General features: G+C 71.8%; 47 protein-coding genes (2 of these 47 only partly in view). 28 read left to right on the top strand and 19 right to left on the bottom strand.

Annotation, left to right across the window (positions count from 1 at the left end):
• Positions 1-30, top strand: the 3' end of a protein-coding gene (locus ACIBST_RS38875) for a MarR family winged helix-turn-helix transcriptional regulator (protein ID WP_397178553.1). It extends 495 nt beyond the left edge of the window; 30 of the gene's 525 nt are visible here — the last part of the coding sequence; the start codon falls outside the window, past its left edge; its stop codon occupies positions 28-30.
• A 482-nt stretch (positions 31-512) separates the two neighbouring features.
• Positions 513-779, top strand: a complete 267-nt coding sequence (locus ACIBST_RS38880) for a hypothetical protein (protein WP_352322992.1) — start codon at positions 513-515, stop codon at positions 777-779.
• Positions 780-1,019: 240 nt separating this feature from the next.
• Here ACIBST_RS38880 and ACIBST_RS38885 read toward each other — a convergent pair whose 3' ends face one another.
• Entirely contained in the window at positions 1,020-1,508 is a 489-nt protein-coding gene (locus ACIBST_RS38885) for a C40 family peptidase (protein WP_397178554.1), read from the bottom strand.
• A gap of 398 nt (positions 1,509-1,906) precedes the next feature.
• Between ACIBST_RS38885 and ACIBST_RS38890 the strand changes: the two genes are divergently transcribed.
• The gene (locus ACIBST_RS38890; RefSeq protein ID WP_352322994.1) at positions 1,907-2,173 is read left to right on the top strand and encodes a hypothetical protein; all 267 of its coding nucleotides are present in this window, start codon (positions 1,907-1,909) and stop codon (positions 2,171-2,173) included.
• A 411-nt stretch (positions 2,174-2,584) separates the two neighbouring features.
• Complete coding sequence (locus ACIBST_RS38895; RefSeq protein ID WP_397178555.1) at positions 2,585-2,932, top strand: STAS domain-containing protein; 348 nt, start codon at positions 2,585-2,587, stop codon at positions 2,930-2,932.
• On the opposite strand, the gene ACIBST_RS38900 is transcribed toward ACIBST_RS38895, so the two are convergent.
• Genes ACIBST_RS38900 through ACIBST_RS38920 form a run of 5 tightly spaced genes read right to left on the bottom strand, consistent with a single transcriptional unit; the run spans position 2,899 to position 9,941 of the window.
• Positions 2,899-5,094 carry a germacradienol/geosmin synthase gene (locus ACIBST_RS38900; protein ID WP_397178556.1) on the bottom strand — a complete coding sequence of 732 codons (2,196 nt, stop codon included), beginning with the start codon at positions 5,092-5,094 and terminating at the stop codon, positions 2,899-2,901. The two genes, ACIBST_RS38895 and ACIBST_RS38900, sit on opposite strands and share 34 nt — an antisense overlap.
• Complete coding sequence (locus ACIBST_RS38905; RefSeq protein WP_397178557.1) at positions 5,094-6,464, bottom strand: family 2B encapsulin nanocompartment shell protein; 1,371 nt, start codon at positions 6,462-6,464, stop codon at positions 5,094-5,096. The genes ACIBST_RS38900 and ACIBST_RS38905 overlap by 1 nt, the downstream gene beginning before the upstream one ends.
• 43 nt (positions 6,465-6,507) lie before the next feature.
• Positions 6,508-7,917, bottom strand: a complete 1,410-nt coding sequence (locus ACIBST_RS38910) for a family 2B encapsulin nanocompartment shell protein (protein ID WP_397178558.1) — start codon at positions 7,915-7,917, stop codon at positions 6,508-6,510.
• 27 nt (positions 7,918-7,944) lie between these two features.
• Complete coding sequence (locus ACIBST_RS38915; protein WP_397178559.1) at positions 7,945-8,886, bottom strand: 4-hydroxy-3-methylbut-2-enyl diphosphate reductase; 942 nt, start codon at positions 8,884-8,886, stop codon at positions 7,945-7,947.
• Between the two features lie 11 nt (positions 8,887-8,897).
• Positions 8,898-9,941 (bottom strand): polyprenyl synthetase family protein, encoded by a 1,044-nt coding sequence (locus ACIBST_RS38920; protein WP_397178560.1) that lies wholly within the window; start codon positions 9,939-9,941, stop codon positions 8,898-8,900.
• 128 nt (positions 9,942-10,069) lie between these two features.
• On the opposite strand from ACIBST_RS38920, the gene ACIBST_RS38925 reads away from it, so the two are divergent.
• Positions 10,070-11,818, top strand: a complete 1,749-nt coding sequence (locus tag ACIBST_RS38925; RefSeq protein WP_397178561.1) for a 1-deoxy-D-xylulose-5-phosphate synthase — start codon at positions 10,070-10,072, stop codon at positions 11,816-11,818.
• On the top strand, positions 11,806-11,994 hold the full coding sequence (locus ACIBST_RS38930; protein ID WP_397178562.1) for a hypothetical protein: 189 nt from the start codon (positions 11,806-11,808) through the stop codon (positions 11,992-11,994). Before ACIBST_RS38925 ends, ACIBST_RS38930 begins: the two co-directional genes overlap by 13 nt.
• A 112-nt stretch (positions 11,995-12,106) precedes the next feature.
• Here ACIBST_RS38930 and ACIBST_RS38935 read toward each other — a convergent pair whose 3' ends face one another.
• Complete coding sequence (locus ACIBST_RS38935; protein ID WP_397178563.1) at positions 12,107-13,489, bottom strand: carbohydrate-binding protein; 1,383 nt, start codon at positions 13,487-13,489, stop codon at positions 12,107-12,109.
• Between the two features lie 165 nt (positions 13,490-13,654).
• Here ACIBST_RS38935 and ACIBST_RS38940 point away from each other — a divergent pair, with 165 nt between their 5' ends.
• The 5 genes from ACIBST_RS38940 to ACIBST_RS38960 all read left to right on the top strand — a co-directional run bounded on the left by ACIBST_RS38940 (position 13,655) and on the right by ACIBST_RS38960 (position 17,871).
• Positions 13,655-14,836 (top strand): zinc-dependent alcohol dehydrogenase, encoded by a 1,182-nt coding sequence (locus ACIBST_RS38940; RefSeq protein WP_397178564.1) that lies wholly within the window; start codon positions 13,655-13,657, stop codon positions 14,834-14,836.
• A 41-nt stretch (positions 14,837-14,877) separates the two neighbouring features.
• A complete protein-coding gene (locus ACIBST_RS38945) occupies positions 14,878-15,927 on the top strand; it encodes an NAD-dependent epimerase/dehydratase family protein (protein WP_397178565.1) in 1,050 nt (349 codons plus the stop codon).
• Between the two features lie 97 nt (positions 15,928-16,024).
• Entirely contained in the window at positions 16,025-16,489 is a 465-nt protein-coding gene (locus ACIBST_RS38950; RefSeq protein ID WP_397178566.1) for an ATP-binding protein, read from the top strand.
• Between the two features lie 69 nt (positions 16,490-16,558).
• On the top strand, positions 16,559-17,458 hold the full coding sequence (gene folP, locus ACIBST_RS38955) for a dihydropteroate synthase (RefSeq protein WP_397178567.1): 900 nt from the start codon (positions 16,559-16,561) through the stop codon (positions 17,456-17,458).
• Between the two features lie 14 nt (positions 17,459-17,472).
• On the top strand, positions 17,473-17,871 hold the full coding sequence (locus ACIBST_RS38960; protein WP_397178568.1) for a DUF1992 domain-containing protein: 399 nt from the start codon (positions 17,473-17,475) through the stop codon (positions 17,869-17,871).
• Positions 17,872-18,019: 148 nt separating this feature from the next.
• On the opposite strand, the gene ACIBST_RS38965 is transcribed toward ACIBST_RS38960, so the two are convergent.
• Positions 18,020-20,332: a glycoside hydrolase family 6 protein gene (locus ACIBST_RS38965; RefSeq protein WP_397178569.1), complete on the bottom strand. Its 2,313-nt coding sequence runs from the start codon at positions 20,330-20,332 to the stop codon at positions 18,020-18,022.
• Positions 20,333-20,641: 309 nt separating this feature from the next.
• Here ACIBST_RS38965 and ACIBST_RS38970 point away from each other — a divergent pair, with 309 nt between their 5' ends.
• From ACIBST_RS38970 to ACIBST_RS38980, 3 genes are all read left to right on the top strand, one after another.
• On the top strand, positions 20,642-23,587 hold the full coding sequence (locus ACIBST_RS38970) for a glycoside hydrolase family 48 protein (protein WP_397178570.1): 2,946 nt from the start codon (positions 20,642-20,644) through the stop codon (positions 23,585-23,587).
• An 11-nt stretch (positions 23,588-23,598) separates the two neighbouring features.
• Positions 23,599-26,358, top strand: a complete 2,760-nt coding sequence (locus tag ACIBST_RS38975) for a glycoside hydrolase family 9 protein (RefSeq protein WP_397178571.1) — start codon at positions 23,599-23,601, stop codon at positions 26,356-26,358.
• A gap of 77 nt (positions 26,359-26,435) precedes the next feature.
• Positions 26,436-28,028 carry a cellulase family glycosylhydrolase gene (locus ACIBST_RS38980; protein WP_397178572.1) on the top strand — a complete coding sequence of 531 codons (1,593 nt, stop codon included), beginning with the start codon at positions 26,436-26,438 and terminating at the stop codon, positions 28,026-28,028.
• A gap of 143 nt (positions 28,029-28,171) precedes the next feature.
• Here the strand turns inward: ACIBST_RS38980 and ACIBST_RS38985 are convergent, their stop codons facing one another.
• Both ACIBST_RS38985 and ACIBST_RS38990 read right to left on the bottom strand, forming a co-directional pair.
• Positions 28,172-28,693 (bottom strand): hypothetical protein, encoded by a 522-nt coding sequence (locus tag ACIBST_RS38985; RefSeq protein WP_397178573.1) that lies wholly within the window; start codon positions 28,691-28,693, stop codon positions 28,172-28,174.
• Positions 28,690-29,763, bottom strand: a complete 1,074-nt coding sequence (locus tag ACIBST_RS38990; protein ID WP_397178574.1) for a lytic polysaccharide monooxygenase — start codon at positions 29,761-29,763, stop codon at positions 28,690-28,692. Before ACIBST_RS38990 ends, ACIBST_RS38985 begins: the two co-directional genes overlap by 4 nt.
• A 306-nt stretch (positions 29,764-30,069) precedes the next feature.
• Here ACIBST_RS38990 and ACIBST_RS38995 point away from each other — a divergent pair, with 306 nt between their 5' ends.
• Entirely contained in the window at positions 30,070-31,431 is a 1,362-nt protein-coding gene (locus ACIBST_RS38995) for a cellulose binding domain-containing protein (protein WP_397178649.1), read from the top strand.
• A 38-nt stretch (positions 31,432-31,469) separates the two neighbouring features.
• Here the strand turns inward: ACIBST_RS38995 and ACIBST_RS39000 are convergent, their stop codons facing one another.
• The 3 genes from ACIBST_RS39000 to ACIBST_RS39010 form a co-directional block, all read right to left on the bottom strand.
• Positions 31,470-32,747, bottom strand: a complete 1,278-nt coding sequence (locus ACIBST_RS39000; RefSeq protein WP_397178575.1) for a serine/threonine-protein kinase — start codon at positions 32,745-32,747, stop codon at positions 31,470-31,472.
• Positions 32,734-33,705: a LacI family DNA-binding transcriptional regulator gene (locus tag ACIBST_RS39005; protein ID WP_352325287.1), complete on the bottom strand. Its 972-nt coding sequence runs from the start codon at positions 33,703-33,705 to the stop codon at positions 32,734-32,736. The genes ACIBST_RS39000 and ACIBST_RS39005 overlap by 14 nt, the downstream gene beginning before the upstream one ends.
• 227 nt (positions 33,706-33,932) lie before the next feature.
• Positions 33,933-36,125, bottom strand: coding sequence for a transglycosylase domain-containing protein (locus ACIBST_RS39010; RefSeq protein ID WP_397178576.1), 2,193 nt, complete (start codon positions 36,123-36,125; stop codon positions 33,933-33,935).
• 205 nt (positions 36,126-36,330) lie between these two features.
• On the opposite strand from ACIBST_RS39010, the gene ACIBST_RS39015 reads away from it, so the two are divergent.
• The 4 genes from ACIBST_RS39015 (at position 36,331) to ACIBST_RS39030 (ending at position 40,390) form a co-directional block, all read left to right on the top strand.
• Positions 36,331-37,626, top strand: coding sequence for a cytochrome P450 (locus ACIBST_RS39015; RefSeq protein WP_397178577.1), 1,296 nt, complete (start codon positions 36,331-36,333; stop codon positions 37,624-37,626).
• Positions 37,627-37,732: 106 nt separating this feature from the next.
• Positions 37,733-38,902: a hypothetical protein gene (locus ACIBST_RS39020; RefSeq protein WP_397178578.1), complete on the top strand. Its 1,170-nt coding sequence runs from the start codon at positions 37,733-37,735 to the stop codon at positions 38,900-38,902.
• Positions 38,899-39,897: a hypothetical protein gene (locus ACIBST_RS39025; protein WP_397178579.1), complete on the top strand. Its 999-nt coding sequence runs from the start codon at positions 38,899-38,901 to the stop codon at positions 39,895-39,897. Before ACIBST_RS39020 ends, ACIBST_RS39025 begins: the two co-directional genes overlap by 4 nt.
• 91 nt (positions 39,898-39,988) lie before the next feature.
• Positions 39,989-40,390 carry an STAS domain-containing protein gene (locus ACIBST_RS39030; protein WP_397178580.1) on the top strand — a complete coding sequence of 134 codons (402 nt, stop codon included), beginning with the start codon at positions 39,989-39,991 and terminating at the stop codon, positions 40,388-40,390.
• Here ACIBST_RS39030 and ACIBST_RS39035 read toward each other — a convergent pair.
• Positions 40,378-41,784 (bottom strand): dihydrolipoyl dehydrogenase family protein, encoded by a 1,407-nt coding sequence (locus tag ACIBST_RS39035; RefSeq protein ID WP_397178581.1) that lies wholly within the window; start codon positions 41,782-41,784, stop codon positions 40,378-40,380. The genes ACIBST_RS39030 and ACIBST_RS39035 overlap by 13 nt on opposite strands.
• A gap of 162 nt (positions 41,785-41,946) precedes the next feature.
• Between ACIBST_RS39035 and ACIBST_RS39040 the strand changes: the two genes are divergently transcribed.
• The 4 genes from ACIBST_RS39040 (at position 41,947) to ACIBST_RS39055 (ending at position 46,265) form a co-directional block, all read left to right on the top strand.
• Positions 41,947-43,329, top strand: coding sequence for a hypothetical protein (locus ACIBST_RS39040; protein ID WP_397178582.1), 1,383 nt, complete (start codon positions 41,947-41,949; stop codon positions 43,327-43,329).
• Positions 43,326-44,420 (top strand): exo-alpha-sialidase, encoded by a 1,095-nt coding sequence (locus ACIBST_RS39045; protein ID WP_397178583.1) that lies wholly within the window; start codon positions 43,326-43,328, stop codon positions 44,418-44,420. The genes ACIBST_RS39040 and ACIBST_RS39045 overlap by 4 nt, the downstream gene beginning before the upstream one ends.
• A 142-nt stretch (positions 44,421-44,562) precedes the next feature.
• Positions 44,563-45,321 carry an IclR family transcriptional regulator gene (locus ACIBST_RS39050; protein ID WP_397178584.1) on the top strand — a complete coding sequence of 253 codons (759 nt, stop codon included), beginning with the start codon at positions 44,563-44,565 and terminating at the stop codon, positions 45,319-45,321.
• 113 nt (positions 45,322-45,434) lie between these two features.
• Entirely contained in the window at positions 45,435-46,265 is an 831-nt protein-coding gene (locus tag ACIBST_RS39055; RefSeq protein WP_397178585.1) for an SMP-30/gluconolactonase/LRE family protein, read from the top strand.
• Here ACIBST_RS39055 and ACIBST_RS39060 read toward each other — a convergent pair.
• Genes ACIBST_RS39060 through ACIBST_RS39070 form a run of 3 tightly spaced genes read right to left on the bottom strand, consistent with a single transcriptional unit; the run spans position 46,255 to position 49,270 of the window.
• Positions 46,255-47,070 (bottom strand): carbohydrate ABC transporter permease, encoded by an 816-nt coding sequence (locus ACIBST_RS39060; RefSeq protein ID WP_397178586.1) that lies wholly within the window; start codon positions 47,068-47,070, stop codon positions 46,255-46,257. The genes ACIBST_RS39055 and ACIBST_RS39060 overlap by 11 nt on opposite strands.
• Positions 47,067-47,987 carry a carbohydrate ABC transporter permease gene (locus ACIBST_RS39065; protein WP_397178587.1) on the bottom strand — a complete coding sequence of 307 codons (921 nt, stop codon included), beginning with the start codon at positions 47,985-47,987 and terminating at the stop codon, positions 47,067-47,069. The genes ACIBST_RS39060 and ACIBST_RS39065 overlap by 4 nt, the downstream gene beginning before the upstream one ends.
• The gene (locus ACIBST_RS39070; RefSeq protein ID WP_397178588.1) at positions 47,984-49,270 is read right to left on the bottom strand and encodes an ABC transporter substrate-binding protein; all 1,287 of its coding nucleotides are present in this window, start codon (positions 49,268-49,270) and stop codon (positions 47,984-47,986) included. Before ACIBST_RS39070 ends, ACIBST_RS39065 begins: the two co-directional genes overlap by 4 nt.
• Positions 49,271-49,429: 159 nt before the next feature.
• On the opposite strand from ACIBST_RS39070, the gene ACIBST_RS39075 reads away from it, so the two are divergent.
• Positions 49,430-50,410 (top strand): endo alpha-1,4 polygalactosaminidase, encoded by a 981-nt coding sequence (locus ACIBST_RS39075; protein ID WP_397178589.1) that lies wholly within the window; start codon positions 49,430-49,432, stop codon positions 50,408-50,410.
• 234 nt (positions 50,411-50,644) lie between these two features.
• Positions 50,645-51,409 (top strand): SDR family NAD(P)-dependent oxidoreductase, encoded by a 765-nt coding sequence (locus tag ACIBST_RS39080; protein WP_397178590.1) that lies wholly within the window; start codon positions 50,645-50,647, stop codon positions 51,407-51,409.
• On the opposite strand, the gene ACIBST_RS39085 is transcribed toward ACIBST_RS39080, so the two are convergent.
• Positions 51,395-52,474, bottom strand: a complete 1,080-nt coding sequence (locus ACIBST_RS39085; RefSeq protein WP_397178591.1) for an STAS domain-containing protein — start codon at positions 52,472-52,474, stop codon at positions 51,395-51,397. The genes ACIBST_RS39080 and ACIBST_RS39085 overlap by 15 nt on opposite strands.
• 104 nt (positions 52,475-52,578) lie before the next feature.
• Entirely contained in the window at positions 52,579-54,180 is a 1,602-nt protein-coding gene (locus ACIBST_RS39090; protein WP_397178592.1) for an IucA/IucC family protein, read from the bottom strand.
• An 80-nt stretch (positions 54,181-54,260) separates the two neighbouring features.
• On the opposite strand from ACIBST_RS39090, the gene ACIBST_RS39095 reads away from it, so the two are divergent.
• The 3 genes in view from ACIBST_RS39095 to ACIBST_RS39105 are tightly spaced (at most 55 nt apart) and all read left to right on the top strand, a layout consistent with a single transcriptional unit that may run on beyond the window.
• Positions 54,261-55,862, top strand: a complete 1,602-nt coding sequence (locus ACIBST_RS39095; protein ID WP_397178593.1) for an IucA/IucC family protein — start codon at positions 54,261-54,263, stop codon at positions 55,860-55,862.
• A 55-nt stretch (positions 55,863-55,917) separates the two neighbouring features.
• Positions 55,918-56,766, top strand: coding sequence for an alpha/beta fold hydrolase (locus ACIBST_RS39100; RefSeq protein ID WP_397178594.1), 849 nt, complete (start codon positions 55,918-55,920; stop codon positions 56,764-56,766).
• A gap of 53 nt (positions 56,767-56,819) precedes the next feature.
• Positions 56,820-57,465, top strand: partial view of an L-dopachrome tautomerase-related protein gene (locus ACIBST_RS39105; protein ID WP_397178595.1) — the 5' portion only. Its footprint extends 464 nt past the window's final position; the window shows 646 of its 1,110 coding nt (coding positions 1-646); its start codon is at positions 56,820-56,822; its stop codon lies off the right edge, out of view.

A 57,465-nucleotide genomic window follows, 5' to 3' on the forward strand; every position in this document is an offset into this window, starting at 1 on the left:
AGCGCCCTCGATCACCTGATCACCCCCTGACCCGGCCCCCACCCCGCTCCCTCCCGCTCCTTGGGGAGGGAGCGGTTTTGGTGCGGGCCGTTCTCGCCGTCCGGCCGGGGAGGGGACGCCGGGCTCGGCCGCCGTCCGGTAATAGCGGAACCGTCCGGCGGGGCAATCACCTGGATAACCAATGGCGCCCCGGGTGCGCCGTTCGTCGTAGGTCGTTCCTCAAGTTTCGGGTGATCGTTGCCTGAACGGCCGGGCACGAACGCCCCAACATCACCGCCGGAAGGCCAAAAGAATCCCGTTCGCCGGGCAGCCGCACCGGGATATATGCAGTGCCCCGTCGATGAGCGCGGAAACCGAGTGCCAAGAAATCGAGGCGTCCCCTTGACCTTCGTTAGGGCTTTCCGAGTTGCGATTTTCGCTGCCTGCCGCGATGGTTATTTGCGGCACCTCACAGCCCTGCACAAACGACCATGGCGCACAAATTCAGCGCCGATCCATGGAGGAAAGCAAACATGATCCGTCGCATTCTGGCCGGTGCAGCTATCGCGGTCACCGCTCTCGGCTTCTCCGCCTCCGCCGCGTCCGCCGACGTCGGCCCCAACCCGTACAACAACGGGCAGAGCATCCTGAGCCAGCTGAGCATCCTCGACGACCTGACGGCGCTGAACGATGTCGCCAACGACTCCATCAAGTACATCGACATCCTCACCCTGCTGCACCTGAACGACATCGAGGCCAACGTCCTCAACAACCAGGACAAGTACGGCGACAACAACTGAGCCTCCTCGCGTGGCGTAGGCAGGAAGACGATCGGCGACCCGCGGGAGAATGCGCGGAGCCGCCCGGCCAAGGTCGCCTTCCTGGTGCCTTGAGGTGGACCGAAAGTACGGGCCGTGGCATTTCGCGAGGCCACGGCACGGGCTTGGTGCGCACCGAGCTCTGAACGCCTCGCGGCCCAGGACGATCACTGCAGGACGACCTGGGCCGCGGGGCTCACGCGTAGGCGCACCAGGCTCGGCCTAGGCGTCGGAGCGGCCCGGGCTCGGGCGTACGACGCCCAGGAAGCGCGGCCGTTCCAGCGCGTCGAGCCGGACGAACTCGCCGCTGAAGGGCGCGTGCACGATCTGCGTGCCGTCCACCGCGAGCGCCACGTGCTCGGGGCCGGGGGTGTCGACGTCGCTGTCGTAGAACACCAGGTCCCCGGGCTGGATCTCCTCCCGCGGTATCCGGATCCCGGACCGCCACTGCTCGTACGTCGTCGTCCCGATGGCCACGCCGGCCCGCGCCCACGCGTACTCGGTGAGGCCCGAGCAGTCGAATCCCCAGGTCCTGGCCCCTTTGCCGATTCCGAATCCGGGGCCGCCCGGACCGCCGCCGCCCCACGAGTACGGGACGCCGATCATCTCGATCGCCGCCCGCAGCGCGATCGAGCCGGCCGCCGACCGGACGGCCGGAGCCTGCGCGCGGCACCCGTGCGGATGGCAGCCCACAGCGCCCTGCGCGGGCATCGAATGGGAAACGCACACAATGGTGTGCGCCAATGCAATTGCCAACAAGCGCAGTAGTCCGTTCATGGCATATTCGGCACCCCCGCGTGGCCGGCCGTGCCACCGTCACGGCACGGCGTTTCAAGCGACTTCTCCCGATTACCTGCTCCGGGAGTATGGGGATAAAACAACCCGCCGTGCCCGACGAGTCACATTATTTCGGGGCATTTCGGGATGTCTTTCGCCCGGCCGACGGCCAAGGAATAAGTGCGGGTACTTGACTTTGGCTTAGCATATTTTCCTTGCGGCCCACCGCGACCCCACGAGATCGTTATTCGCGAAAATCCTGCCACTCGGGAGGCGGGTAATAAATGATGACGCGCACCGCTGCGCCGATTCCGATGAAAGGGAAGTAAAAAATGATGCGTCGCATTCTCACCGGTGCAGCCATCGCCGGCGCGCTGTTCGGGTTCACCGCCACGAGCGCCTCGGCCGACGTCGGCCCCAACGCCTACAACGGCGGCAAGGCCATCCTGAGCCAGCTGTCCATCCTGGACGACCTGACGCTGGCCAACGACGTCCTCAACGACTCCGTCAAGTACATCGACGTCCTCACCGCCCTGCACCTCCAGGACATCGAGCTCAACGTCCTGGACGCCCAGAGCAACTACGGCGACAACAACTGAGACCGCTTGACCGGCGGCGGCCCGTCCGCGCGCCCGTCAGGCTGACCTGAAGGCGTTCCGGCAGCCACGACCCTCGTGGCGGCACCTTGCCGAACGCCTCTGGATCGGCCGCGGCGGGACACGTGCGGGCCCCGCCACGAGGACGGTCCGAAGCCGGCCCAGCCCTGCGTGCTGGGCCGGCTTCGTGCGTCTGCGGGGACCGGTGCAGCCCTTCATTATTGGGCTGCAATTCGGTCATATTCTCCTGAACATCACATAGTGAAACATACTTCGTGTAATCTGGTTTCGGGTTAATCGTCAGCGCGGCGAAGGAACCGCGACCTCCTCAGGGCGGCCACCACGGCCGGGGGGAACCTGACGGTCATCCCACCGGCAACCCCCTGTCCATAGCTGTTGGGGGGTGCGCACGTCGTGAACGATCTCGGAGAGCGGCTGCTCTATCAGGACGGGCAGCTCAGCATCAGGCTGCGGGTCGTCCCCGGAGCCCCGGCCGTCGCCCTGTCCGGAGAGGTCGACGTCACCAACAGTTCCGCGCTCGCCAGCACGCTGTCCGACTCGCGCGGGGGCAGCACGTACATCGTGGTCGACACCGGCGAGCTGGCCTTCGTCGACCTGTCCGGGCTGCGGGTGCTGGCGCTGCCCGCGCTGCCCCCGGACGAACGGTGGATCCGGCTGCACAACGTCACGCCGCACCTGCGACGGCTGCTGCGCATGATGGGCTGGTTCTACGCTCCGCGCCCGTACGACGTGCCGCTGTAGACCAGGGTCGCCGCCGACGTGCCCAGCCCGTGCGGGCCCGACAGCCGGAAGACCGGCGGCCGGTGGTGCCGGCGCAGGGACGGCTCGTCGTAGCGCAGGCAGCCGCGATGCCAGTTGAGGATGCCGGTCAGCCAGTGGCGGCAGTCGGCCAGGAACGCGTCGAGCGCCTGCCTGGCCGCGCAGTCGAGCCCGAGGTCGTCGCACAGGATCGGCAGCTCGTGCGCGGCGATGTGCTGGAACTGCTTCATCCGCGAGGTCAGCAGGTCGTTGACGATGCCGAGCGCGGCCGGGTAGTCGCAGTCGAAGAAGTTCTGGACCACCAGGACGCAGTTGTGCAGCTCGCCCTCGAACTCGATCTCCTTCTGGTACGAGAAGATGTCGTTCAGCAACATCCCGCAGTCCATGACCGCGTTTTCCAGCGCCCGCATCGGGCCGCTCTCGTACAGCGCATCGGGCAGCGCGTACGCGTGCCGCAGCCGGCACAGGCTCATCGTCAGCTCCGAGCCGAAGGTGAGCCGGCGCATCTCCAGGTAGTCCACCGGGTCGGGGATGTGCCGGGCCGTCTCGTTGCCCAGCTCCCAGAGCCAGCCCTCGCACATCGTCACGACCGACCGCCGCAGTTGCGCGCGGGCGCCGGCCGGCATCGGCCCCGCCGTACGCGCCCACAGATCGGCCAGGCCGCGTTCGAGCGCGCTCACCGGCGGCGGCGCCGGCGTGCCGTCCAGCGGCATGAACGCCGCGAGCCTGGACACCGTGACCTTGGCCGCCGCCAGGTTGCCCGACCGGCCGAAGACCACGGGGAAGTAGTCGTCGCCGTAGGTGCCCCAGCACAGCCAGTACGAGGCCAGGTCCAGCTCCTCGGGGGTGGCGTCGGGATGCAGGCCCGCCGCGCACAACGGCAGGTCGTAGTCGGCCAGCTTGCCGGCGTCCCAGACCGCCGAGCCCACGACACCCGGCTGGGCCTCCAGCAGGCCCATGGACGCGCACCAGGTCACCGCGTTGCGCCGGGCCCGGTCGAGGTGGGGGGACAGGCGCAGCTCGAAGGGCATGTACAGCTCGGGAATCTGCGAGGGGCCGACGCGCTGCCGCCCGGTGTGGGCGAAGTTGCGCAGCCGCTTGGCCCCCGTGCCGGCGATCAGCGACTTCGCGCCGAGCGGCCGGGCCGTCTTCGCGCCCTTGTTCATGTAGCGGCTCGACCGCAGGTGCCACTCGTGCCCGCCGGACTGCCAGTCCTGCAGCCCCTTGACGTAGGCCAGCACGCCCATCGCCGACAGCGGATCGACGGCGTGCTCGACGAAGAGCGGGCCCAGCTCGGCCAGCGCGGTGTGCTCGAACTGCTGCATGCGCGAGGTGAGCAGGTCGTTGACGGCGTCGGCGGCCTCCTGCGTCGTGCAGCCGAGGAACGTCTCCAGCACCAGCACGCCGTTGCTCAGCTCGCCCTCGTCCCTGACCTCGCGCTCGTAGGAGAACAGGTCGTTGCGCAGGTGCACGGCGTCGGAGAAGCTGTCCTTCAGCACCCGCAGCGGCCTGGTGCCGGCCAGCCGCGCGGGGATCTCGGCCCCCACCGCGTGCTCGACCAGCCCCGCCGACCAGGGCGCGCCGCCCACCTTGCGGCGCATCTCGATGTACTCGACCGGGTTGGCGATCCGGCCCTCGTTGATGTTGGACAGCTCCCAGATCGACTCGTTGAGCAGGTGGCGGGTGCTCTCGGCGAACCGCCGCCGCCAGTCGGCCGACATCCCCGGCACCGTGCGCAGCCACAGGTCGGCCAGGCCCGCCTCGACCGGGTTGGCCGGCTCCGGCATGGACAGGTCATCGCCCATCGGCATGAACCGGGGCAGCCGGTCGAGGTGCCGCTTGCCGCCCTGGATGTCGCCGGAGCGCTTGAAGACCTCAAGGAAGTGGTCGTCGAAGAAGAACACCCAGACGTACCAGTCGGTGATCAGGCACAGCTCGGCGCCGTCGCAGTCGGGGTGGGTGTAGGCGCACATCAGGGAGTAGTCATGGCCGTCGAGGTCGGCCTCCTCCCAGACGCCCGATCCCTCCAGCATGCCCATCTCGCGCGCCCACTGCTTGGCGTGCGTACGGGCCTCCTCCAGGTGCGGGTTGAGCCGCGCCGGGTACGGCATGTAGAAGTCGGGCAGCTCGAACGGTTGAGCCATCAGCTCGCGACCTCCACGTCCTCAAGCACCCCGAGCGCGTCGGGCACCAGCACCGCGCACGAGTAGTAGGCGCTGACCAGGTACGACATGACCGCCTTCCGGTCGATGCCGGTGAGCTTCACGCTGAGCCCCGGCTCCCGCTCGTCGGGGACGCCGGTCTGGAACAGGCCCACGACGCCCTGGTCCTTCTCGCCGGTGCGCATGCACAGGATCGAGGTGGTGCCGGCCCGGCTGATCGGGATCTTGTCGCACGGCAGGATGGGCACCCCCCGCCACGACTGCACGGGCACGCCCTCGATCTCGGCGGTGTCGGGATAGACGCCCCTCGCGCTGCACTGCCGGCCGAAGGCCGCGATGGCCCGCGGGTGGGCCAGGAAGAACCGCGACTTCTTGCGCCGGCTGACCAGGTCGTCCAGGTCGTCGGGGGTGGGCGGCCCGGTCAGCGTGCGGATGCGCTGGCTCGGGTCGACGTTGTGCAGCAGGCCGAAGTCGCGGTTGTTGACCAGCTCGTGCTCCTGCGACTCGCGCACCGCCTGGACGGTGAGCCTGAGCTGCTGCTCGGTCTGGTCCATCGGGTCGCCGAACAGGTCCGCGACCCGGGTGTGCACGCGCAGCACGGTCTGCGACACGCTCAGCTCGTACTCGCGCGGGCCCGGGTCGTAGTCCACGAACGTGCCCGGCAGCGCGTGCTCGCCGTGGTGGCCGGCTGACAGCTCGATGGCCGCCTCGCCGTGCTTGGTCTGGGGGGCCGCCCGCCGGGCGCGGTGGCGTTCGAGCCGGTCGCGCAGGGCGGGCGTGCTCTCGGCCAGCGCGCGCAGCTCCTCCCACGGCAGCACCAGCACCGTGCACCTGGTGGCGGCCTCCAGCGTGTCGTGCCGTACGGCCCGCTCGCCCGGCGGCTCGGTCCCGGCGTGGTCGCCCTCGCCGAGGGTGCCGAGCACCAGGCGGTTGCCGTAGTCGCCCGGCTGGAACCGGGTGACCCGGCCATCGGCGACCAGGATGATCTCGTCAGCCGGCCGTCCGGCCCGCGCGATCGTGTCGCCGCGGGCGTACTCCCGCTGCTCGAACAGGCCCGCGAGGGTGTCGAGCAGGCGGTCGTCGTCGAGCCCGTGCAGCGGCGGCAGCTCGGTCAGGCTCGGCGGCGCCACCCGCACCCGGGCGCCGGTGCGCGAGAAGCTCACCCGGCCACCGCCGACCATGTAGGTGAGCCGCCGGTTCACCCGATAGGTGCCGGCGGTGTCCACCCACGGAAGCATCCGCAGCAACCAGCGGGAGGAGATCTCCTGCATCTGCGGAGGCGTCTTGGTCGTCGTGGCGAGTTTTCGCGCCGCGGCGGTATCCAGGCTCAGCCGCTGATCCGACTCCGTCAACACAAACACCACCAATTCTTGGACCGGACGGACGAAGGGGCTGCTAGCCGTTCCTGCCGAGCTCGACGTCCTCCAGGACGCCGAGCGCGTCGGGCACCAGGACGGCGGCCGAGTAGTAGGCGCTGACCAGGTAGGAGATGATCGCCTTCTCGTTGATGTTCATGAAGCGCACCGACAGGCTCGGCTGGTACTCGTCGGGGATGCCCGTCTGGTGCAGGCCGACGACGCCCTGGTTCTCCTGGCCCGTCCGCATGAGCAGGAACGACGTGGTGCGCTTGCCGGAGACCGGGATCTTGCTGCACGGGAAGATCGGCACGCCCCGCCAGGCCGGGATGCGGTGGCCGTTGACCTCGCTGGCCTGCGGGTAGAGGCCGCGCTTGCTGCACTCCCTGCCGAACGCGGCGATGGCCTGCGGGTGCGCGAGGAAGAAGGCCGGCTCCTTCCAGACCACGGCCAGCAGGTCGTCGAGGTCGTCGGGCGTGGGCGGCCCGGAACGGGTGCGGATGCGCTGGCTGAAGTCGGCGTTGTGCAGCAGGCCGAACTCCCGGTTGTTGATCAGCTCGTGCTCCTGGCGCTCGCGCAGCGCCTCGATCGTGAGGCGGAGCTGCTGGTCGAGCTGGCTCATCGGCTGGTTGTACAGGTCGGAGACCCGGCTGTGCACCCGCAGGACCGTCTGGGCGACGCTCAGCTCGTACTCGCGGGGGGACTGCTCGTAGTCCACGAACGTGCCGGGCAGCGCGACCTCGCCGGAGTGGCCGGAGGACATGTCGATCGCGGCCTCGCCGTAGGCGTTCGTGGCGTGGTCGCCGGAGGCGCGCCAGTTCTGGATGTGCTCGCGCAGCGACGGGGACTGCTCGGCGAGCTGCTCGAAGGTCTGCCTGGACAGGGTGAGCACGGTGGTGTGCGTCTTGGCCGTGGCGGTGAAGTCGTACGTGCCGCCGCCGGTCAGCGCCTGCTCGCCGAGGTGGTCGCCGTCGGCCAGGACGCCGAGGTTCTGCTCGTCGCCGTAGGCGCCCTGCCCGACCTTGCCGACCCGGCCGTGGGCGATCAGCACGAGCTGGTCGGCCGGGTCGTCCTCCCTGACGATGGCCTCGCCCGGCTCGACCTCGCGCTGCTGGAAGCGGTCGGCCAGCGCTTCGAGCACCTCCATGTCGTCGAAACCGCGCAGCATGGGCAGCTCGGTCAGCTCGGCCGGGATGACCCGCACGTCCGAGCCGGTCGTGGAGAACGTGATGCGCCCGTCGCCGAGCGTGTACGTCAGGCGCCTGTTGACCCGGAACACGCCACCGGAGCACTGCACCCACGGCAGCAGCCGCAGCAGCCACCTGGAGGTGATCTCCTGCATCTGCGGGGGCGTCTTGGTGGTGGTCGCGAGCTGTTTGGCGGCCTCGGTACTGAGGCTGAGCTGTCCGTTGCCGTTCACAGGCACGCTGGAGTCGGTCGTTTCTGTCATGGTGCACCGCCAATCTCGGTGTGGGGTCTAGCCGGGGTTGCGGGAGGAACGGAGTTCCAGGGGGAGGGAGAAGGTGAGCGTCTCCTCGGTCACGGTCACCGGCTCCACGTCGGCGTAGCCGTGGCCGGCGAGCCAGCCGAGCAGGTCGTCGACCAGCACGTCGGGCACGGACGCGCCGGAGCTGACCCCGACCGTGCCGACGCCGTCGAGCCATCGCGGGTCGGCGTCGGCGGCGCGGTCGACCAGGTGGGCCGCGGGGGCGCCGGCGTGCAGCGCGACCTCGACCAGCCGCCGGGAGTTGGAGGAGTTGGCCGAGCCGACGACGATGACCAGGTCGCAGCGGGGGGCGATGCGGGTGATCGCCTCCTGGCGGTTCTGGCTGGCGTAGCAGATGTCGTCGCTCGGCGGGTCGGCGAGCTGGGGGAAACGGTCGCGCAGCTCGGCGACGGCGCCCATGGTCTCGTCGACCGACAGGGTGGTCTGCGACAGCCAGGTCATGCGCGCCGCGCCGCTCGCGGTGACCTCGTGGGGCCGGGCCGGATCGACGACGTGGATGCGGCCGGGCGCCTCGCCGAGGGTGCCCTCGACCTCCTCGTGCTCGGCGTGGCCGATGAGCACGATCTCGTGACCGGCCTCGGCCAGCCGCACCGCCTCCTTGTGCACCTTGGTGACCAGGGGGCAGGTGGCGTCGATCGTGCGCAGGCCGCGGCCCCCGGCCTCCTGCCGGACCGCGGGGGAGACGCCGTGGGCCGAGAAGATCACCAGCGCGCCGTCCGGCACCTCGTCGAGCTCGTCGACGAAGACCGCCCCGCGCTCGGTGAGGTCGGCCACCACGAACGTGTTGTGCACGATCTGCTTGCGCACGTAAACCGGTGGCCCGAAGCGCCGCAGCGCCTCCTCCACGGAGAAGATGGCCCGTTCGACGCCCGCGCAGTAACCGCGCGGGGCCGCGAGCAGTACGCGTCCCATCGGAGAGCCCCCTACTTGGTACGGTGCGCGAGCTGGTCGGCCAGGACGGACAGCGCGCTGCCGGCCTCGGGCCCGATCGGCGCCCGGACCAGGGCGGCCGTGGCCTCGCCCACGCGTTCGTCGATCATCGACTCGACCTGGTCGAGCGCGCCGGTGTCGATGAGGATGGTGCGCAGCCCGGCGGCCCGCTCCTCGGTGAGATCCGGGTTGCCGTGCCAGGCGCGCAGGTAGCCGAGCTGCGCGGGCGAGGCGTGCGTCACGGCGTGCGCGATCAGCACCGTGTGCTTGCCTTCGCGCAGGTCGTCGAGCGCGGACTTGCCGGTCTCGGCCGCCGAGCCGAACGTGCCCAGCACGTCGTCGCGGAGCTGGAACGCCTCGCCGAGCGGCACGCCGAACCGGGAGAAGGCGTCGAGCAGCTCGGGTGAGGCGCCGGCCAGGGCGCCGCCGATCTGCAACGGCCGCTCGACGGTGTACTTGGCCGTCTTGTAGCGGATCACCGTGAGCGCCTCCGGCACGCTCGCGCCGGCGCGGAGCTGGGCGAGGATGTCGAGGTACTGGCCGCTGATGACCTCGGTGCGCATGGCGTCGAAGAGGTGGTGGGCGGCGCGCAGGCGGACGGGCTCCACGCCGCACGACGACAGCAGGGTGTCGGACCAGGCCAGGCTCAGCGTGCCGAGCAGGATGCCGCCCGCGTGACCGAACGCCTCCGCCGACGGGCCCTTGTGGAGGTCGGCGAGGTTGCGGTGGATGGTCGCCCGGCCCCGGCGCAGCTCGCTGCCGTCCATGATGTCGTCGTGGATGAGCAGCCCGGCGTGGCACAGCTCCAGGGCCGCCGCGGCGCTGACGATCTCCTCGCAGTCGGCGCCGCCCGCGCCCCGCCAGCCCCAGTAGCACAGCAGGGGACGGATGCGCTTGCCGCCGCCGAGGATGAACTCGGTCAGCAGCCGATAGGCCGTCTGCACGTCGGGATCGGAGACGGGCGCCCGCCACGTCTCCAGGAAGTCGGCGAGGCGTCGCTCGATCCGCGATCCGAGGTAGTGCTGAGTGAAGCTCACCGGCATCCGCTCGGCTCCTTCTGGTCGGGACGCACTACCAATAGTTACTACTTGAATACAGAGCGTGTAAAGTGTCTTGGGCCTTTCAACTAATCTTTTGGCTCACCGCAACACCGTCAGGGGATGTCATGACGACCCTGTTGCCGTACGTTTCCAGTCCCCAAGACCTGCGCGCCCTGCCCGCTGAGCTGCTGCCGGGCCTGGCCCGCGAGATCCGCGACTTCCTGGTCGAGAAGGTGAGCGCCCGCGGCGGGCACCTCGGCTCCAACCTCGGCGTCGTCGAGCTCACGATCGCCCTCCACCGCGTCTTCGACTCGCCCGGCGACGCCATCGTCTTCGACACCGGGCACCAGGCGTACGTCCACAAGATCCTGACCGGGCGGCGCGCCTCCTTCGACGCCCTGCGCTGCCGCGGCGGCCTCAGCGGGTACCCGAGCCGGGAGGAGTCCGTGCACGACCACGTCGACAACTCCCACGCCTCCACCGCGCTCGCCTACGCCGACGGCCTGGCCAAGGCGCGCCTGCTGACCGGCGACGCCGATCGGGCGGTGGTCGCCGTGGTCGGCGACGGCGCGCTCACCGGCGGGATGGCCTGGGAGGCGCTCAACAACCTGGGCGCCGCCCGCCACCGGCCGGTCGTCGTCGTGCTCAACGACAACGGCCGCTCCTACGCCCCCACCCACGGCGGCGTCGCCGACCACCTCGCCCGCCTGCGCACGGCCGTCGACGTGACCGTCTTCGAGCAGCTCGGCCTGCGCTACCTGGGCCCGGTCGACGGCCACGACATCGCCGCGCTCGAAGCCGCCCTGCGCGCCGCCCGCGAGCTGCGCGCCCCCGTCGTGGTCCACTGCGTCACCCGCAAGGGCCGCGGCTACGACCCGGCCGAGCGCGACCACGACGAGCACCTGCACGCGATCCCGGCCACCGACCCGGCCACCGGCCGCCCGCTCACGGCCGGCGCCGCCACCTGGACCGACGCGTTCGCCCGCCACCTGTGCGTGCTCGGCGAGCGCCGCGACGACCTGGTGGCCGTCACCGCCGCGATGCCGGGGCCGACCGGGCTGGCCCGCTTCGGGCGGCGCTTCCCCGGCCGCATGTTCGACGTCGGCATCGCCGAGCAGCAGGCGCTGGCCTCGGCGGCGGGCATGGCCATGGCGGGCCTGCACCCCGTGGTCGCCGTCTACGCGACGTTCCTCGGGCGCGCCCTCGACCAGGTGCTGATGGACGTCGCCCTGCACCGGCTGCCGGTGACGCTCGTGCTCGACCGGGCCGGGCTCACCGGCCCCGACGGGGCCAGCCACCACGGCATGTGGGACCTGGCGGCGCTGGCCATGGTGCCCGGCATGCGGGTGGCCGCGCCGCGCGACGCCCGCCGGCTGTGCGAGCTGCTGGAGGAGGCGGTCGAGCACCCCGGGCCCACCGCGCTGCGCTTCCCCAAGGCGGCCGCCGGTCCCGAGCTTCCGCGGGTGGGGCGGGCCGGCGACGTCGACGTGCTGTTCGCGGGCGGTCCCGACGTGCTGCTGGTGGCGGTCGGGCCGATGGCCGGGCCGTGCCTGGGCGCGGCGGCCATGTTGTCGGCCGCCGGGATCGGCGTGACCGTGGTCGACCCCCGCTGGGTGATCCCGGTCCCGGACGGTCTGCGCGGGCCGGCCGGCGCCGCCCGGCTGGTGGTGACCGTCGAGGACGGCCTGGCCGCCTGCGGGGCCGGCGCCCTGCTCCGGCACGAGTGCGGGCCCCGGCAGCACATCGTCAACCTCGGCCTGCCGCGCGAGTTCGTCGCGCACGGGAGCCGGGCCGGGCTGCTGGCCGAGGCCGGGCTCACCGGTCAGGGCATCGCGCACACCGTTCGACGGGAGCTGGACAGGTGGCCGCTGTAGATCTCGGAGTGCCGGTGCGGCATCGGGCGCGCAGGGCGTCCAGCCAGGTGATGGTGGGGTCCGTGCCGGTGGGGGCGACGCGCATCGTCGTCAGGGGCGAGGCGGTCCGCGCCGTCCCCGAGTCGGCCATCGTGGAGACGCAGGAGGCCCTGCGGCCGGCCGCGGAGGCGTCCTGAGGGTCGCTGGAAGCGCATGGGCCGGGCGATGTCCCTGACGGAGGAGTGGGACATCGCCCGGCCGCGCGGTCCAGGTCGTGAGGGGGTATCTCCGCCCTGGACGTCTAGGGGGTCAGACGCGCTGCCAGAGGGCCGGCACGTTCGGGGGCTCCCAGCCGGGCTGGGCGGTGTGCCCCTGGAGGCAGCGGTAGGTCGAGCCGCCGTACGTCACCGTCGCGCCGGCCGCGTACGTCGTGCCCGCGGCCCACGTGCCGCCCGGGTTGTCGGTCGGGGTGACGGTCGGCGTGCTGGTCGGGCCGGGGCCGCCGCCCTGGGTGGCGAGGGTCAGGCCGTAGGCGGACAGGATCTCGTTGACCGGCTGGAAGTACGTCGTGCCGCCGGAGCTGCAGTTGCCCGAGCCGCCCGACGTCACGCCCTGGGCCTGGTCGCCGGAGATGAACGAGCCGCCGGAGTCGCCGGGCTCGGCGCAGACGTTGGTCCGTGTCACGCCGGAGACGGTGCCCTCCTGGTAGGTGACGCTGGTGTTGAGCTGCTGGACCGAGCCGCAGTGGTAGCCGGTGGTCGATCCGGCGCGGCAGACGGCCGAGCCCACCTGGGCCACGGTCGAGCCGCGTACGGGCAGGATGCCGGCGCTGTAGCCGTACACCACGCCGGTCGGGGTCCACTGGGAGTTGACCTCGACCCAGGAGTAGTCGTTGCCCGGGAAGGACGAGCCGCGGAAGGCGCCCATGGCGACCCGGTTGGAGCCGGACGTGCTGGACCCGGCGGTGCCGCAGTGGCCGGCGCTGACGAAGCCGCCCTGCGAGCCGGCCTTGGTCACCGAGAAGCCGACGGAGCAGCGGGTGCCGGAGCCGATGTAGTAGGCGTCGCCGCCGCGGACGTCGTAGAACAGCGTCGGCTTCTCGGCCGAGCGCACGACCTGGACGGCGGAGGCGTCCGCGCCGCTGGCCTTCACCCAGGCGGCGGCCTTGGCGGGGTTGGAGCTGAGGACGACGACGGTGTTGTTGACGACGTCCACGTACCAGACGGGGGCGCTCTTCGGGGCCTTGGCCGACGCGGCGTCGAGCCGGGCCTTGACCCCGTCGAGGCTGCTCAGCGAGCGGGTCACCACGCGGGCCTGCACACCGGCCGCGGCGATGGCGGCCACCTGCGCCGGGTCGGTGGTGGCGGTGATCGGGGTGGAGGTGGGGCCGGTCACCCAGGAACCGGCGTAGGAGGCGCCTAACCGGGCGCGCAGGGTGGGTTCGAGGGCGGCCGCGGCGGCCTCGTTGACCAGGCGGGCCTCGGCCTGCCCGCCGGTGATGCCGAGGTCCCGGCTCATGGCGTCGACCAGGCCCTGCGGGGGGTCGGCGACGGCTTCGGCCTGGGTGCGGGCGATGGAGTAGGGGGTCTCGTCCTGGGCCGTGGCGCCCTTGGCCGAGAAGGCCAGGGCCGGGACGCTGATCATGGTGACGGCGATCGCGATGCCCGCCGTCACGGTTTTCCTGGGGAGCATGTGCACGTCTCCTCGCGTACAGGGGGGTGTCTGCACGGTACGAGCCCGAATACGAGGAGTGGTCGTCTCAAAACACCCCTATCACGGTGTTATGGGGTAAACCGTTTGGACCTCTATGTGGGGGTATGCGGGATTTGTGCCGTCCGAATCCCACCTGGAGGCGTCATGAAGGCCGTCACCTGGCACGGCAAGCGGGACGTACGGGTCGAGGAGGTCCCCGACCCGGCCATCAAGGAGCCCAACGACGCGGTGATCAGGGTGACCAGCTCCGGCATCTGCGGCTCCGACCTGCACCTGTACGAGGTGCTCGGGCCCTTCATGGCCGAGGGCGACATCCTCGGCCACGAGCCCATGGGCGTCGTCGAGGCCGTCGGAGCCGCCGTCACGGACATCAGGCCAGGCGACCGCGTCGTCATCCCGTTCAACATCTCCTGCGGCCACTGCCACATGTGCGGCCTGGAGCTGTACGCGCAGTGCGAGACCACGCAGGTCAAGGAGCAGGGCATGGGCGCCGCGCTGTTCGGCTACACCAGGCTGTACGGCCAGGTGCCCGGCGGCCAGGCCGAGTTCCTGCGCGTGCCCGAGGCCCAGTTCGGCCCGATCAAAGTGCCCGAGGGCCCGCCGGACGAGCGTTTCCTGTTCCTGTCCGACGTGCTGCCGACCGCCTGGCAGGCCGTGGACTACGCGGAGATCCCGGACGGCGGCAGCGTCACCGTCTTCGGCCTCGGCCCCATCGGCCAGATGTGCGCCCGCATCGCCCGCCACCTCGGCCACCGCGTGATCGGCGTGGACGGCGTCACCGAACGCCTGGAGATGGCCCGCCGCCACGGCATCGAGGTCGTGGACGGCAGCGAGACCTCCGACGTGCCCGGCGCCATCCGCGAGCTCACCTCGGGGCGCGGCACCGACTCGGTGATCGACGCCGTCGGCATGGAGGCGCACGGCTCGCCGGCCGCCAAGATCGCCCAGACGCTCACCGGGCTGCTGCCCGACGCGCTGGCCGCGCCGCTGATGTCCCACGCGGGCGTCGACCGGCTGGCCGCGCTCAACCAGGCCATCGACACCGTCCGCCGGGGCGGCGTCATCTCCGTCATCGGCGTCTACGGCGGCATGACCGACCCGATGCCGATGCTGCGCATGTTCGACAAGGGCGTCACGCTGCGGATGGGCCAGGCCCACGTGCGGCGGTGGATCAACCGGCTCATGCCCCTGGTCACCGACGACTCCGACCCGCTCGGCGTCATGGACCTGACCACCCACCGCATGCGGCTGGAGGAGGCGCCGCAGGCGTACGAGATGTTCCAGAAGAAGGCGAACGGCGCGATAAAGATCCTGCTACAGCCCTGACCAGGGGTTTCACCCTTCAGAGCGCGGGCAGCGGTGCGGTCATGAGAGTCGTGGTGGTCGGGGCTACCGGCAATGTCGGCACGAGCGTCGTACGCGCGCTCGCCGCGGATGACAACGTGACGTCGATCGTGGGCGTGGCCCGCCGGCTGCCGGGATGGCGCATCGACCGCACCGAGTGGCGGCAGGCCGACGTCGCCACCGGCGACCTGTCCCGCATCTTCGAGGGCGCCGACGCCGTCGTGCACCTCGCGTGGCTGTTCCAGCCCACCAGGGACCCGGCCGTGACCTGGCGGGCGAACGTCCTGGGCAGCATGCGGGTCTTCCGCGCGGTGGCCGAGGCCGGGGTGCCCGCGCTGGTGCACGCCTCCTCGGTCGGCGCGTACTCGCCCGGCCCCAAGGACCGGCCGGTGGACGAGAGCTGGCCCACGCACGGCTGGCCGGGGGCCGCGTACGGCCGGGAGAAGGCGTACGTCGAGCGGGTGCTCGACGTCTTCGAGCACGACCACCCGGCGATCCGCGTGGTGCGGATGCGGCCGGGGTTCATCTTCCAGCGGGCGGCGGCCACCGAGCAGCGCCGCCTGTTCGCCGGGCCGTTCCTGCCGCGCCGGCTGATCCGGCCCGGACGCATCCCGTTCGTGCCCGACGTGCCCGGACTGCGGCTCCAGGTGCTGCACGCCGACGACGCGGCCGAGGCGTACCGGCTGGCCGTGACCAGGACGGTGTCGGGGGCCTTCAACCTGGCCGCCGAGCCCGTGCTCGACCCCGCGGACCTGGCCAAGCTCCTCGGCACCCGGACGATACCGGTCACGCCCTGGCTGGCCAGGACGCTGATGTCGGCCGGCTGGCACCTGCGGCTGGTGCCCGCCTCGCCCGGCCTGCTCGAACTGGCCCTGCGCATCCCCGTCATGAAGACCGACAAGGCCAGGGACGTGCTGGGCTGGCGGCCGCGGTACTCCTCCTGGGACGCCATGCGCGAGCTGCTGGACGGCCTGCACGACGGCGCCGGCATGGAGACCCCGCCGCTCGCCCCCGACGGCGGCCCGCTGCGCCGGGTCAAGGAGCTGGCCACGGGGGTCGGGGCCCACCCGTGATCCGGAGGTGTAAGACCGCCCGGCCGGGGAAGGGGACGGTTCTCTACGCAAGGTCCAGAGGCGTGGCCTGCGTGTCGTGACGACACGAAAGAGCGCCATGGCCCTTCTCCTGACCCAGGTCTTCACCCTCCACGACGTCACCAAGCTGCGCCGCGCGGTCGCCGAGCAGGCGGAGAGCAGCGGGCTGCGCGACGGCCGGCTCGACGACTTCGTGCTCGCCGTGCACGAGAGCGTGGTCAACGCCGTGGAGCACGCGGGCGGGCGCGGGCACCTGACGTTGTGGACGGTCGACGGCGTCATCCGCGCGGAGACGACGGACCAGGGGACGGGCATCCCGCAGCCGTACCTCGACGGGGACGTCCGGCCGTCCAGCCTCTCCTACACCGGCCGCGGCATCTACCTGATCCGGCGGCTGTGCGACGTCGTGGACGTCCGCACCGGCCCGGACGGCACCACGGTCCGGCTCACCATGCGCCTGCCGCACGCGTCCGTCTCCCCGGGGTCCATGAAACGGATCCGGGTCACCGGCGGCGGCGGGCCGTCCGGGAGGTTCCAGGTCTGAGCGCGGGCGCGCCCGACCGCCCTGCCACGGCCCCGGGTAGGCTCGGCAGGAGACGGAAGGGGCCACTACGTGAGCGGCGGAAACAATCCCCCCGAGATCATCTCCCCGGTCCGCCGCATCGGGCGGCGGGAGTTCGATTTCGAACGCCAGATCGCCATCATGGCCATCGTCAACAGGACCCCCAACTCCTTCCACGACCAGGGGCGCACCTACGAGCTCGACCGCGCGGTCGCGGCCTGCGCGCGGGCCGTCGAGGAGGGCGCCGACTGGGTGGACATCGGCGGGTTCGCCTTCAGCGCCGCCCAGGCCGCGATCGGCGTCGAGGAGGAGATCGAGCGCGTGGTCCCGGTGATCGCCAAGGTCAGGGCCGCCACCGACGCCGTCATCTCGGTCGACACCCACCGCCCCGAGGTCGCCAGGGCGGCCGTCGAGGCCGGCGCCGACGTCATCAACGACACCAACGGCCTGCGCGAGCCCGGCCTGGCCGAGGTCGCGGCCGAGACCGGCGCCAGCGTGGTCGTCACCCACAGCCTCGGCGGCCCCGGCCGCAGGGTCTTCCGCCCGAGCTACGACGACGTCGTGGCCGAGGTCGCCGGCTTCCTGCGGGAGCGGGTCGCCTTCGCGCTCAAGGCGGGCATCGCCCCCGACCGGATCATCATCGACCCGGGCCACGACCTGAACAAGAACACCTTCCACTCCCTGGAGCTGACCCGGCGGCTGGAGGAGATCACCGCCATCGGTTATCCCACCCTGGTCGCGCTGTCGAACAAGGACTTCATCGGCGAGACCATCGACCGCCCGCAGGGCGAGCGCAAGGAGGGGACGATCGCCGCGAACGTCGTCTCCATCCTCAAGGGCGCCCGGATCCTGCGGGTGCACGACGTGGCCGCGACGGTCGCGTCCGTGCGCATGACCGAGGCCGTGCTCGGCTGGCGCGGGCCGGTCGCGCCGAGCCACAACCTGGCGTGAGAGGAGCCGCGTCCGTGACCGACCGCAAGCCGGCGGGCATGCCGTTCGAGAGCTGGATCGACCGTCAGATCCGCGAGGCGGCCGAGCGTGGGGAGTTCGACGACCTGCCGGGCGCGGGCAAGCCGCTGCCCGGCCTCGACCGGCGGCACGACGAGATGTGGTGGATCAAGCAGAAGCTGGAGAGCGAGGGGCTGTCCATGCCGCTGCCCCCGACGCTGGCGCTGCGCAAGGAGGCCGAGGAGGCGCTGCGGCAGGCCCGCGGGGCCCGGTCCGAGACCGAGGTGCGGCAGATCCTCGAAGAGGTCAACGAGAAGATCCGCGAGGCGATCAGGAAGGGCCTGCCGGGGCCGCCGCTCAACCTGATGCCCTTCGACGTCGATCGCGTCGTGTCGGAGTGGCGCCAGAGCCGGTGACCGGCGTTCGGGCCCCTTCCCGCGCGCCGGGCGAGGGGGAAGGGGCCCGGGTGCCGGCCCGGGCCCCTTCGCCGGACGAGGGGCCCGGGTCAGGCGGGCCCCTCGGTCGGTGGCCGGGGGCCCCGGAGCCCCCGGCCGGCTCGGTGAGCTAGCTGACCGGCGGGTAGGCGTTCCTGACCAGCTCCTGGAACTGGGCGGAGAACCACTGGCCGGACAGCGGGGCGCCGCCGAGGGCGCCCGACATGTTGTTGCCGTTGAGGTTGTTGCCGGTGTAGGTCGGGTCGCACATCCGGTCGAACTTCTTGCCCTCGTCGTTCGGGATGTCGGTGCTGGCGCCGTCGGACTCGCCCGGCGGCTTGATCCAGACGTAGGCGTCGAAGCCGGCCTCGGGGCTGGCCGTCGGCCGGGCGCCGAGGCCCGCGCCGCTCTGGTTGCACCAGTTGCCGGCGTGGATGCGCCGGTCGATGCGTGACTGGTTGACGAAGGTGTTCACGTCCGTCGAGGTGCTCGCGCCGCCCGGACGGGCGGTGCCGCCCCAGCCGTTGCGCGAGGTGTCGACCAGCATGCCGAGCCCGGACTTGAAGCCCTTGTTGACCAGCGCGGTGCGCAGCGCGGCGGCGAAGGTGGACTCGTCCACGTAGTAGTTCCAGTCGACCCACTTGGACTGGCGCACGGTCTGGCCGTTCACCATGGTGTTGATCGTGAAGTACGGCTCCTTGGTGGCGGAGTAGTTGGCGGTGTTGACGATGAAGCCGTCCACGCTGTCCACGCCGGCCGTGGTGCCCGCGGCCATGTTGTAGAAGAGGTTCACGGCGGGGCCGAAGTTCGAGTCCCAGCCGAGCCAGGCGTGGTGGGCGGCGTCCACGTAGGTGTAGACGTTGGTGATGGCGTGCAGCTTGTTGAGCGCGTACCGGACGCCGTCGACGTAGCCGCCGGCCTGGTTCGCCTCGGCGCACTTCGGGAAGTTGTTGATGTTGGTGATCAGGTTGGGCAGCGAGTCGGGCTCGATGATCGTGACGATGCGCAGGTTGGCGTACTTGGGGTCGCGCAGGATGTTCGCGATCACGTCGATGTACTCGGCCTTGTAGCGGTTGAAGCCGTTCTCGGCCATCAGCAGCTCGCCGTTGGAGGCCAGCGCCGAGCAGTCGCGGTTGGGCAGGTCGTAGATGACGAACTGCACGGTCAGCGGGGCCGAGCCGTTGAGCGCGTCCTGGGCCACGGCCTCGTCCAGGTGGGCCTGGAGGCCCATGGCCGAGGAGGAGCCGGCGATGGCCGCGATGCGGTCCAGCCACACGGCGGTGGAGGTGTTGGCGACGGCGGCGCCGCCGGGCTCGGCCGCGGCCTTGGCCTTCCACTGCGGGTTCACGTAGCCGGTCGCGCCGGCGTACGGGTTCTCGACGTGGCCGGTGGGCGGCTGGCCGTCGTCGTCGGCCTCGGTGGCGGTGACCGTCTTGCTGGTCAGGCCGGTGGCGGCGACCGTGAAGGGACGGGTGCCGTTGGTGGTGTCGGCGTCCTGGGCGGCGGCCAGGGTCACCGTCTGGGCGGTGTTCCAGTTGGCCGTGGTGAAGGTGAGGCTGCCGCCGCCGGAGACGGTCAGGTCGGCGTCGCCGCTGCCCGCCGTCGAGGTGACGGTCACGTTCGCGGACGGCTGCGCGGCCAGCTTGACCGTGTACGCCGCCGTCCCGCCCTCGGGCACGGTCACCGACGTGGGCGTCACGAGCAGCGCCTGCTCCACGACCGCGTCGTCGTCCACCTCGGTGGCGTTGACGGTGGCCGAGGTGACGCCGGTGCCGCCGACGGAGAAGGCCGCCGTGCCCGCGGTGGTGTCGGCGTCCTGGGCGGCGGCCAGGGTGACCGTCTGGGCGGTGTTCCAGTTGGCGGGGGTGAAGGTGAGGCTGCCGCCGCCGGAGACGGTCAGGTCGCTGTCACCGCTGGTCCGCTGGGTGGTGACGGTGACGTTCGAGGAGGGGGCGGAGGACAGCTTGGCGGTGAAGGTGGCGGTGCCGCCCTCGTTGACCGCGACCGAGCTGGCGGAGGTGACCACCGCGGGGGTGGTGGGGGTGACGCCGCCGCAGGTGACGCCGTTCACGGTGAACGAGGTGGGCGGGTTGTTGCTGCCCGTCCAGGTGCCGTTGAAGCCCATGGTGGTGGAGGCGCCGGTGGCCAGGCTGCCGTTGTAGGGCATGTTCGTCGCGGTGACGTGCGTGCCCGACTGCGTCCAGTTGGCGCTCCAGCCGGTCGGGGTGTACTGCTGGCCGGTGCCGGGGAAGTCGAAGCCCAGCGTCCACGAGGTGATCGGGTCGCCGGTGTTCTTCAGCGTGATGTTCGCGGTGAAACCGCCCTGACCGGGACTGCTCGTCCACGAGTTGGCGGAGTAGGTCACGTCGCAGTTCACCGCGGCGCTGGCGGCCGTGGTCTGGCCGACGACGAGCCCGAGGGCCGCGACGCTCGCGGCGGTCATGGTCACGGCCCATCGGCGTGGGCCGCTGTGGAGTCTCACTAGCGATCATCTCCAGAACGTCAGTTGGCTGGGAGCGCTCCCATAGTGAGACGCCCTCCCGGCCCTGTAAATGAGGGCGGCTCCGCGGCGGGCGTTCCCGGGCCGCATGCTCGCCGAATGCCCCGTAACGTGGATGAAACTTTCATCATCGGCAGCCTGGTGAGAGGAAACGCGGGGGCCGGCGGACGGGCGATCCGTTGACATACGCCGCGGGTCACCCACAATCCCCCTTGGGAGCGCTCCCACACCCCCTACTCCCATGGAGATCCCTTGAAACACAGACCTCCTTCCCGGCTTTCCCGCCTGTCGAGGCGGCTCGCCGCAGCCACGACGCTCGTGCTCGCGGCGGGCACGACCACGACCCTCGCGGCGCTGCCCGCGCACGCCGCCGTCGCCTGCGACGTGACGTACACCGCCAACCAGTGGACGAGCGGCCCGGATCAGGGCGGGTTCACCGCCAACCTGACGCTGAAGAACACCGGCGACCCGATCACCTCGTGGACGCTCGGCTTCGACTTCCCGACCGCGGGCCAGAAGTACACGCCCACCGGCTGGAGCGCCAACTGGACGCAGTCGGGCACGCACGTCACCGCGACGAACATGCCGTGGAACGGCAGCCTGGCCACCGGCGCCTCGACCACGCTCGGCTTCAACGGCACCTGGACGGGCAGCAACCCGAGCCCGACCTCGTTCACCGTGAACGGCGTGAGCTGCGGCGGCGCCAACACCCCGCCCACGGTCGCGCTGACCTCGCCCACCGCCGGCCAGACGTACACCGCCCCGGCCACCGTGGCCATCGCCGCGAACGCCGCCGACGCCGACGGCACCGTGGCCAAGGTCGACTTCTACCAGGGCTCCACGCTGCTCGGCACCGACACCTCGGCGCCGTACGGCTACACCTGGCAGAACGTGGCCGCGGGCAGCTACTCGATCACCGCGAAGGCCACCGACAACGGCGGCGCGACCACGACCTCGGCCCCCGTCGGGATCACCGTCTCGCAGAACACCGGGCCCGCCCTCGTGGTGAGCCCGACCACGATCTCCGTGCCGGAGAAGGGCACCGCGGGCTTCGGCGTGAAGCTCTCGCAGGCCCCCGCCGCGAACGTGACCGTCACCACGGCCCGCACCAGCGGCGACGCCGACCTGACCGTCGGCTCGGGCGGCTCGCTCACCTTCACCCCGGCCAACTGGAACACCGTCCAGAACGTCACCCTGGCCGCGGCGGACGACGCCGACACCACCAGCGGCACCGCCGAGTTCACGGTGAGCGCGACCGGCTACACCCCGGTCAAGGTCACCGCCAGCGAGGCGGACGACGACCTCGGCGGCGACAACGAGTACGTCAAGCGGTTCGTCGAGATGTACAACGAGCTGCACGACCCGGCCAACGGGTACTTCTCGCCCGACGGCGTGCCGTACCACTCGGTGGAGACGTTCATGGTCGAGGCGCCCGACCACGGGCACGAGACCACGTCCGAGGCCTACAGCTACTACCTGTGGCTGGAGGCGACCTACGGGCAGGTGACCGGCGACTGGGCGAAGTTCAACAACGCGTGGGCCTCGATGGAGAAGTACATCATCCCCTCGACCGCCGACCAGCCGACGAACTCCTTCTACAACCCCTCCAAGCCGGCCACGTACGCCGGTGAGTGGAACGACATCAAGCAGTACCCGACGCAGCTCGACTCCGGGGTGTCCGTGGGCTCCGACCCGCTGGCCAACGAGCTGAAGAGCGCGTACAACACGAGTGACGTCTACGGCATGCACTGGCTGCTCGACGTCGACAACACCTACGGCTTCGGCCACTGCGGCGACGGCACGAGCAAGAACACCTACATCAACACCTACCAGCGCGGCCCGGAGGAGTCGGTCTTCGAGACCATCCCGCAGCCGTCCTGCGACACCTTCAAGTTCGGCGGCCCCAACGGCTACCTCGACCTGTTCACCAAGGACAGCAACTACGCCAAGCAGTGGAAGTACACCAACGCGCCCGACGCCGACGCGCGGGCCGTCCAGGCGGCGTACTGGGCGCAGACGTGGGCCAAGCAGCAGGGCAAGGAGTCGCAGATCTCCGCGTCGGTCGCCAAGGCCGCCAAGATGGGCGACTACCTGCGGTACGCGATGTACGACAAGTACTTCAAGAAGCCCGGCTGCACCAGCACCTCGTGCGCCGCGGGCACCGGCAAGGACGCCTCCAACTACCTGCTGTCCTGGTACTACGCCTGGGGCGGCGCGAGCGACACCAGCGCGGGCTGGGCCTGGCGGATCGGCTCCAGCCACAACCACTCCGGCTACCAGAACCCGCTCGCGGCCTGGGCGCTGGCCAACGTGGCCGAGCTGAAGCCCAAGAGCGGCACCGGCGCGGCCGACTGGAGCACCAGCCTGACCCGGCAGCTGCAGTTCTACACCTGGCTGCAGTCGGCCGAGGGCGCCATCGCGGGCGGCGCGACCAACAGCTGGGAGGGCCACTACGCCACCCCGCCGACCGGCCTGCCGAAGTTCCACGGCATGACCTACGACTGGCAGCCCGTCTACCACGACCCGCCGTCCAACCAGTGGTTCGGGTTCCAGGCGTGGACGATGGAGCGGGTGGCCGAGCTCTACTACGCCTCGGGCAACGCCGACGCCAAGGCGCTGCTGGACAAGTGGGTCACCTGGGCGATGGCCAACACCACGATCAACGCGGACGGCACGTACCAGATGCCGTCGACGCTCAAGTGGACCGGCCAGCCCGCCGGTGACTTCAGCGACCCGAACGGCATGCCGCCGCCCAACCCCGGCCTGCACGTGACGGTCGCCGACTACACCAACGACGTCGGCGTGGCCGGCTCGTACGCCAAGGCCCTGATGTACTACGCGGCCAAGGCGAACAACGCCGCGGCCAGGACCATGGCCAAGGCGCTGCTGGACGGCGTGTGGAAGAACCGCGACGCCAAGGGCGTGTCGGTGTCGGAGACCAAGACCGACTACAAGCGGCTGAACGACCCGGTCTACGTGCCCCCGGGCTGGACCGGCAAGATGCCGAACGGCGACACGATCAACTCCAGCTCGACGTTCATGTCCATCAGGTCGTTCTACAAGAACGACCCCGACTGGCCCGAGGTGAACGCCTACCTCCAGGGCACCGGCCCGGCGCCGACGTTCAACTACCACCGCTTCTGGGCGCAGGTGGACGTGGCCGTGGCCCTGGCCGAGTACGGGCGGCTCTTCCCGTGAGAAAGGCGGCGATGATCGCCGCGGCGTCGCTGGTCCTGCCCCTGCTCGCAGGGGTGGGGCCGGTGGCCCACGCGGCCGCGCCCGCCTTCGCCTACGGTGAGGCGCTGCAGAAGTCGCTGTGGTTCTACGAGGCCCAGCAGTCGGGCGACCTGCCCGCCTGGAACCGCGTCTCCTGGCGCGGCGACTCGGGCCTGAACGACGGCAAGGACGCCGGGCTGGACCTGACCGGAGGCTGGTACGACGCGGGCGACCACGTCAAGTTCGGCTTCCCGATGGCCTTCTCGGCCACGATGCTGGCCTGGGGCGGCGTGGAGTACCGCGACGCCTACGCGGGCTCCGGCCAGCTCACCCACCTGCTGAACAACCTGAGGTTCGTCAACGACTACTTCGTCAAGGCCCACCCGTCGGCGAACGTGCTGTACGGGCAGGTCGGCAACGGCGGCACCGACCACGCCTGGTGGGGACCGGCCGAGGCCATGCAGATGAACCGGCCCGCCTACAAGATCGACGCCTCCTGCGGCGGCTCGGACCTGGCGGGGGAGACGGCGGCGGCGATGGCGGCCTCCTCGATCGTCTTCCGCCCGACCGATCCGGCCTACGCCGACAAGCTGGTGACGCACGCCAAGCAGCTCTACTCCTTCGCCGACACGGTCAGGAAGAAGTACAGCGACTGCATCAGCGACGCCCAGGGCTACTACAACTCCTGGAGCGGCTACAACGACGAGCTGGTCTGGGGGGCGATCTGGCTCTACCGGGCCACGAACGACGCCGCCTACCTGGCCAAGGCCGAGGCCGGCTACGACAACCTGGGCAACGAACCGCAGACCACGACGAAGTCGTACAAGTGGACGATCGCCTGGGACGACAAGTCGTACGGCGCGTACGTGCTGCTGCACAAGCTCACCGGCAAGCAGAAGTACCTGGACGACGCCGACCGCTGGCTCGACTGGTGGACGGTCGGCGTCAACGGCTCCAAGGTCAGGTACTCGCCGGGCGGCCAGGCCGTGCTGGACCGGTGGGGGTCGCTGCGGTACGCGGCCAACACCTCGTTCGTCGCGCTCGTGCACAGCGACTCGATCAGCGACCCGGCGCGCAAGGCCCGCTACCACGACTTCGCGGTCCGGCAGATCAACTACGCGCTCGGCGACAATCCGCGCAACTCCTCGTACCTGATCGGGTTCGGGGCCAACCCGCCGAAGAACCCGCACCACCGCACGGCGCACGGCTCGTGGACCGACCAGATCACCAACCCGGTCAACAGCCGCCACACGCTGTACGGCGCGCTGGTCGGCGGCCCGCCCGACCCCGACGACGTCTACGCCGACAAGCGCGACGACTACGTCATGAACGAGGTCGCGACCGACTACAACGCCGGCTTCACCAGCGCCCTGGCCCGGCTCTACAAGGAGTACGGGGGAGCGCCCGCGGCGAACTTCCCGCCCGCCGAGACCCCGGACGGCCCGGAGATCTTCGTCGAGGCCGGCGTGAACGCCTCCGGCACCAACTTCACCGAGATCAAGGCCATCGTGCGCAACCAGTCGGCCTGGCCCGCCCGGGTCCTGTCGGACGGCTCGTTCCGCTACTACTTCACCCTCGACGGCTCGACGACCGCCTCGCAGATCAGCGTGTCGTCGGCCTACACGCAGTGCAAGGCCCCCACGCTCGGCTCGGCCGGCGGGAGCGTGCTCTACGTGGACGTCGACTGCTCGGGGCAGGCCATCGCCCCGGCCGGGCAGTCGCAGCACCGCAGGGAGGTGCAGTTCAGGATCACCAGCGCGGGCGCCTGGAACCCGGCCGACGACTGGTCGTACCAGGGCATCCCGGCCACGCCGGGCGCGACGCCTGTGCAGACGAAGAACATCACCCTCTACAGCGGCGCCACCAAGATCTGGGGTGAGCCCCCGGGTCCGCAGGAGCAGGACACGACACCGCCCAGCAAGCCGGGCAGGCCCGCGGTCTCCGGGATCACGGGCACGGCGGCGAAGCTGAGCTGGACGGCCTCCACGGACAACGTGGGCGTGACCGGTTACGACGTCTACCTGGGGTCCACCAAGGCGGGCACGGCGACCGGCACCTCCTTCGACCTGAGCGGGCTCACCCCTGCCACGGCCTACGCCGCCCACGTGGTGGCCAGGGACGCGGCCGGCAACACCTCGGCGTCCTCGGACGAGACGACGTTCACCACCGCGGACTCCGAGGACGAGACGGCCCCCACCAAGCCCGGCAAACCTTCCGTCTCGGGCATCACCGGCTCGGGCGCGAAGGTCACCTGGACGGCCTCCACGGACGACGTGGGCGTGACCGGCTACGACGTCTACCTGGGGTCCGCCAAGGCGGGCACGGCCACCGGCGCCTCGTACGACCTGACCGGGCTCAGCCCGGCCACGGCGTACACGGTCTCGGTGGTGGCCAGGGACGCGGCGGGCAACAGCTCGACGCCGTCCGACGGCACGTCGTTCACGACCGCCGACCCGCCCCAGGGCGGCTGCGCGGCCACGTTCAAGGTCACCAACTCCTGGGGCGGCGCGTACCAGGCCGAGGTGACCGTCAAGAACGCCGGCTCGGCGGCCATCACGGGCTGGACGGCCGCCTGGACGTCCGCGAACCAGATCACCCAGCTCTGGGGCGGCAGGCTCACCCAGACCGGCTCGTCCGTGACCGTCAGGAACGAGGCGTGGAACGGCGGGCTCGCCGCCGGGGCCACGACCACGTTCGGCTTCATCGCCAACGGCACCCCGTCCACCCCCGACCTCACCTGCACCCCCGCCTGAGGCCCACCGGCTCCGCCCTCGCCCCGGCCGCCGGGCGGGGGCGAGGGCGGAGCCACCGGCCCAGGGAAAGGCAGCACATGCGATCACTGTTCACCGCGCCGGCGCTCGCCGCCGCGCTCGTGGCCGCTTCCTTGCTCGTGCCGGGCGCCGCGGCGCAGGCCGCCACCGGCATCCACGTGAGCGGCACGAAGATCCTGGAAGGCGACGGCCAGGAGTTCGTGATGCGCGGCACCAGCCACGCCCACACCTGGTACCCGTCCCAGACCAAGGCGTTCGCCGACATCAAGTCGCTGAAGGCCAACACCGTGCGCGTCGTGCTCAGCGGCGGCCGGTGGAGCGCCAACTCCGCCTCCGACGTGGCCGGCGTGGTCTCCCTGTGCAAGCAGAACAAGCTCATCTGCGTGCTGGAGGACCACGACACCACCGGGTACGGCGAGCAGAGCGGCGCGTACACGCTCGACCAGGCCGCCGACTACTGGATCAGCGTCAAGAGCGCCCTGGCCGGGCAGGAGGACTACGTCGTCGTCAACATCGGCAACGAGCCGATCGGCAACAACGCCACCACGCCCGGCTGGGCCGAGGCCACCAAGGCCGCGATCTCCAAGCTGCGCGCCAACGGCATCCACCACGCGCTGATGGTGGACGCCCCCGCGTGGGGCCAGGACTGGCAGAACGTCATGCGGGACAACGCCGCCTCCGTTCTCGCCGCCGACCCCGACAAGAACACGATCTTCTCGGTGCACATGTACGGCGTCTACGACACCGCCGCCGAGATCACGTCCTACCTGGACGCGTTCCGGACGGCCGGGCTGCCGCTGGTCATCGGCGAGTTCGGGTTCAACCACTCCGACGGCGACCCCGACGAGGACACGATCATGGCCCAGGCCGTGAGCCGCGGCCTCGGCTACCTGGGCTGGTCGTGGAGCGGCAACGGCGGCGGCGTGGAGTACCTCGACCAGGTCACCGGCTTCGACGTCACCCGGCTCACCTCGTGGGGGCAGCGGCTGTTCAACGGCGCCAACGGCATCGCCGCCACGGCCAGACCGGCGTCCGTCTACGGCGGCGGCGCCACCGACCCGACGCCGCCGAGCGCCCCCGGCGTCCCGGCGGTCTCGAACGTCACCTCGTCCGGCGCCACCCTGACCTGGCCGGCCGCCACCGACAACGTGGGCGTGACCGGCTACGACGTCTACACCTCGGCCGGCGTCCCGCTCGGGGCGACGGCCACCGCCTCGATCACCCTGACCGGCCTGTCGCCCTCGACCGCCTACCAGGTGCACGTCAAGGCCAGGGACGCGGCGGGCAACCAGTCGGCCGCCTCGCCCACGGCCTCCTTCACCACCCTGGCCGGCGGTGGCGACGGCGGCTGCGCGGCCGCGGGGACCGTCCAGAGCCAGTGGGGCAACGGGTACGTCCTGCAGCCCGTCACGGTGACCAACACCGGCACGACCGCCAGGAACGGCTGGACGGTGACGTTCACGCTGCCCGCCGGCCACACCGTGACCGGCTTCTGGAACGCCGCGGTGACGGTCAGCGGGCGGACTGTGACTGCGCGGAACCTGAGCTACAACGGCACGCTCGCGCCCGGCGCCGCCACCGGTTTCGGGGTCCAGGCCGGTCGTCCGGACGGCGACACGTCCGTTCCGTCCGGCTACGCCTGCGCCGGCTGAACGAGCCGGCCGGAGATGGAGGAGGTGAGGCCGATCAACTGATCCTGCCCGCGACACCATCCCGCCCGGATGGGGCGGACGCGGCCGGCGAACCCCCAAGCCGGCCGCGTCCGTTCGCGCCGCCCGCCGGCCTCGCGCAGCGGTCAGCGCGGGTCCTGGGCGTGGGAGAAACGCTCGCGGGCCGCGTCGATGGCCGCCTCGTCCGAGAAGTCGGCGAACGCCTCGTCGTGGTAGCGAGCGGGGATCAGCGCCCGGACCCGCTCCGGATATCCGGGCCCGGCGGCGGGCACCTTGACCTGCGGCGGCACGCCCAGCCGGACGGCGATGGGCCCCGAGGCCCGGACGGACATCGCCCAGTCGCGGCTCTCGCCGACGATCGCGCACAGGTGCCGGGCGTAGACCCAGCGCACCTCGGCCAGGCCGGCGGCGTCCGGCGGGTCCGTGCCGAACGGCTCCACCGCGCACACCACCCGCGACCCGAACCCGTGCCCGTGGTCGTGGTGCTCTTCCGGCGTGGCCCGTTCGAGGATCAGCGTGACCTGGGCGGCGAGCTCCTGGTCGAGCCGCGCCGACTCCTGGTGGGCGGCGAACAGCGTCGCCCCGGCCAGCGTCAGGCCGGCCAGGGCGACGCCTGCCGCGATCTTCCCGCGACGTGATCCGGTCACGGGCTCGTGCAGGTCAGCGCAGGTGCGGGGCTCGGGATCGAGCCCGTGGCGTTGAAGCCGAACGTGGTGGACGCGTTCGGCGCGAGCTGGCCGTTGTAGGAGGCGTTCCTGACGGAGACGTTCGGCGGCTGGGCGGACAGCACGCCGTTCCAGGGGGCGCCGTCGAAGCCCTGGCCGCCGGAGTAGGTCCACTTGACCGTCCAGCCGTTCAGCGACGCCGTGCCGGTGTTCTTCACCGTCACCTCGCCCTGGAAGTGACCGGCCCAGCCGGTGTCGGTGGCCTTCCAGGTGGCGGTGCAGCCGCCGGGGGGCGGGGTGACCGTCGGGGTCACCGTGGGGGTGACCGTCGGGGTGGACGTGGGCGTGCCGCCGCCGGGGCCGACCCCGGTGACCTGGCCGTTGCCGCCGTCGAAGACGACGTCGGAGCAGCTGTAGAAGTTCTCGTTGCTGTCGGAGCGGATCCAGTGGGTGTAGATGATGTGCCGCCCGGTCTTGCCGGAGGGGAGCTGGGCGTTCCAGTAGTAGTAGTTGAGCCCGCCGGGGCCGCCGCTGGCGGGCGGGTTGGTGACGCTGCCGAACGCCTCCAGGTCCGACCACTTGAGCGGGCCGTCGGGGTTCCAGCCGTTCTTGGTGACGTAGTAGACGAAGGTGCCGGGGTGCTGGGCCCAGTTGCTGTGCCGCATCTGGATGGTCGCGCCCGAGGTCAGGTGGGTCTGCGGCCAGTCGGAGCGGACGGCGTTGTAGGCGGTGAAGTCGTAGGGGCCGCCGGTGCCGCCGCTGCAGAGCTGGCCGTCGGGGATGAAGCCGCTGGTGCGCCCGGCGCCGTCGGAACGCAGCACGGCGAACCAGTTGTAGAGCGGGGTCGCGCCGCTCTGGGCGACGGCCGCCGCGCAGGCCGGGTTGTAGGACTGGATCTGGCCGTTCTCGCGCAGGCCGTCCTGCCAGCACAGGAAGGTGCGGGCGCCGGGGAACATGGACACGCCGTGGGCCTGCGCCTGCGGCGGCGCGATCAGGACGGTGGCCAGCAGGACCAGGGCGGCGGTCAGCGCCGCCGTCCGAAAGTGTTTCATGGGGATTCCTTCGCGCAGGGGAACACAGGAACGCCCACGATCAGCCCGCCCGGCCAGCGCATTGAACCATGGGCGGCGCCGTCCCGACAATGCGGTGTGAAACTTTCAGCCGATCCCGGTCACGGTTGCCCTGGTGGCCCGGCACCGGCCCGGCGGGCGCGGGCCCGGCCGCTTGCCGTGGGCAGGGCGACGCCGGGAGTCTGGACGATGGGAGCGCTCCCATCGTCCCCCTCGACCGGAGAGCGCTCCCGGCACCTCCCCCGACCAGAGAAGCGGGAGCAACATGCCATGAGGCGCGTGCAGATCATGATCCTGGCCGTCGCGGCGCTGCTCGGCGCCGGCCTGCTCGCGGCACCGGCGCAGGCCGCCCCGGTGCTGTGCGAGAAGTGGGGCTCGGCCACGGTCCAGAACGGCCGCTACATCGTCATGAACAACGTCTGGGGCGCCGACACCGCGCAGTGCGTCGACGTCAACCAGAACGGCGGCTTCACCGTCACCCGGGCCGACCACGACAAGGCCACGAACGGCGCCCCCGCCGCCTACCCGGCCGTCTACGCGGGCTGCCACTACGCCGCCTGCACCACCGGCAGCGGCCTGCCCGCGCAGGCGAGCTCGCCGGGCTTCGGCGCGCTGAGGTCCACGGTCGCCATGACCTACCCCGCCTCCGGCACCTGGGACGCCGCCTACGACATCTGGTTCGACCCCACCCCCCGCACCGACGGCCAGAACACCGGCGCGGAGGTGATGATCTGGCTCAACAAGCGCGGCTCGATCCAGCCGGTCGGCTCCCAGGTCGGCACCGCGACCCTGGCCGGCGGCACCTGGCAGGTCTGGTACGGCAACATCGGCTGGAACGTCGTCTCCTACGTGCGCACCTCGGCGGCCTCCTCGCTGGACTTCGCCGTCGACACCTTCTACGCCGACGCCGTCAGCCGCGGTTACGCGCAGCGGTCGTGGTACCTGACCAGCGTCCAGGCCGGGTTCGAGCCCTGGGTGGGCGGTGCGGGGCTGGCCGTGGACTCCTTCTCCTTCGGCTCGGGCGGCGGCACCACCGACCGGACGCCGCCGACCACGCCGGGCACCCCGGCCGCCTCCGGCACGACCTCCGCCGCCACCACGCTCACCTGGGGCGCCTCCACCGACACCGGCGGCAGCGGCCTGGCCGGCTACGACGTCCTGCGCGCCACCGGCGACACCTTCACCCAGGTCGGCACCAGCGCCACGACGTCCTACACCGACACCGGCCTGACCCCCGCCACGACCTACCGCTACCGCGTCAGGGCCCGTGACGGCGCCGGCAACCTCTCACCCGAGTCCGCGGCCGTCACGGTCACCACCCAGAGCGGCGGCGGAGGCGGCGGCTGCGCCGCGACCGCGACCGCGACCACCCAGAACGCCTGGAGCAACGGCTACGTCATCCAGCCGGTCACCGTCACCAACCGCGGCACCGCCACCCTCGACGGCTGGACCGTCACCTTCACCCTCCCGCCGGGCCACACGATCACCGGCTCGTGGGGCGCGAACGTCTCCGTCAGCGGCGGCGCCGTGACCGTGCGGAACCTCCCCTACAACGGCACCCTGGCCCCGAACGCGAGCACGACGTTCGGCTTCCAGGCCGGCCGGTCCGACGGCGACACGCGGCTGCCCTCCGGGTACGCCTGCGCCTGACCCGGCCGTCGCGAGGGGCGCGGATCCCGCCGTGCCGCTCAGCCGGGTTCCATGGCCCGGTCGATCACCTTGAGCCTGGCCTCCAGCTCCGCCCGGCAGGCGGGGGCCAGGCGGCCCTCCCTGGCCCGGTCGGCGACCTTGCGCCGCACCTCGGCCGTGCCGGTGACCGCCGGGCCGCGGACCAGCGAGTCGAGCACCTGCTTGAGGTCGAGCACCACGTCGGCGTCGGTCGCGTCGCACGGTTCGCCGTCTTCGAGCGAGTCGTGGAAGCCGTCCACGGCCTGCTCGACGGTGACCGATCCGGCCGGTGAGCTCCGCAGCGCCCGGCCGGCCGACGCCGCGGCGGAGGGCGTGACCGACGGCGTGGCCGACCGTGCGATCGACGGCGTGACCTGCGGCGACAGCACCGGCTCCGGCTCGGACCGCTGGAACCACAGCAGCACGGTGAGCGCCAGCAGCGCCGACCCGGCCACCGTCACCCCGCGCCGCACCTGCCGGGCGATCCCGGCCGTGCCGAGCGCCGAGGTCAGCGCGCCGACGATCTCCTCGGCCGTGGGCCGCTCCTCGGGCAGGTGCGCCAGGCAGCTCTGGCAGAGCGAGGCGACGCCGTGCGGCACGCCGGTCACCCGGGGCGGGGGATCGGTCCGGCGCGCCGCCTCGATCTCCTCCCACGTCGTCTCCGGGTACGGGGTGCGCCCGGTGAGCATGGCGAACAGCAGCACGCCCAGGGCGTACACGTCCACGGCCGGGTGGGTGGGGGCGCCGTGGAGGCGTTCGGGGGCGACGTAGGGCGGGGTGCCGCGGTCGTCGTCCGGGTCGCCGGCCCAGGCCGCGATGCCGAAGTCGAGCAGCTTGGGGCCGTCGGCGGTGAGCAGCACGTTCTCGGCGGTGACGTCCCGGTGGACCAGGCCGCGGGCGTGCCCGGCCATCAGCACCCGGGCCAGCCGCAGGGCGATGGCCGCCGCCTCGGTCCACGGCAGCGGCCCCTCGGCGATGCGCTCGGCCAGCGGGGTGCCGTCGAGCAGGGGCATCACCACGTACGCGGCCACGCCGCCCTTCGCGGTGACGGTCTCGCCGTAGTCGTAGATCTCGATCGAGTCCCGGTGGATGAACCGGGCCGCGGCGCGGGCCTCGCTGCGCACCCGGACGCGTTCGCCGTGGTCGGTGTGGAGGGAGGCGGTCAGCACCTTGACCGCGACCAGCCGCTGCAACGACTGGTCGAAGGCACGCCAGATGACCGACATGCCGCCGTGGGCCAGCGGGTCCAGCAGCAGGTACCGCCGGGCCAGCACGTCCCCCGGCTCAAGCTGACTCACGGATGACCAGTTCCGTGGGGAGGACGGGGTCGATCCCCGTCGCCCCGGTCAGGAGCAGGCGGGTGGCGACCGTGGCGAGCTCCTCGACGGGCTGGCGGATGGTGGTCAGCGCCGGGACGGTGTGCCGGGCCACGGGGGCGTCGTCGAAGCCGATCACGGCGACGTCCGCGGGCACCTTGCGGCCGGCCCGGCGCAGGGCCTGGATCGCGCCGGCCGCCATCAGGTCGGAGGCGACGAAGACGGCGTCCAGGCCCGGCGCGTGGCGTAACAGCCACTGCATGGCGTGCGTGCCCGAGGCCGCGGTGAAGTCGCCGTAGGCCACGGGCACGTCGGGGGCGCCTGCCGACCGCAGGGTGCGGACGAGCCCTTCGAGCCGGTCGCGGGCGGCGGGCAGGGAGGGCGGGCCGCCGATGGCCGCCACGTTCCTGCGGCCCTGCAACAGCAGGTGCTCGGCCGCCTGCCGGCCGCCGTCGAGGTTGTCCACGTCGGCGTAGGGCAGCTTGAGGTCGTGGGGCGGCCGGCCGATGTTGCGGACCGGGATGCCGGCGGTGGACAGCTTGATGGCCAGCGGATGGCGTTCCCGCGCGCCGACGATGAGGACGGCGCCCGACAGCGCGGGCAGCGTGGAGGAGGTGGGCGTCACGGTCGTCACCATGAGGTGGGTGCCGTGCTCGGCGATCACCGCTCCGGCGGCGGACAGGAGCCTGGCGTAGTAGGGCTCGGAGAACAGGCGGGGGAGATGGTCGCAGATCACCGCCGTGACGCCGTCGGTCAGCGTCTTGGCGGCGCTGCCCCTGGGGGCGCGTTGTCGGACGTAGCCCATGCGGGAGACGGCGTCGTAGACTTGCCGGCGGGTCGAGGTACTGACCCGCACCGAGCCCGTGAGGACTCGAGATGCGGTCGCGGGGGAAACCCCTGCAGCGGCCGCCACCTGTGCCAGTGTGGGCTGCTCGGTCATGGAGCACCTCGCGGAAAGATCCTGGGAGCGCTCCCACGTTACCAATGTTTCGCCGCTGTTAATAGGGCCTTTGCAGGGGGTGCGTCCGGTTGTGCGGACGCCCGCCGAATCTGCTCAGGTGGGGGCGGTGGTTCCCGCCGGAGGTTTTCCCGCCGCAGGTGGATCACGACATATTGACCATCCGTTAGGGGTATCCGGGACGCGCCGGATACCCCTGACGTCCGTCTCTAGCGCCTGCCCCGGCCGCGGCCGTGACCGTTGCCGTCGCCGTTCTGGTAACCCTGGCCGGGGCCGAAGTCGCCGTCGGGGTTGGGGTTGACGTCGACGAGGTCCTGGCCCCGGTCGTCGGGCTCCTCCCTGCGGGGGGCGCAGCCCTGGCCGCAGCCGCCGAAGCGGGAGGAGTCGACCGGGGTGAAGGCCGTCGCCGGGGTGCCCTTGAGCGCGGCCTTCATGGTGGCGTTCCAGATCGGGCCGGGGATCGAGGCGCCGAAGACCGAGGGGTAGTACTTGCCGCCGATGGTGATGCTGTTCAGCTTGTGGGTCGTCGAGCCGCGCGGGTCGCCGATGCTGACCGCGCCGGCCAGGTCGGGGGTGAACCCGGCGAACCAGGCGGTGGCCTGGTCGTCGGTGGTGCCGGTCTTGCCCGCCGCCGGGCGGCCGATGCCGCCGACCCCGCGCATCGTGCCCTTGGTGAAGACGCCGGACAGGATGTTCGCCGCCGCGTCGGCGACCTCCGGGTCGAACGCCTGGGTGCACTTCGGCTTGTACTCGGTCACCTTGCCGTTGCGGTCCTTGATCTGGGTGATGGCCGTCGGCGGGCAGTACTTGCCGCGCGCGCCGATCGCCGCGTAGGCCGTGGCCACGGTCACCGGGTCCATCTCGTTGATGCCGAGCGTGAACGTCTCGAACTCCTGGAGCTTGCCGCCGTCGGAGCGCTTGATGCCGAGCGACTTGGCGGTCTCGACCACCTTGCAGAGGCCGACCTTCTGCTCCAGCGTCATGAAGAACGTGTTCACCGAGCCCCAGGTGCCGGTGGCCAGCGACTTGAAGCCGCCGCCGCCCTCGTCGTTGGTGACGGTGTGGCTCGGGTCGCCGACGTTCTGGCCCTTGCAGTTCTTGAACGCCCAGTAGTTGGGGGCGGTGTAGCCGCTGCCCACGTTGAAGCCGTCGTTGATCTTCATGCCCTGCTTGAGCGCGGTGAGCAGGGTGAACGTCTTGAACGTCGAGCCGGCCTGGAAGCCGACGCCGCCGCCGTGCACCGCGTCGGCCACCACGTTGTACGACATCTCGTGCTTGCGCTTGGAGTTGCCGTACTTGCGGCTGGCGGCCATGGCCTTGATCTCGCCCGTGCCCGGCTTGACCAGGGCCTCGGAGGCGACCGGGTTGTCGGAGGCGTAGACGTGCTTCTTGATGGCCTCCTCGGCGGCCTTCTGCATCTTCGGGTCGATCGTGGTCTTGATCTCCAGGCCGCCCCGGTTGAGGAACTGGGTGCGGGCCTTCTTGGTCTTGCCGAAGGCCGGGTTGCTCAGGATCTCGTTGCGCACGTACATGCAGAAGTACGGGTACTGGCTGGCGCCGCAGCCGCCGGGCAGCGGGGTGCCCTTGTAGCCGAGCTTCTTGGCCCTGGCCTCCTGGTGCTGCTCAGGCGTGATCTTCTTGAGCTCCAGCATCCGGTCGAGCACCACGTTGCGCCGGTTGAGCAGCTGGGCGCGCGAGTCCTTGCCGAGGTTGGGGTCGGTGCGGTTCGGGTCCTGGACCGCGCCGGCCAGCGTGGCCGCCTGGGGGAGCGTCAGCTCGGCCGCCGACACGCCGAAGAAGCGCTTGGCCGCCGCCTCGACGCCGTACGCGCCGGCGCCGAAGTAGGCGATGTTGAGGTACTTGCCGAGGATCTCGTTCTTGCTGTACTTCTCCTCGACCGCCATCGCGTAGCGCAGCTCCTTGAGCTTGCGGGCGTAGCTGGCTTCGAGGGCCGCGTTCTTCTCCTTCTCGGTGGTGGCCGAGTTGAGCAGCACCTGCTTGACGTACTGCTGGGTGATGGAGGAGCCACCCTGGGCGATGCCGCCCCTGCTGAGGTTCTTGGCCAGGGCGCGCACGGTGCCCTCGATGTCGATCGCGCCGTGCTCGTAGAAGCGGTAGTCCTCGATGGAGATGATGGCCGTCTTCATGATGTCGGCCACCTCGTCGAGCGAGACGTTCTCGCGGTACTCCTCGTAGAACTGGGCGATCTGGTTGCCCTTGGCGTCGAGGACCGTCGTCTTCTCGGCGAGCGGCGGTTCTTTGAGGTCTTCCGGTTTGATGTTCAGTTCCTCGGACGCCGAGACGAACATCGCTCCGGTGCCGCCGACCGCCGGCAGCGCGATGGCCGCGGCCACCACTCCCGCGGCCATCGCAGCCCCGGTCAGGCGCACGATGCTCGACATTCGGGAACCCATGCGGAAAAACCTCCCCATCTCGGCTTTTGGGTGCATCCTAAACCCGCCCATGACCTGCTCTCTGTAAAAAAGACGAAGCGCGCGCCGGCGGTGGATGCTTCTACCCCGGGTGAGACGCCGAAGCACGGGATTTGGTTCGCCGGGTTTCCCGTCGAATTCGTTTCCTGTGGGTCTGCGGGGATAGGGCGTGGTCATGACTTCTCACCGAGTGTTGCCACGCGAGCAGGCGCGGGTCCGTGAGCCGGTCACCGCTCCGCGCCGGAGACCGGTCCTGGACGACACCCTGACCCTGCTGCTCGACCCGTACCGCTTCATCGGCGACCGGGCGCGGCGGCTCGGCTCCGACGTCTTCGAGACGCGGCTGCTGCTCCAGCCGACGATCTGCATGACCGGCGCGCAGGCCGCCGAGGTCTTCTACGACCCCGAGCTGTTCGTCCGGGACGGCGCCGCCCCCCGGCGGCTCCAGGCGACGCTGTTCGGCAGGAACGGCGTGCAGGCCCTCGACGGCGAGACCCACCGGGCGCGCAAGGCCATGTTCATGTCGCTGATGGGCCGGGAGGGCCGCGACCGGCTGGCCGAGCTGGCCGGCCGGCGCTGGCGCGAGCGCATCCGCGCCTGGCAGGGCATGCCGCGGGTCGTCCTGTACGAGGAGGTCAGCAGGCTGCTGTGCCAGGCGGTCTGCGACTGGACGGGCGTGCCGCTGCCGCCCGCGCGGGTGCCCGAGGTCACCGCCACCCTCCAGGCGGCCATCGAGGGCGGCGGCGGGCTCGGCCCCCGCTACCTGCGCGGCCGGTACGCCCGGATCAAGGGCGACCTGTGGCTGTCCGGCCTGATCCGCCTCGCCCGGGAAGAGCCCGGCCGCTTCGCCGGCACGGTGACCGGCCTGATCGCGGGCTACCGCGACCCCGACGGCACCCTGCTCCCGGCCAGGACCGCGGCCGTCGAGCTGCACAACGTGCTGCGGCCCACGGTGGCGGTGGCCAGGTTCGTGACGTTCGCGGCCATGGCCCTGCACGCCCACCCGGAGTACTACGAGCGCGTCCGCGAGGGCGACGAGCAGTTCGTCGAGCACTTCGTCCAGGAGGTACGCCGGTTCTACCCGTTCTTCCCGTTCGTCGCCGCCAAGGTGGCCAGGCCCTTCACCTGGCACGGCGAGCACTTCCCGCAGGGCCGGCGGGCACTGCTCGACCTGTACGGCATCGACCACGACCCGCGCCTGTGGGACCGTCCAGGCGAGTTCCGCCCGGAACGGTTCGCCGAATGGGACGGCGGCGAGTACGACTTCGTCCCCCAGGGCGGCGGCGACCACTACGAAGGCCACCGGTGCCCCGGCGAGTGGATCACCGTGGACCTGATGAAGCTGGCGGTGACCGCGCTGACCCGCTGGATGACGTACGGCGTGCCGGCCCAGGACCTGCGCATGCCGTCGTGGCGGGCTCCGGCCATCCCCAACAGCCGTTTCGTCATCGACCAGGTCGAGGCCGTCTGAGATTCGGGCAGCGCCGGGCAAAGAAGCGTGTTGTCGCGCGGGTGCGCGCGCGGGGGTCTGGCAACGTTCACCGGGGCGATTCTTCCTGGCCTTGGTGGAGGGTTTCATGCGTCGTGTCGTGGACGACGAGGAGCAGGTCGATCAACTGGTCTCGGCCGCCAGGGCGTACTGGGGGGACAGCGCGGGCGACACGGGTTGCGTGGTGGCCGAGGCGTTCGACGAGGACGTCCGGGCGGTGGTGCGCACCGTCCTGGTCGCCAAGGCCGTGTGCGGGCTGCTGTCGGCCCGGCTGGTCGTGCTCACCGACCCGCGGTGGCGGCCGCTGGCCGAGGCGTTCGGGGCCGCCGCCGATCTCGGGCCGCCCGACGCGCTCGTCACCAGCCGGGTCGATCCCGGCGTGCGCACCGACATCCCGGTCGTGCACGTGCACGGCACCGGGTCGCTGCAGGCGTACGCGCTGTTCCCGGACCAGACCCCGGTCTCCTTCGGCGAGGAGCTGCCCGGCCGGGTGGCGGAGTTCTTCGAGCGTCAGATCTGGCCCAACAGGGAGGCGATCCGGCCGAGCGCCGAGCGTACGGCCTGGCGGGCCAAGGAGGGCTACCAGGTCCGCACCGACACCGAACGCCGCCAGCTCCGCCTCTACGGCTGCTCCAGGCTGCGCCTGGACCCCGGCCGGCCCACGGTCACGGTCTTCGGCCACATGCCGGGCCGCGACACCGAGCTGTTCGAGGAGACCGAGCGGTACGCGGCCGCCGAGGAGTCGGCCAACTGGCTGTTCCTCGACCGCCTGCGCTCCGGCCTGCTGTCGCCGAACATCCTGTGGAGCATGACCGACGTCGCGGTCACGTTCGGCGGCAGCGACCTGCCCGCCTTCGGCGTCCCCGTCATCCAGGCCGGCTGGTCGGAGGGCGCCGCCTGCGGGGCCACCCACCTCGCGCGCACGCCGGAGGAGCTGCGCGACCGGCTCGGCGAGGCCGTCGCCGTGCACGGCAAGGCGGAGACGATCCTCGGCCCGGAGCAGCGCGAGCGCGCCCGCCTGTGGCTGTGGCTGCGCCGCTGCGGCGCCGACGTGCCGACCCAGATCCTGCCGCGCTGGGAGCTCGGCCCCGACTATCCGCGGGCCCTGGCGGTCGCCCTGCGGCACGCCGAGCCCGACGGCGACCCGCTCTTCGACGCGGTGCGCCGCATGTGGGAGCGCCGCGACCCCGTACTCACCCGATTCGACTTCCAGGACCTGGCCAAGACCACACTGACCCCCGCGAGGAGCGCCCGATGACCGGAACAGGACCCATCACAGAGCTCGACCCGGTGATCCTGCCCGCGATCCCGCCCGTCCACGTGACCAGCGGGCGGTTCCCCGCGCTGCAGGTGATCGACCGGTTGCACCGGGGCAGCCAGATCGTGGGCAGGTTCGAGACGTCTGGGCTGGTCGGCTTCAAGGTGTCCGCGCAGGGGCGGCCGCTGCGGGTGCAGATGTCGCTGTCCATGGACGAGCGGTCGGTCAGCGGCTGGCACAACGGCAGGACGGGCCCCGACTTCACGACGCCCCGGTGCGTCCAGATCCGTTCCCAGGGACGCCTGCGCCAGTGCGTGCTGCTGCGCGGCCGCAACCCGCACGCCCGCGTGGCCTTCGACCTGACCCCCGAGGAGATCCCGGACGACGGGCTGATCTGCGTCGAGGCCCTGGACATCATGGAGGGCGACGGCGTCTGCGACGAGGTGCGCACGTTCCTGTCCGGCCGGGTCCAGGACGACGGAGCGGCCGGGCTGCGGCTGAACAAGATCGTGTTCGAGGAGCCGCCGGCCGTCGACTACGACCCCGACACGCTCGACGGCTCCCGCTGCGAGCTGTCCTCGCTGATCAGCGGCGGCGGCCTGGCCAACGTCAACCGGCAGGGCGTGCGCGTCCTGCGGTCGGGCATGTTCGTGGTCAACCCGGTGCTGCGCGACACCTTCGGCGCCAGCGGGCGGATCACGCTGCGGCTGGGCACGAAGGCGGAGGCGGCCAGCATGATCCCGGCGACCTGGCGGCGGGTCAACAGCGAGCTGCGCTGGCTGCGGCACGCCACCAAGAAGCTCCTCGGCACGGCGGCCCCCACGGTGGAGCGCGTCTACAGCCTCAGGGACGGCGTGGCCGGGCCCTTCGGGCAGACCGTCCACGGGAACGTCACCGAGCTCGTCCTGCCGAGCCCGACGGTCTCGCCGTTCCTCGTGGTGATCGAGCGGGTGCCGGGGGTCCTGCCGACGCTGGAGTCCGGAACGTCAGACTAGAGCCGGTGAGCATCTGACATTTCCCGGAAAATAGTGATCACCGGTGATAACGCCGCTCTGAGGGCAGTTGTCATGGGTGGGCGGGAACGGTTTGAGCATCGAGACGATCCGGCATCAGCAGTGCACGGTCATGCGCGCCACGGGCGAGCTCGACCACGCGGGACGGGTCAGGTTCAGCGCCCACATCGACACGGTGTGGGACTGGTCGCCGGGACCCGTCCTCGTCTTCGACCTGGCCGACCTGGTCTTCTACGACTCCTCGGCCATCGGCGTGCTGGCCACGGCGATCCAGCGGATGGAGGCGGAGCCGGGCGGGCGGATCATCGTGGTCAGCCCGTCCGAGCACCTGCTGTCGGTGCTGCGGCTGACGGACCTGCTCTCCCACGTCGAGCTGCGCGGCAGCGTCGATGAGACCGTGGCGGAGCTGACGGTGGGCGCCGTCCCCCCGCCCTGGCCCGGGGGGATGCCGGACGTGGCCTCCTACAATCCGTAGGTCTCCAGCAGCCGCAGCCAGATCTCGCTCACGGTCGGGAACGACGGCACGGCGTGCCAGAGCCGGTCGAGCGGCACCTCGCCGGTGACCGCGATCGTGGCGGCGTGCAGCAGCTCGCCGACGCCGGGACCGGCGAAGGTGACGCCGAGCAGCACCTTCCTGTCCTCGTCCACCACGGCCTTGGCGTGGCCCCGGTAGCCGTCGCCCAGCAGGTACGCGCCCGACACCGAGCCGAGGTCGTACTCCACCGCGCGCACCCGGAAGCCGGCCTCCCTGGCCTCGGCCTCCGTACGGCCGACCGCGCAGACCTGCGGGTCGGTGAAGACCACCTGCGGCGCGCCGAAGCCGTCGGCGACGTCGCGCATGGCGGGCAGGTCGTCGCCGTGCGCCCGCGCCGCGATCACGTCGCCGCAGATCCTGGCCTGGTACTTGCCCATGTGGGTGAGCAGCGCGCGGCCGTTGACGTCGCCGACAGCGTAGAGCCAGCCGCCCGGCACGCCGGTGGCACGCATGCTGTCGTCGACCTCGACGGGGGCGTCGTCGGGCAGGCCGACCGTGTCCAGCCCGATCCCGCGCGTGGCGACCTTGCGGCCGGTGGCCACCAGCAGCTCGTCGGCCTCCAGCGGCGGGCCCTCCGACAGGTGCACGGTCACCTTGCCGCCCGGCTCGGGCCGCTCGACCCTGACCACGTCGGTGTGCAGGCGCACGTCGATGCCCGCCTCGGCGAACGACCGGGCCACCAGCTCGCCCGCGAACGGCTCGATCCTGGCGAGCAGCCCGCCGCCGCGCACCAGCACGGTCGTCTGCCGGGCGCCGAGCCCGTGCATGGCCTGCGCCATCTCGCAGGCGACCACGCCGCCGCCGATCACCACCAGGCGTTCGGGCACCTTGGTCGCGGCGGTGACCTCGTGGCTGGTCCACGGCTTGGCCTCGGCCATGCCCGGCACCGGCGGGACCGCCGCCGTGCTGCCGGTGGCCAGCACGACCGCCTGACGGGCCGTGAGCACCCGCTCGCCGCCGTCGGGGGTCGTGACGACCACCCGCCGCTCGCCGTCGAGCCGCCCCCTGCCGCGGACGAACTCCGCCGGCACGCCCTCGACCCAGCTCACCTGCCCGGAGTCGTCGTAGCGTGAGACCGCCTCGTCGCGCCGGGCGAGCACCGCGGCCACGTCGATCGGCCCGAGCGAGAGCCCGGGCACCCGGGACACCTCGCCGGCCAGGTCGACCGGGCGCAGCAGCGCCTTGCTCGGGATGCACGCCCAGTAGGAGCACTCGCCGCCGGCCAGCCGCTCCTCGACGATCGCGGCGCTCAACCCGCCGCGCACCGCCCGCGCGACGACGTTCTCGCCCGCCGGACCGGCCCCGATCACGATGACGTCGAACTCCTCAGCCACGCTGCCTCCCCACACTCGTCTTCGATTCGCACTCTTTCATGCCCTGCTCGCGCCGCCCGAGGTGGCCACGCGTGAACCCTTCCGGCCCGCGACGGAGAGACCGGGTAGATGCCCGCGCCGTCCGGGGGAGCCCGCTCGGCACCCTCCTGAAGGAGCTTCCCCATGCCGGCGCCGTCTCCTGTGTTCGTGCTGCCCGGAAACGCCCTGAGGCGGCATCGGGCGCTGCTGGTCGCGCTGGTGCCCGCCGTCGCGCTGCGGCTGCTCGCGATGGCGGGGTACCGGCCCGCGCTGTGGTTCTGGGCGGACTCGTTCTCCTATCTGGAGGCCGCCGGCGACCCCGTGCCCGGGACGTTCCGGCCGCTCGGGTACTCGCTCTTCCTGGCCGCGCTCGGGCCCGGGAAGAGCCTGGCGCTGGTGGCCGCCGTGCAGCACGCGTCCGGGCCGGCGCTCGCCGTGGCCGTCTACGCCCTGCTGCGGCGGCGCGGCCTGCCGGGGTGGGGCGCGACGGCCGTCGTCGCGCCGCTGCTGTACGACGAGCTCCTGATCCTGCTGGAACACATGATCATGGCGGACGCGCTGTTCACCGTGCTGGTCACGGCCGGGATCCTGGCGCTGTCGGGCCGGCTCACCCCGGTCACGGCGGCCGCCGGCGGCGTCCTGCTCGGGCTGGCCGCCGTCACCCGCACGATCGGGGTGGCCGTCCTCGTGGTGGCCGCCGCCTGCCTGCTGCTGCGCCGTCCCGGGCCGCGCGCGCTGGTCTGCCTGGTCCTGGCGGGCGCGGCGCCGCTGCTCGGGTACGCCTCCTGGATGTGGGCCACCAGCGGCACCTTCGGCCTGACCAAGGCCGACGGCCTGTTCCTGTGGGCCCGCACGACGACCTTCGCCGACTGCTCGGTCATCAGGCCGGAGCCCGAGCTGGCCCCCCTCTGCCCGCGGACGCCGGTGGCCGGGCGGCCCTCTCCCGCCCACTGGATGTGGGGGCCCACCTTGACCGCCGTCCGAGGCGACCGGAACGCGCTGGCCGGCCGCTTCGCCCGCGAGGCCGTCCTCGCCCAGCCCGGCGACTACCTGGCCGCCGTCGGGCGCGACCTGCGGTGGCTGCTGCGCTGGGAGCGCACCACGGCCAGGAAGGCGTCGAACAGCAAGGTCAATCCGTACTGGTTCCCCTACGAGGAGCGCCCGCTGCGCGCGTCCGTACGGCGGATCGCCGGGGCGTACGAGGGCGGGCCGGCGGACCTGCGGATCGTCGAGCCCTACGCGGGCTGGCTGCGGGCCTACCAGCGCTTCGGCTACCTGCCGTACCCGGTGCTCCTGGCGCTGCTCGGAGGCGCGCTCGCGGTGGCGGCCGTACGGCGGCGGCCGGACGCGCTGCTGCCCGGCGTGGCCGCCGCCGTGCTGGTCGTGGCGCCGTCCTTCCTGACCGGGTACGACGTGCGGTACGTCGTACCGGCTCTCCCGCTGGCCTGCCTGGCCGCCGGGCTGGCATCGGGACGTCCGCCGGAGGTCGGCAGACGTTCACCTGCCGGGCCTAGCGTTCGCGCATGACTCCTTACCCCACGTCGGTGGTGTACCGGGCGGCGACCGAGGGCTATCACACCTTCCGCATCCCGGCGGTCGTGGTGACCGGGGCCGGGACGCTCCTCGCCTTCGCCGAGGGGCGGCGCGGGTCCGCCGGCGACTCGGGGCACATCGACCTGGTGCTCAGGCGGTCGTCCGACGGCGGCCTGACGTGGGGCCCGCTCCAGGTGGTCGCCACGGAGCCGAACCGCGGCACGGTCGGCAATCCCGCGCCCGTGGTGCTGGACGACGGCCGGATCCTGCTCGTCACCGTCCGGCAGGGCCCGTCGGCGACGGAGGAGAAGATCAGACGCGGTCAGGTGCCGGCGGCCGCCGGGCGGCGGGTGTTCGTCCAGGTCAGCGCGGACGACGGGGTCACCTGGCCGGCCCCGCGCGAGATCACCGCCCAGGTCAGGCGGCCGGAGTGGCGCTGGTACGCCACCGGCCCCGGGCACGCCGTCCGGCTCCGGAGCGGGCGCGTCGTGGTGCCGGGCAACCACTCCCTGCCCCCGTCCGGCTCGGACGACGGCACCGAGGGCCGCTACAACGGCGGCCACGCGCTGCTCAGCGACGACGGCGGCCGTACCTGGCGCATCGGCTACGTGGACGACAACCCCGACGGCTACGTCAACGTCAACGAGACGACCGCGACCGAGCTGCCCGACGGCCGCCTCTACCTCAACGCCAGGACGGACTCCGCCGCGCCGGGCACCCGCGCCGACGCCTGCTCCTCCGACGGCGGCCAGCGGCTCGATCTGCCCTTCCGCCCGCAGGCCGGGCTGGTGGGGCCGGTGGTGGAGGGCAGCGTGCTGTGGTGCGAGCCGCCCGGCGTGCTGCTGTTCTCCGGCCCGGCCGCGCCCGACGCGCGGGCCCTGATGACGGTACGGGCGAGCACCGACGCCGGGGCCACCTGGCATCCGGTGCACACCGTGTCGGGCCTGCCCGCCGCCTACTCCGACCTGGTCAGGGTGGACGGCGACACGGTGGGGCTGCTGTTCGAGACCGGCGACTTCGGGCCGTACGAGCGCATCGCCTTCCGGCGCATCCCGGTCGCCGAGCTCGACCCCCGCCGGGCGTAGCCGCCTGTTCCTTTCCCTGAGCTCTGTGCTGACACAGGGCTGTGCTGACTACGCTGAGACGACCACTGTGCGACCGCGTGTGCGGACTGTTCCGCATTACGCGCTAGCATTCCGATCAGCGGAACAGGCGAGGGAGAGTTCAGTGGCTGAGACCCAGTCCCCTGTGGGGAGCGTCGATCGTGCCCTGCTGATCCTGCAGGAGATCGGGAGACACAGCAGGGGCGTGACGCTCGACGAGCTGGCCACCCGGCTGCGGCTGCCGAAGAGCTCGCTCCACCGCCTGCTCGGGGCGTTGAAGCACCGGGGTTTCGCGGCCCAGCCGGAGCCGAGCGGGCCGTACTTCCTGGGCACCGAGATGCTGGCCACGGCCTTCCGGTTCTACGAGACGATGGACCTGCGCACGCTCGTCCGGCCGCTGCTGCTGCGGCTGAGCGAGGAGTTCTCCGAGACCGTGCACATGGCCATGCTCGACGGCTGCGAGGTCGTCTACCTGGACAAGGTCGAGGCGGTGCGGTCGATCACCATGACCTCGGTGGTCGGCGGGCGCAACGCGGCCCACTGCACGGGCGTCGGCAAGGCGCTGCTGGCCTGGACGTACCCGACGGACGAGGCGGTCAAGGCGTGGGCCGAGCGCTACGGGCCGCTGTCGGCCAGGACCAGGAACACGATCACCAACCCCGCCAAGCTGGCCACCCACCTCGACCAGGTCAGGCAGCGGGGCTACGCGCTCGACCTGGAGGAGAACGAGCCGGGGGTGCGGTGCGTGGCGGCGCCGGTCTTCCTGGGCAAGACCGCGCCGGTGGCGGCGGTGAGCGTGACCGCGATCAAGGACCGCATGTCGGTCGCCCGCCTCGAAGAGGTCGGCCTCGGCCTCCGCCGCGCCATCTCCGCCCAGGTCTGACCCCACGCCCGAACACCCACCTCCACCCCTTCTCCTCAAAGGGACCTCGACCGGCTACGGTCGGAGGGAATGCGGAATCCCGTTCCGTATCACGGATCAGAAGGACGCAAGGCATGAAGCTGGAGAAGGTCCCCGTCCCCCGTGCCGCCCTGGCAGAGGGCCCGAGGTGGGACGCCGCCACGGGCACCCTGCTGTGGGTCGACATCCCCGCCGGCCACGTGCACCGGCTGGACCCGGCCGGCGACGAGCGGGAGACGATCGAGCTGGGGCAGCCGGTCGGCGTCGCCGTGCCGCACGCCTCCGGCGGCCTCATGCTGGCCCTCAGGGACGGCTTCGCCCGGCACGCGGACGGCCGCACCGAGCTGGTCGCCCGGCCGCCGGAGCCCGAGGGCAACCGGATGAACGACGGCGCCTGCGACCGCGCGGGCCGCTTCTTCGCCGGCACCAAGGCCGAGGACGACACCCCCGGCGCGGGCTCGCTCTACCGCCTGACCCAGGACCGTACGTGCGACAAGGTGCTGGACGGCGTCACGATCTCGAACGGCGTCGGCTGGAGCCCCGACGAGCGCCTGATGTACTACGTGGACACCGCGACCGACCGGATCGACGTCTTCGACTACGACCCGGCGACCGGCACGCTCGACGCCCGCCGGGAGTTCGCCGCCCTCCCGGGCCCCGACGGCCTGACGGTGGACGCCGCCGGCCACGTATGGGTCGCGCTGTGGGGCGGCGCGGCGGTCGTGCGGCTGCGGCCGGACGGGCGTACGGACCTCACCGTGGAGGTCCCCGCGGCCAACGTGACGAGCTGCGCCTTCGGCGGCCCCGACCTCGACGTGCTCTACGTGACCACCGCCTGGGACGGCGGCGCCGGCGGGGAGCTGTGGCGCTGCCGCACCCCCCACACCGGCCTGCCCGCCAACCCCTACCGCGGCCTCACCCCTTGACCGCCCCGGTCAGCGCCTGCACGAACCGGCGCTGGCCGAACAGGAACACCGCCAGCACCGGCAGCGTGGTCAGCACCGTGCCCGCCATGATCGCGGGCCAGTCGGCCCGGTGCTGGCCCTGGAACGTGGTCAGCCCCGCCTGCACGGTGTAGTTCGCCTCGGAGTTGATCACCACCAGCGGCCAGAAGAGGTCGTTCCAGGCGGTGATGAACGTGATCACGGCGAGCGCCGCCAGCGCCGGCTTGGCGACCGGCAGCACCACCCGGAAGAACAGCGCGACCCGCGAGCACCCGTCGATCCGCGCCGCCTCCTCCAGCTCCCTCGGGAAGGACTGGAAGAACGACGTCATCAGGTAGATCCCGACCGACGAGCTGAGCTGCGGGATGACCAGCGCCCCGAGCGTGTCCACCAGCCCGGCCCGGCTGAACATCAGGAACGTCGGGATCACGGTGAGCTGGAACGGGATCAGCGCGGTCGCGATGATCAGGACCAGCGTCAGCCGGGAGCCGATGAAGCGGATCCGGGCGAAGGCGTACCCGGCCATGCTGCAGAGCACGACCTGGGCCGCCACGATGGCGCTCGACACCAGCACGCTGTTGAGGAACCAGCGGGGGAAGTCGGAGCGCTCCATGACCGTGCGGTAGCCGCCGAGGTCGATGCCCTCCGGCAGGATCGGCGGCGGGAACCTGTTCAGCTCGGCCTGCGTCATGACCGAGCTGAGCACCAGCCACACGAACGGCAGCAGCGTCACCACCGACATCGGCGCGAGCACCAGATGCCACTTGCTGGGCAGGCGTCGCCTCATCGCACGGCCCCTCTCCGCCGCGCGACCACCAGGCCGACGGCGATCAGCAGCAGCGTCCCGGCGAACAGCGTGTACGCCACGGCCGCGCCGTACCCGGCGGCCGAGTAGCGGAAGGCGAGCTGCCAGACGTAGTAGACGATGGTCACGGTCGCGCTGGCCGGGCCGCCCTGGGTGGTGGTCATGACCAGGTCGAAGAACTGCAGCGCGTCGATCACGCCCCAGACCGCGAGGAAGACCGTGATCGGCCGTACGGACGGGACGATGATGTGCCGGAACGTGGCCCACCGGCCCGCGCCGTCGATGGAGGCCGCCTCCAGCACCGCCTTGTCGATCTCCTGAATGGCGGCCAGGTAGATCACCACGGCGAAGCCGAACCGGGTCCAGAAGAAGATCAGCGTGAGCACGTACATGGCCTGGGACGGGCTGCTCAGGAAGCCCTGGAGCGGCAGGCCGAGCCGGCCGAGCACGCCGTTCATCAGGCCGAAGTCGCGGTCGAAGATGTAGCCCATGAGTAGGCCGGCCGAAGTGGCCGAGGCCACGTACGGAACCAGGAAGGCGGTCCGGTAGAACCCGATCCCGCGCACCTTCCTGTTCAGCAGCACCGCCACCACCAGGCCGAAGACCAGCGAGGCGGGGATGTAGAGCACCAGCAGCAGCCCGGTGTTGCGCACGGCCTGGAAGAACACCGGGTCCTGGAACAGCGCCCGGTAGTTGTCCAGGCCGACGTTCTCGGGCGTCTTCATCAGGTCGGAGTCGGTGAACGACAGCGCCAGCGCCCACGCCATCGGCACCAGCGCGAACCCGAGGATGATCAGCGTGGCGGGGCCCGCGAACGACCAGCCCGCGACGTGGTCGCCGAGCCCGCGGGTCCTCCTGGCGTGCCGGGCGGCGGGCGCGCCGACGGCGGCGCTGCTCATGAGCCCGGCACCGCCAGCACCGCGTCGGACTTGGCGGCGGCCTCGTCCAGGGCGGTCTTGGCGTCGGCCCTGCCCAGCAGCGCCTGCGCGATGGCCTCGGCGACGAAGGACGACACGCGGGGGTACTTGGTGGTGGGCGGCCTGACCCGCTTGGCGTTGGCCAGGTTCTCGGAGATCACCTCGATGCCCGGATATTTCTGCAGATACTGCTGGTAGCCGGGCAGCTTGGTGATCGACTCCCTGATGGGCAGCGAGCCCGTGTCGCTCATCCACACGAGCTGCTGCTCCGCGGCCGTCAGCCAGCTCAGGAACGTGGTCGCCGCCTTGACGCGGCGCTCGTCGTGCTCGAAGACCACCCAGTTGTCCGGGCCGGAGACGGTCTCGTGGTTGCCGCCGGTGCCGGGCAGCCGCGCGACGCCGTAGTCGACCTTGGCCGCCTGGAGGTCGGGCAGCACCCAGGGGCCGGAGAGGAACATGGCCAGCCGTCCGGACTCGAACAGCTTCTGGCCCTTCTCGGCCGGGCTGGAGTCGAGATAGACCGACTTGTCGTCCACGGCCATGCTCCGGACCAGGCCGAGCGCCTGCTGCCCGGCCGCGGAGTTGAACGCCGACCTCTTGTGGTCGGGGGTGAGGATGTCGCCGCCCGCCTGCCACAGCAGCGGCCACAGCCCCCAGACGGCCTCCTCGCCGCCGCTGATCGCCCAGGTGGTGCCGAAGACGCCCTTCTGCGCGTCGGTGGTCTTCCTGGCGATGTCGCGGAAGTCGTCCCAGGTCCAGTCGGGGCCGGGGGCCTTGACGCCAGCCTTGGCCAGCAGCTCCTTGTTGTAGAGGACCACCATGTTGTCCACGACGGCGGGGAAGCCGATGACCTTGCCCTGGACGGTGACCGCCTCGCGCTCGTTGGCCCAGAAGTCGTCCCAGCCGACGGCCGGGTCCTTGACCTGGGAGGTGAGGTCGGCGGTCTTGGGGTTCCTGGCCACGTTGGGGGCCCAGGAGCCGTACAGGTAGGCGATGTCGGGGTAGGCGTCCGAGGTGAGCGCGGCAGTGATCTTGGGTAGCATGCCGTCTGCGGTCGCGCCGCCGGACTCGGTGCTGACCTTGACGTCGGGGTGACTCTGGTTGAACCGGGCGACCAGTTTCTCGATCGACTTCGCCGAGGCGTCCTCCTGGCCGTGCCAGATGGTGATCTCGACGGGGCCGCTCGCCCGTTCCTGTCCTCCGCCGCCGCAGCTCGCCGCGGCCAGAGCCAGGGCGACGACGGCCAGCGTCGTACGGGGCCTCATCGGGCGGTCTCGCGGATGTGGTGAATGAGTCGTGCCATGGGGTTCCCTCCACAGAGCACGGCGGGCGTGGCGGCCCGCTGCGTGCGGCGAGTATAGTCACGCATCCACGATGCAGACTAGAGTTCCACCAGACGGAATGAGGGCGCGAACGTGCGAACCATGACTCTCTTAGCCCGGCTGGCCGCGGTCGCGGCCCTGAGCTGCGCGCCGCTCGCGGCGCTCGCCGCACCGGCCCAAGCGGCCCAGACAGCCCAGACGGCACAGACGGGGGAGGCAGCGCAGACCGCGCAGGCGGGGCCGTGGCGGCCGCCGCTGCAGAGCCGCTGGCAGTACCAGCTCCAGGGCAACGCCAAGTACGCCGCCACCGGCGGCGTCAACGTCGACATCTGCGTGGTCCCCCAGTCGGGCGGCGCCTGCGTCCGGCCGGCGGTGTTCGACATCGACCTGTACGCCGACGGCGACGTGGTGGGCAACAACACCACGCTCAACACCGCGGCGGTGAAGGCCGTCCACGCCCGCGGCGCGAAGGCCGTCTGCTACGTCGACGCCGGCTCGATCGAGGAGTACCGGCCCGACTACCAGCAGTTCGTCGCCTGGCACAAGAGCCACGGCAACTCCCTGCTCGGCAAGCCGTTCAGCGCGGAGTTCCCCAACGAGCGCTGGGCCAACATCAACAACGACCAGGGCCAGCGGGACTTCCTGCTGAAGATGATGGAGGCCCGGGTCGACAAGTGCGTCCAGGCCGGCTTCGACGGGGTCGAGTTCGACGTCGTCAACGCCCACGAAGAGGGCAAGTCGGTCACCGGCTGGACCGTCAGCCCCGCCACCCAGCTCGTCTACAACAAGGCGCTGGCCGACCTGGCCCACCGCAAGGGCCTGTCCGCGGCGCTCAAGAACGACCTCAGCCAGGCGGCCGAGCTGGTGTCCAGCTTCGACTACGCCGTCAACGAGGAGTGCTTCCAGTTCGACGAGTGCGGCGAGCTGAGCGTCTTCGTCAAGGCGGGCAAGCCGGTGTTCCAGGTGGAGTACAAGACGGCGCCGTCGTCCTTCTGCCCCAAGGCGGCCAAGCTCGGCATCAACGCGATCAAGAAGGCCGTGGACTACTCGCTGAAGGACACGCCGTACAAGCCGTGCAAGTGACGGGGGCCGTGCCCGTCCCGGGCTAGGGCCACGGCGGAGGTGTCACGGTCGTCCGGCCGTGACACCCCCGCCTGATGTGGTCACAGAATGCAGTTCCGAGATCCCCGACGTGGTCTCCGGTTCCGTGTAACGGAACGACAGTGCAGGATACGGAATCAATGCTATTTTCTGATGACCCAACGGGCAGGTCACCACAGGTCTGCGCGTCGCGGCACGTTGAGGAAGGACGGCGTCATGCGCGGACTGGCCGGCAAGCGGGTGCTGATCAGTGGGGGCAGCAGCGGCATCGGGGCCGCCACCGCCCGCAGGTTCCTGGAGGAGGGCTCGCGGGTGGTCCTCACCGGCCTGGACGGCGACGAGGTCGAGCGCACCGTCGCCGAGCTCGCGCCGCTCGGCGACGTGGGCGGGCTGACCGGCGACGTCAGCTCGGAGGAGGACGTCGCACGGCTGGTCGCGGGTGCGATCGAGGCCCTGGGCGGCGTGGACGTGCTGATCAACAACGCCGGCACCGCCTGGCGGGAGCCGTTCCTGGAGATCACCCCCGGCCACTGGGACCGGATCATCGCGGTGAACCTGCGCGGCATGTTCCTGATGGCCCAGGCCGTCGCCCGCCACCTGGTGGAACGTGGGACGGGCGGCGTGATCCTGAACATGTCCTCGACCAACGGCCTCGGCGGCGAGGCCGACTACGCCCACTACAACGCCTCCAAGGGCGGCGTGCTGCTGCTGACCAGGACCATGGCCGTTGAGCTCGGCGGGCACGGCATCCGGGTGAACGCCCTGTGCCCCGGCTACATCCGCACCCCGCTGAACGCCTCGATCTCGTCGGAGCTCGCCGACGACTTCGTCTCCGCCTACGAGCGCGACCACATCCCGCTGGGCCGGGCCGGGCTCGCCGAGGAGGTCGCCGCCGCCTACGCCTTCCTCGCCTCCGACGACGCCGCGTTCGTCCATGGCACCGAGCTGGTGATCGACGGCGGCCAGCTAGCGATCATGTGAGTCGCCGGGGCGCGGCACCTTCATGGCGATGATCAGGCCGTGCCCGGAGTCGTCGCCGGGACGCAGGCGCGACAGCTCGACGGTGAGCTGCGTCGGCCGGCCCCGGCCGTTGACCGCGTCGAGCGCGACCCTCCTGGCTCCGGCCCGGCTCGTGCCCCCGGCCGGCGCGTCGCGCACGAGCGGGACGATCCGCTCCACCGGCAACCCCGTGCCCAGCGAGGCCAGCGGACGGCCCACCGCCTCCCCGGCCCGCACCCCCCACAACTCCTCGGCCCCCGCCCCCCAGATGAGCACCCGCATGTCGGCGTCGAGTACCACCGCCGCGTCGCCCAGCCCGTGGACCAGCGAGGCGGTGATCCGGCCGACCTCGTCGAGCTCGGCCGTGCGGGCGACCAGCGCGTCGTTGGCGCGGCGCAGCTCGGCGGCGCGGGCGGTGAGCGCGTCGTTGGCGTGGCGCAGCTCGGCGTTGGCCGAGCGCAGCTCGTCGTTCGCGCGTCGCAGGTCGGCGTTGGCCGAGCGCAGCCGGCCGACGATCGCGGACCAGCGGCCGGGCGGCGGCAGGTTCTCCTGGCGGTCGGGGGTGATGGGCGTCTCCTGCGGCCGCAGCCGGCGGGTGCCGTGGTGCTGCTCGGAGCGGGGGTCGCGGGCCCGGCGGAAGCAGGCCAGGTGGCGGCTGACCGGCCTGGGCGGGCCGGTCTGCTCGTAGATCTCGACGCCGGTCCCGGCCAGGGCGTCGGGCATCGTGCTGAACAGGGGGATCGCGGTGCCGCCGTGCTCGGTCATGAGCGCGATGAGGCGGCACAGCGCGGGCTGGGCCTCGGCGACGGCCAGGTGGCCGCCCTTCTCCTGCATGGCCCGGTGGGTGATCGCGAGCTGTTCGAGGCCGTTCAGGTCGCAGAACCACAGGTCGCCCGCCGCGACGATCACGTGTTTCACCCGCGAGCGCGGCAGGGGGTCGAGGAAGGCGGCCAGGATGGGGCTGGTCGTCGAGTCGAGCTCGCCCGCCAGGGCGACCACCAGGGTGGTGTCGCCCACGGGCACGAGCCGTACGGAGAGCTGCATCATCGGATTCGCTCCTTCCCTGAACTCTGCGTGATCGTTGATCGACGCGCCGCAGGGTCCGGCTGCATGCCCCATATTCCTCCTCCTGCGGGAAAAGAGCCAGGCGCTCACCGTGCGTGAGCGAGGGCCCAGGAGGCTCCTTGGGTGAGGGGGTTGGGCAGCGTCGTCCAGCTGTCGCCGGGCGGGGCGCCCGCGAGCTGGGCGAGCAGGTGGGCCTTCACCCGGATCCGCTCGCCGAACAGGGCCGCGCGGTCGGCGCGCACGTCGGCGGTGTCGGGGAGCGCGTCGAAGGCCCGCCGCGCGGCCCGCGCCACGACCGCCCACAGGCGTGACTCCTCGGTACGGTCGCCCTCTCCCAGCAGGGAGACGAGGCTGCCGAACGTGGTGCCGACGAGCGAGCCGAACAGCTTGGCGTGCAGGACGCCGGGGTCGTCGCTGAGCAGCCGGGGGCTGACCGGCGGCGTCCCGAAGCCGTTGCGGGCCAGCCGGGCCGGGCTGATCCGGACGTCGGCCAGGTCGCGGTAGACCAGCTCGACCGGACGGCCCCGCCGGTCCAGCACGACCAGCAGGTTCTGGCCGTGGGCCTCCAGCGCCACCCCCAGGGCCAGCAGGCCGAGCGCCGCCGCCGTCGCCACGCCGGCGAAGGCCGCCAGCCACTCGCCGGCCTCCTCGCCGCGCGGCGCGTCCCACTGGGCGGGGGCGGTGAGGGCGGCGACGGGCAGCACGGTGTGGCCGGGCACACGGGGCGTCGGATCGCGCAGCATGACGGACAGGTCGGCGGTGTGCTCGCCGCGCACGGCCCCCGCGGCCCCGGACAGGTAGCGGGCGATGCGCGGACGGCCGCCGAGCCGCGCCGACAGGGCGGTGAGCAGGTCCGACAGGGGGACGCAGTCGCGCACTGAGCCGGGGGAGATGTCCCTGACGCCGGAGGTCATCCGGGTGGTGAACGCCGTCTTGAGGTGCGGGCCGCCGTCCAGGGGGGCGAGGGTCCGTACGGACATCAGCGGATGGCACGGCAACGCCCCGACCGCGTACGGGCGCACCCCCAGCCCGGCCAGCACGTGCCGGGTCTGCCAGGGGTGGACGGGCAGCAGCAGCCGGTCGCCGTCCATGAGCGAGCCCGGCCACGGCCCGGTGACCAGGCATTCGGCGGCGGGCACCGCGACCAGGTCGAGCGCGACGACGGGCCGGTGCTCCGGCATGTACGCCAGTTGCTCGGCCACCGACACCCCCGGCCGGTTGCGGCAGCCCGGATGGTAGGGATGGCCGTCGACCACGCTCTGCTCGTACCGCTCCGGGCCCGGCTCGCGCAGCGGGGAGGCCGCGCCCGCCCGCGACAACGCCAGGGAGGCGACGCTGTTGTCCAGGTCGGCGACCAGCCCCTGCGCGCCGGGCAGGCCGAGCGCCGCCAGCAGCTCGGCCGGGTCCGGGTACGGGACGCCGTCCAGCCGCAGCTCCGGCTCGTCGGCCAGGTCGTAGGGCAGCCGGTGCCGTCCGGTCAGCTCGCGCCCGTCCGAGAGCCGTACGCGCAGGTCGCCTCCTACGGCGACCGGCTCGGCGAGGCCGGGCAGGGGCTCGCAGAGCAGGCCCCGCCACAGCCGTCCCATGACGGCGGCCCGCGCCCCCGGCAGGGCCGCGGCGTAGCCGGGCGTGAGGTCCGGGCGCACCGCGGCCAGCTCCCTCGCGAACCGCGCCGCAGTATGCCGCATGAACCCCCCCGTATCCAGGAACATGCCCAGGTAGGAACCCTGTGGACACTGATCGGTACAAAAGGGTAGGACAGGTCGCCATGGCATATATCGACGGCCTCCTCCCACCGGCCGGTCCGGCACCCGAGGCGCGAGACCACCAGGCCGCGGACGAGGCCACGGCCCTCGCGGTGACGGCCCTGCTCAACTGCCTGCTCCGCGAGGTGGCCGAACCCGCGACCGCCGAGGACGGCGTATGGGTGCTGCCCGCGACCGGGCACGTCCTGCACGTCCGCCCCGGACGGTACCCCGGCGCGCCCGCCCTGCGCACCCCCGGCGGCCCGCGCCCGCTCTCCCTGGCCGGCCTGGTGGCGCTCACCGAGGACGAGCTGCGGGCGCGCACCGGCCACGCCAACCCGTCCCTGGCCAAGGAGATCATGGAGAGCAGGGACGTCATGGCCGCGCTGCTGTCGGCCCAGCGCGCCACCACCCCGCCCGCCGACCTGTACCTGCGCTCGGAGCAGGCGCTCGTCGCCGGTCACCGCTACCACCCGGCCCCCAAGGCGCGCGGCGGATCGGGCCCGGACGCCTGGCTGCCCTACTCGCCGGAGGCGCGCGCGAGCTTCGCGCTGCCGCTGCTCGGGGTGCCCGCCGAGGCGCTGGTCGAGCAGGGCGACGCGAGCGCGCTCGACCGGCTGGGCCCGCCCGCCCCCGACGGCCTGACGCTGCTGCCCGCCCACCCCTGGCAGGTGGAGCTGCTGGGCGGGCTCAGGGAGCAGCGCCACCTCGGCCTCACGCCCGAACGGGCGGTGGCGACGGCCTCGATCCGCACGGTGTACCTGCCGGAGGCCGACCTGTTCTGCAAGTTCAGCCTGGACGTGCGGATCACCAACGACATCCGCCGCCTGTGGCTGCACGACCTGCGCTGGCTGGGCCTGATCGACGACCTGCTGGGCGCGGCCTTCGACGACCTGCCCGAGCACCGGCCGCGGCCCGCCGTCCTCGGCGACCGCGGTTACCGCAGCCTGGAGCTGGGCGGGGACGGCGGCGAGGCGCTGGCGGTGATCGTCCGCGACGGGCTCGGCGGGCACCTGCGGCCGGGGCTGACGGCGCTGCTGGCCGCCGGGGTCAGCGAGGGCTTCCCCGGCAACCCGCTGGACGGCCTCAACGCCGGCCAGGCGCTCGGGTGGTGGCGGCGCTACCTCGACCACGTCGTGCCGCCGGTCCTGCACGCCTACTTCCGCCACGGCGTGGTGCTCGAATGCCACCTGCAGAACGTGCTCATCGGCGTGGACGCGCGGGGCCTGCCCGGCCAGGCGATCTTCCGCGACCACGAGGGGGTCAAGCTGACCGCGGACCGCCACAGCCTGCCCGGCGCCCGCACGCCCGTCGTGAGCCCCGCCTACGGCTGGGAACGGCTGCTGTACTGCCTGGTCGTCAACAACCTGTGCGAGATCGCCGGAGCCGTGGCCGAGCGGCATCCGGAGCTGCGCGCCGAGCTGTGGACCGAGCTGTGGACCGAGGCGAGATCGGTGTTCGCCGGCTGCGCCGAGGACCACGGCGAACCCGAGGAGCTGCGCGACCTGCTCGCCGCCGCGTCCGTGCCCGCCAAGGCCAACCTGCTGCTGCGCTGGCTGGAGGCGGACGGCGCGGACATGCGCTGCGTGCCGATGCCCAGCCCTTTGCGACTCTTTACGCCATAAGCTATCCTCGCCGAGGACAACAGTTTATGGTGTATCGAATTCAGGGAGGCCGCCGGTGACCACGGCGACGCTGCACGACGGAAGCACCATCGAGGCAGAGGTCCACGGCTCGGGCCCGGTCGTGCTCCTGGCCGTCAACCCCAAGCCGATCGAGGGCGAGGCGGCCGAGGAGATGCGGAAGTGGGGGGCCGACCCCGCGCTCGGCCGCTCGCTCATCGACGGCCTGTCCGACGGCTTCCGCGTCGTGGCCTTCGACTACGAGGGCCACGTCCTCGCCCATCCCAAGCCGGACACGCTCACCCCCGACAACGTGGCGGCCGACATCTTGTCGGTGGCCGACGCGGCGGGGGCCGACCGGTTCGCCTATTACGGCTACTCCTGGCTGGCGCTCAGCGGGCTTCAGCTCGCCCTGCGCACCGACCGGCTCTCGGCGCTGGTCATGGGCGGCTACCCGCCGCTCGGCGGGCCCTACGCCGAGATGCTGAAGGTCACCGAGGCCACGTACCGGATGGCCGTCGCGCCGAAGACCGCCACGCCGCCGGCCGCGGGGACGGGCGAGCCGGGCGACTGGTCGTCCACCGAGGTGACCCTGAGCGAGGGCCAGGCCAGGCAGTTCGCCACCCTGTACCGGGCGCTGCGCGGGTTCGACGACAGCCAGGTGCGCCTGTCCTGCCCCCGCCTGTGCTTCGTCGGCTCGGCCGACGAGATCGTCTACGACGAGCGGTGGGGCGGCGCCCACGTCAGCATCGCCGGCCCGGTGGTCCGCGAGCGGGCCGCCATCGAGGCGCTGGGCTGGGACGTCGAGGTGCTCGACGGGCTCGACCACGCCGGGGCCATGCAGGCGGCGAACGTGCTGCCCGTCCTGCGGCCCTGGCTGGAGAGGGCGCTGTTTCTCCCGGCCTGAGCTGGGCAGATGCCCCGCGGGTCCGGGAACGGGGGGCCGGGAACGGGGGGGACATGGCGAAGGGGAACGGCCGCGACGGCGTTCAGCCGGTCGATGAGCCCATCGGGAAGCTGGAGCTCGTGCACGCCTTCGAGTCCGGCCCGATGCCGACCGGCGTCACGGTCTCCCGGGCCGGCCGGATATTCGTGAACTTCCCCAAATGGGGTGACGACGTGCCGGCGACCGTGGTCGAACTGCGGGACGGCAAGGCCGTCCCCTACCCCGACCAGGAGTGGAACATCGAGGCCGACGAGCCGTCGAAGTGGCTGGTCTCGGTGCAGAGCGTGGTCGTCGATCCCATTGACCGGCTGTGGATCCTCGACACCGGCAGCCCGATGTTCCGGCCCACCAGGAAGGGCGGGCCCAAGCTCGTCTGCGTGGACCTGGAGACCGACACCGTGGTCAAGGTCATCATGTTCGACCGCGGTGTCGCCCTGGAGACGTCCTATCTCAACGACGTGCGCTTCGACCTGCGCAAAGGGGTCGCCTACCTCACCGACTCCGCCGACAAGGGGCCCAACGGGATCATCGTGGTCGATCTGGCCAGCGGGCAGGCGTGGCGCCGGCTGCACGACCACCCGAGCACCAAGGCGGAGCGGCCGCCGGACTTCGTGCCGGTCGTGGAGGGCAGGCCGTTCCTGGAGAGGCCGCAGGACGGGC

Source organism: Nonomuraea sp. NPDC049684, from assembly GCF_044465345.1.
In the GTDB taxonomy this organism is placed as follows: Bacteria; Actinomycetota; Actinomycetes; order Streptosporangiales; family Streptosporangiaceae; genus Nonomuraea.

Excerpts from the sequence above, each read along its gene's own strand:
- ACIBST_RS38935 (WP_397178563.1), bottom strand. The coding sequence starts at position 13,489 with ATGCTCCCCAGGAAAACCGTGACGGCGGGCATCGCGATCGCCGTCACC.
- ACIBST_RS38900 (WP_397178556.1), bottom strand. The coding sequence starts at position 5,094 with ATGGCTCAACCGTTCGAGCTGCCCGACTTCTACATGCCGTACCCGGCG.
- ACIBST_RS38990 (WP_397178574.1), bottom strand. The coding sequence starts at position 29,763 with ATGAAACACTTTCGGACGGCGGCGCTGACCGCCGCCCTGGTCCTGCTG.
- ACIBST_RS38940 (WP_397178564.1), top strand. The coding sequence starts at position 13,655 with ATGAAGGCCGTCACCTGGCACGGCAAGCGGGACGTACGGGTCGAGGAG.
- ACIBST_RS38950 (WP_397178566.1), top strand. The coding sequence starts at position 16,025 with ATGGCCCTTCTCCTGACCCAGGTCTTCACCCTCCACGACGTCACCAAG.
- ACIBST_RS39075 (WP_397178589.1), top strand. The coding sequence starts at position 49,430 with ATGACTCTCTTAGCCCGGCTGGCCGCGGTCGCGGCCCTGAGCTGCGCG.
- ACIBST_RS39055 (WP_397178585.1), top strand. The coding sequence starts at position 45,435 with ATGAAGCTGGAGAAGGTCCCCGTCCCCCGTGCCGCCCTGGCAGAGGGC.
- ACIBST_RS39005 (WP_352325287.1), bottom strand. The coding sequence starts at position 33,705 with ATGACCGAGCAGCCCACACTGGCACAGGTGGCGGCCGCTGCAGGGGTT.
- ACIBST_RS39065 (WP_397178587.1), bottom strand. The coding sequence starts at position 47,987 with ATGAGCAGCGCCGCCGTCGGCGCGCCCGCCGCCCGGCACGCCAGGAGG.
- ACIBST_RS39045 (WP_397178583.1), top strand. The coding sequence starts at position 43,326 with ATGACTCCTTACCCCACGTCGGTGGTGTACCGGGCGGCGACCGAGGGC.
- ACIBST_RS38915 (WP_397178559.1), bottom strand. The coding sequence starts at position 8,886 with ATGGGACGCGTACTGCTCGCGGCCCCGCGCGGTTACTGCGCGGGCGTC.
- ACIBST_RS38925 (WP_397178561.1), top strand. The coding sequence starts at position 10,070 with ATGACGACCCTGTTGCCGTACGTTTCCAGTCCCCAAGACCTGCGCGCC.
- ACIBST_RS39085 (WP_397178591.1), bottom strand. The coding sequence starts at position 52,474 with ATGATGCAGCTCTCCGTACGGCTCGTGCCCGTGGGCGACACCACCCTG.
- ACIBST_RS38980 (WP_397178572.1), top strand. The coding sequence starts at position 26,436 with ATGCGATCACTGTTCACCGCGCCGGCGCTCGCCGCCGCGCTCGTGGCC.
- ACIBST_RS39060 (WP_397178586.1), bottom strand. The coding sequence starts at position 47,070 with ATGAGGCGACGCCTGCCCAGCAAGTGGCATCTGGTGCTCGCGCCGATG.
- ACIBST_RS38890 (WP_352322994.1), top strand. The coding sequence starts at position 1,907 with ATGATGCGTCGCATTCTCACCGGTGCAGCCATCGCCGGCGCGCTGTTC.
- ACIBST_RS39095 (WP_397178593.1), top strand. The coding sequence starts at position 54,261 with ATGGCATATATCGACGGCCTCCTCCCACCGGCCGGTCCGGCACCCGAG.
- ACIBST_RS38910 (WP_397178558.1), bottom strand. The coding sequence starts at position 7,917 with ATGACAGAAACGACCGACTCCAGCGTGCCTGTGAACGGCAACGGACAG.
- ACIBST_RS39090 (WP_397178592.1), bottom strand. The coding sequence starts at position 54,180 with ATGCGGCATACTGCGGCGCGGTTCGCGAGGGAGCTGGCCGCGGTGCGC.
- ACIBST_RS39025 (WP_397178579.1), top strand. The coding sequence starts at position 38,899 with ATGACCGGAACAGGACCCATCACAGAGCTCGACCCGGTGATCCTGCCC.
- ACIBST_RS38965 (WP_397178569.1), bottom strand. The coding sequence starts at position 20,332 with ATGACCGCCGCGAGCGTCGCGGCCCTCGGGCTCGTCGTCGGCCAGACC.
- ACIBST_RS38995 (WP_397178649.1), top strand. The coding sequence starts at position 30,070 with ATGATCCTGGCCGTCGCGGCGCTGCTCGGCGCCGGCCTGCTCGCGGCA.
- ACIBST_RS39070 (WP_397178588.1), bottom strand. The coding sequence starts at position 49,270 with ATGAGGCCCCGTACGACGCTGGCCGTCGTCGCCCTGGCTCTGGCCGCG.
- ACIBST_RS38885 (WP_397178554.1), bottom strand. The coding sequence starts at position 1,508 with ATGCCCGCGCAGGGCGCTGTGGGCTGCCATCCGCACGGGTGCCGCGCG.
- ACIBST_RS39020 (WP_397178578.1), top strand. The coding sequence starts at position 37,733 with ATGCGTCGTGTCGTGGACGACGAGGAGCAGGTCGATCAACTGGTCTCG.
- ACIBST_RS38975 (WP_397178571.1), top strand. The coding sequence starts at position 23,599 with ATGATCGCCGCGGCGTCGCTGGTCCTGCCCCTGCTCGCAGGGGTGGGG.
- ACIBST_RS38880 (WP_352322992.1), top strand. The coding sequence starts at position 513 with ATGATCCGTCGCATTCTGGCCGGTGCAGCTATCGCGGTCACCGCTCTC.
- ACIBST_RS39040 (WP_397178582.1), top strand. The coding sequence starts at position 41,947 with ATGCCGGCGCCGTCTCCTGTGTTCGTGCTGCCCGGAAACGCCCTGAGG.
- ACIBST_RS39010 (WP_397178576.1), bottom strand. The coding sequence starts at position 36,125 with ATGTCGAGCATCGTGCGCCTGACCGGGGCTGCGATGGCCGCGGGAGTG.
- ACIBST_RS38945 (WP_397178565.1), top strand. The coding sequence starts at position 14,878 with ATGAGAGTCGTGGTGGTCGGGGCTACCGGCAATGTCGGCACGAGCGTC.
- ACIBST_RS39015 (WP_397178577.1), top strand. The coding sequence starts at position 36,331 with ATGACTTCTCACCGAGTGTTGCCACGCGAGCAGGCGCGGGTCCGTGAG.
- ACIBST_RS39080 (WP_397178590.1), top strand. The coding sequence starts at position 50,645 with ATGCGCGGACTGGCCGGCAAGCGGGTGCTGATCAGTGGGGGCAGCAGC.